General features: G+C 56.4%; 54 protein-coding genes, 3 pseudogenes and 1 riboswitch (1 of these 58 only partly in view). Of the genes and pseudogenes, 24 read left to right on the forward strand and 33 right to left on the reverse strand.

The window, feature by feature from the left end:
• Window positions 1–846, forward strand: partial view of a trifunctional transcriptional regulator/proline dehydrogenase/L-glutamate gamma-semialdehyde dehydrogenase gene (gene putA / locus BJ887_RS21710; RefSeq protein WP_121340429.1) — the final stretch only. 3,117 nt of this gene lie to the left of the window's left edge; 846 of the gene's 3,963 nt are visible here — the last part of the coding sequence; its start codon lies off the left edge, out of view; it ends in the stop codon at window positions 844–846.
• Window positions 847–947: 101 nt separating this feature from the next.
• Window positions 948–1,343: a lysozyme inhibitor LprI family protein gene (locus BJ887_RS21715; protein ID WP_121340430.1), complete on the forward strand. Its 396-nt coding sequence runs from the start codon at window positions 948–950 to the stop codon at window positions 1,341–1,343.
• On the opposite strand, the gene rutR is transcribed toward BJ887_RS21715, so the two are convergent.
• Complete coding sequence (rutR, locus tag BJ887_RS21720) at window positions 1,340–1,978, reverse strand: HTH-type transcriptional regulator RutR (protein WP_020884715.1); 639 nt, start codon at window positions 1,976–1,978, stop codon at window positions 1,340–1,342. The two genes, BJ887_RS21715 and rutR, sit on opposite strands and share 4 nt — an antisense overlap.
• A 243-nt stretch (window positions 1,979–2,221) precedes the next feature.
• Here rutR and rutA point away from each other — a divergent pair, with 243 nt between their 5' ends.
• Genes rutA through rutG form a run of 7 tightly spaced genes read left to right on the forward strand, consistent with a single transcriptional unit; the run spans window position 2,222 to window position 7,662 of the window.
• Window positions 2,222–3,313, forward strand: coding sequence for a pyrimidine utilization protein A (rutA, locus tag BJ887_RS21725; protein WP_025204484.1), 1,092 nt, complete (start codon window positions 2,222–2,224; stop codon window positions 3,311–3,313).
• Entirely contained in the window at window positions 3,313–4,002 is a 690-nt protein-coding gene (gene rutB, locus BJ887_RS21730) for a pyrimidine utilization protein B (RefSeq protein WP_020884717.1), read from the forward strand. Before rutA ends, rutB begins: the two co-directional genes overlap by 1 nt.
• A gap of 11 nt (window positions 4,003–4,013) precedes the next feature.
• Window positions 4,014–4,400, forward strand: coding sequence for a pyrimidine utilization protein C (gene rutC, locus BJ887_RS21735; RefSeq protein WP_020884718.1), 387 nt, complete (start codon window positions 4,014–4,016; stop codon window positions 4,398–4,400).
• A 7-nt stretch (window positions 4,401–4,407) separates the two neighbouring features.
• Window positions 4,408–5,208 carry a pyrimidine utilization protein D gene (gene rutD / locus BJ887_RS21740; RefSeq protein ID WP_020884719.1) on the forward strand — a complete coding sequence of 267 codons (801 nt, stop codon included), beginning with the start codon at window positions 4,408–4,410 and terminating at the stop codon, window positions 5,206–5,208.
• A gap of 9 nt (window positions 5,209–5,217) precedes the next feature.
• Window positions 5,218–5,808, forward strand: coding sequence for a malonic semialdehyde reductase (locus BJ887_RS21745; RefSeq protein WP_025204485.1), 591 nt, complete (start codon window positions 5,218–5,220; stop codon window positions 5,806–5,808).
• A 9-nt stretch (window positions 5,809–5,817) separates the two neighbouring features.
• Window positions 5,818–6,312: an NADH-dependent FMN reductase RutF gene (gene rutF, locus BJ887_RS21750; RefSeq protein WP_121340431.1), complete on the forward strand. Its 495-nt coding sequence runs from the start codon at window positions 5,818–5,820 to the stop codon at window positions 6,310–6,312.
• A gap of 21 nt (window positions 6,313–6,333) precedes the next feature.
• Entirely contained in the window at window positions 6,334–7,662 is a 1,329-nt protein-coding gene (gene rutG / locus BJ887_RS21755) for a pyrimidine utilization transport protein G (RefSeq protein WP_020884721.1), read from the forward strand.
• Here rutG and BJ887_RS21760 read toward each other — a convergent pair.
• Window positions 7,650–8,573 (reverse strand): DMT family transporter, encoded by a 924-nt coding sequence (locus BJ887_RS21760; protein ID WP_041162529.1) that lies wholly within the window; start codon window positions 8,571–8,573, stop codon window positions 7,650–7,652. The genes rutG and BJ887_RS21760 overlap by 13 nt on opposite strands.
• A gap of 117 nt (window positions 8,574–8,690) precedes the next feature.
• Window positions 8,691–8,861, reverse strand: coding sequence for a general stress protein (locus BJ887_RS21765; RefSeq protein ID WP_001273664.1), 171 nt, complete (start codon window positions 8,859–8,861; stop codon window positions 8,691–8,693).
• A gap of 391 nt (window positions 8,862–9,252) precedes the next feature.
• On the opposite strand from BJ887_RS21765, the gene wrbA reads away from it, so the two are divergent.
• Both wrbA and BJ887_RS21775 read left to right on the forward strand, forming a co-directional pair.
• Window positions 9,253–9,849 carry an NAD(P)H:quinone oxidoreductase gene (gene wrbA / locus BJ887_RS21770; protein WP_014169491.1) on the forward strand — a complete coding sequence of 199 codons (597 nt, stop codon included), beginning with the start codon at window positions 9,253–9,255 and terminating at the stop codon, window positions 9,847–9,849.
• Between the two features lie 18 nt (window positions 9,850–9,867).
• A complete protein-coding gene (locus tag BJ887_RS21775; RefSeq protein ID WP_014169490.1) occupies window positions 9,868–10,095 on the forward strand; it encodes a YccJ family protein in 228 nt (75 codons plus the stop codon).
• Between the two features lie 32 nt (window positions 10,096–10,127).
• Here the strand turns inward: BJ887_RS21775 and agp are convergent, their stop codons facing one another.
• Together agp and BJ887_RS21785 are read right to left on the reverse strand one after the other, a co-directional pair.
• Entirely contained in the window at window positions 10,128–11,369 is a 1,242-nt protein-coding gene (gene agp / locus BJ887_RS21780) for a bifunctional glucose-1-phosphatase/inositol phosphatase (protein WP_121340432.1), read from the reverse strand.
• Between the two features lie 86 nt (window positions 11,370–11,455).
• On the reverse strand, window positions 11,456–11,815 hold the full coding sequence (locus tag BJ887_RS21785; RefSeq protein WP_020884724.1) for a helix-turn-helix domain-containing protein: 360 nt from the start codon (window positions 11,813–11,815) through the stop codon (window positions 11,456–11,458).
• Between the two features lie 100 nt (window positions 11,816–11,915).
• Here BJ887_RS21785 and BJ887_RS21790 point away from each other — a divergent pair, with 100 nt between their 5' ends.
• Window positions 11,916–12,665: an SDR family oxidoreductase gene (locus BJ887_RS21790; RefSeq protein WP_032677849.1), complete on the forward strand. Its 750-nt coding sequence runs from the start codon at window positions 11,916–11,918 to the stop codon at window positions 12,663–12,665.
• Window position 12,666: 1 nt separating this feature from the next.
• Here the strand turns inward: BJ887_RS21790 and BJ887_RS21795 are convergent, their stop codons facing one another.
• Window positions 12,667–13,170 carry a DedA family protein gene (locus BJ887_RS21795; RefSeq protein WP_121340449.1) on the reverse strand — a complete coding sequence of 168 codons (504 nt, stop codon included), beginning with the start codon at window positions 13,168–13,170 and terminating at the stop codon, window positions 12,667–12,669.
• Between the two features lie 290 nt (window positions 13,171–13,460).
• Window positions 13,461–13,630, forward strand: a riboswitch (M-box (ykoK) riboswitch).
• A gap of 60 nt (window positions 13,631–13,690) precedes the next feature.
• Between BJ887_RS21795 and BJ887_RS21800 the strand changes: the two genes are divergently transcribed.
• Window positions 13,691–14,692, forward strand: coding sequence for a magnesium transporter (locus BJ887_RS21800; RefSeq protein WP_020884727.1), 1,002 nt, complete (start codon window positions 13,691–13,693; stop codon window positions 14,690–14,692).
• A gap of 41 nt (window positions 14,693–14,733) precedes the next feature.
• Here BJ887_RS21800 and BJ887_RS21805 read toward each other — a convergent pair whose 3' ends face one another.
• A complete protein-coding gene (locus BJ887_RS21805; RefSeq protein ID WP_041162527.1) occupies window positions 14,734–15,810 on the reverse strand; it encodes a LacI family DNA-binding transcriptional regulator in 1,077 nt (358 codons plus the stop codon).
• Between the two features lie 269 nt (window positions 15,811–16,079).
• Here BJ887_RS21805 and BJ887_RS21810 point away from each other — a divergent pair, with 269 nt between their 5' ends.
• Complete coding sequence (locus BJ887_RS21810) at window positions 16,080–17,345, forward strand: maltoporin (RefSeq protein ID WP_025204490.1); 1,266 nt, start codon at window positions 16,080–16,082, stop codon at window positions 17,343–17,345.
• A 104-nt stretch (window positions 17,346–17,449) separates the two neighbouring features.
• Here BJ887_RS21810 and BJ887_RS21815 read toward each other — a convergent pair whose 3' ends face one another.
• The 6 genes from BJ887_RS21815 to BJ887_RS21840 all read right to left on the reverse strand — a co-directional run bounded on the left by BJ887_RS21815 (window position 17,450) and on the right by BJ887_RS21840 (window position 24,524).
• Window positions 17,450–17,692 carry a glucose PTS transporter subunit EIIB gene (locus BJ887_RS21815; RefSeq protein WP_025204491.1) on the reverse strand — a complete coding sequence of 81 codons (243 nt, stop codon included), beginning with the start codon at window positions 17,690–17,692 and terminating at the stop codon, window positions 17,450–17,452.
• A 99-nt stretch (window positions 17,693–17,791) separates the two neighbouring features.
• Entirely contained in the window at window positions 17,792–19,849 is a 2,058-nt protein-coding gene (locus BJ887_RS21820; RefSeq protein ID WP_121340433.1) for a beta-galactosidase, read from the reverse strand.
• A 30-nt stretch (window positions 19,850–19,879) separates the two neighbouring features.
• Window positions 19,880–21,082 (reverse strand): arabinogalactan endo-beta-1,4-galactanase, encoded by a 1,203-nt coding sequence (locus tag BJ887_RS21825; protein WP_040017106.1) that lies wholly within the window; start codon window positions 21,080–21,082, stop codon window positions 19,880–19,882.
• Between the two features lie 2 nt (window positions 21,083–21,084).
• Window positions 21,085–21,936: a sugar ABC transporter permease gene (locus tag BJ887_RS21830; protein ID WP_014169479.1), complete on the reverse strand. Its 852-nt coding sequence runs from the start codon at window positions 21,934–21,936 to the stop codon at window positions 21,085–21,087.
• A gap of 11 nt (window positions 21,937–21,947) precedes the next feature.
• Window positions 21,948–23,252, reverse strand: coding sequence for a carbohydrate ABC transporter permease (locus BJ887_RS21835; RefSeq protein WP_020884733.1), 1,305 nt, complete (start codon window positions 23,250–23,252; stop codon window positions 21,948–21,950).
• A gap of 57 nt (window positions 23,253–23,309) precedes the next feature.
• Window positions 23,310–24,524, reverse strand: a complete 1,215-nt coding sequence (locus BJ887_RS21840; protein WP_032681287.1) for an extracellular solute-binding protein — start codon at window positions 24,522–24,524, stop codon at window positions 23,310–23,312.
• A gap of 321 nt (window positions 24,525–24,845) precedes the next feature.
• Here BJ887_RS21840 and BJ887_RS21845 point away from each other — a divergent pair, with 321 nt between their 5' ends.
• Window positions 24,846–25,961: an ABC transporter ATP-binding protein gene (locus BJ887_RS21845; RefSeq protein WP_121340434.1), complete on the forward strand. Its 1,116-nt coding sequence runs from the start codon at window positions 24,846–24,848 to the stop codon at window positions 25,959–25,961.
• Here the strand turns inward: BJ887_RS21845 and hpxK are convergent.
• From hpxK to hpxU, 7 genes are all read right to left on the reverse strand, one after another.
• Window positions 25,958–27,199 carry an allantoate amidohydrolase gene (gene hpxK, locus BJ887_RS21850; protein ID WP_121340435.1) on the reverse strand — a complete coding sequence of 414 codons (1,242 nt, stop codon included), beginning with the start codon at window positions 27,197–27,199 and terminating at the stop codon, window positions 25,958–25,960. The two genes, BJ887_RS21845 and hpxK, sit on opposite strands and share 4 nt — an antisense overlap.
• Window positions 27,196–28,437 (reverse strand): alanine--glyoxylate aminotransferase family protein, encoded by a 1,242-nt coding sequence (locus tag BJ887_RS21855; RefSeq protein ID WP_121340436.1) that lies wholly within the window; start codon window positions 28,435–28,437, stop codon window positions 27,196–27,198. The genes hpxK and BJ887_RS21855 overlap by 4 nt, the downstream gene beginning before the upstream one ends.
• 14 nt (window positions 28,438–28,451) lie before the next feature.
• Window positions 28,452–29,189: an amino acid ABC transporter ATP-binding protein gene (locus BJ887_RS21860; RefSeq protein ID WP_032677837.1), complete on the reverse strand. Its 738-nt coding sequence runs from the start codon at window positions 29,187–29,189 to the stop codon at window positions 28,452–28,454.
• On the reverse strand, window positions 29,170–29,826 hold the full coding sequence (locus BJ887_RS21865) for an amino acid ABC transporter permease (protein ID WP_025204495.1): 657 nt from the start codon (window positions 29,824–29,826) through the stop codon (window positions 29,170–29,172). Before BJ887_RS21865 ends, BJ887_RS21860 begins: the two co-directional genes overlap by 20 nt.
• The gene (locus BJ887_RS21870; RefSeq protein ID WP_121340437.1) at window positions 29,826–30,491 is read right to left on the reverse strand and encodes an amino acid ABC transporter permease; all 666 of its coding nucleotides are present in this window, start codon (window positions 30,489–30,491) and stop codon (window positions 29,826–29,828) included. Before BJ887_RS21870 ends, BJ887_RS21865 begins: the two co-directional genes overlap by 1 nt.
• A 4-nt stretch (window positions 30,492–30,495) precedes the next feature.
• Window positions 30,496–31,278, reverse strand: coding sequence for a transporter substrate-binding domain-containing protein (locus BJ887_RS21875; RefSeq protein WP_121340438.1), 783 nt, complete (start codon window positions 31,276–31,278; stop codon window positions 30,496–30,498).
• Window positions 31,279–31,470: 192 nt separating this feature from the next.
• Entirely contained in the window at window positions 31,471–32,310 is an 840-nt protein-coding gene (gene hpxU / locus BJ887_RS21880; protein WP_020884740.1) for a MurR/RpiR family transcriptional regulator HpxU, read from the reverse strand.
• A gap of 153 nt (window positions 32,311–32,463) precedes the next feature.
• Between hpxU and hpxW the strand changes: the two genes are divergently transcribed.
• From hpxW to hpxZ, 4 genes are read left to right on the forward strand one after another with little or no spacing between them, the layout of a single operon-like run.
• Entirely contained in the window at window positions 32,464–34,047 is a 1,584-nt protein-coding gene (gene hpxW / locus BJ887_RS21885; protein WP_121340439.1) for an oxamate amidohydrolase, read from the forward strand.
• Between the two features lie 10 nt (window positions 34,048–34,057).
• Window positions 34,058–34,246, forward strand: a complete 189-nt coding sequence (hpxX, locus tag BJ887_RS21890; protein WP_025204497.1) for an oxalurate catabolism protein HpxX — start codon at window positions 34,058–34,060, stop codon at window positions 34,244–34,246.
• Window positions 34,243–35,640 carry an AtzE family amidohydrolase gene (locus BJ887_RS21895; protein WP_121340440.1) on the forward strand — a complete coding sequence of 466 codons (1,398 nt, stop codon included), beginning with the start codon at window positions 34,243–34,245 and terminating at the stop codon, window positions 35,638–35,640. The genes hpxX and BJ887_RS21895 overlap by 4 nt, the downstream gene beginning before the upstream one ends.
• The gene (hpxZ, locus tag BJ887_RS21900) at window positions 35,637–36,023 is read left to right on the forward strand and encodes an oxalurate catabolism protein HpxZ (RefSeq protein ID WP_032677834.1); all 387 of its coding nucleotides are present in this window, start codon (window positions 35,637–35,639) and stop codon (window positions 36,021–36,023) included. The genes BJ887_RS21895 and hpxZ overlap by 4 nt, the downstream gene beginning before the upstream one ends.
• A 90-nt stretch (window positions 36,024–36,113) precedes the next feature.
• On the opposite strand, the pseudogene puuE reads toward hpxZ, so the two are convergent.
• From puuE to BJ887_RS21915, 3 genes and pseudogenes are all read right to left on the reverse strand, one after another.
• A pseudogene (gene puuE, locus BJ887_RS21905) lies at window positions 36,114–37,031 on the reverse strand (allantoinase PuuE); the annotation flags it as partial.
• Window positions 36,934–37,804: pseudogene (locus BJ887_RS21910) on the reverse strand (aspartate/glutamate racemase family protein); the annotation flags it as partial. The pseudogenes BJ887_RS21910 and puuE, both read right to left, overlap by 98 nt.
• Window positions 37,804–38,520: a GntR family transcriptional regulator gene (locus tag BJ887_RS21915; RefSeq protein ID WP_020884746.1), complete on the reverse strand. Its 717-nt coding sequence runs from the start codon at window positions 38,518–38,520 to the stop codon at window positions 37,804–37,806. The gene BJ887_RS21915 and the pseudogene BJ887_RS21910, both read right to left, overlap by 1 nt.
• Before the next feature lie 144 nt (window positions 38,521–38,664).
• On the opposite strand from BJ887_RS21915, the gene BJ887_RS21920 reads away from it, so the two are divergent.
• Both BJ887_RS21920 and guaD read left to right on the forward strand, forming a co-directional pair.
• Window positions 38,665–40,161 (forward strand): NCS1 family nucleobase:cation symporter-1, encoded by a 1,497-nt coding sequence (locus tag BJ887_RS21920; RefSeq protein ID WP_014169461.1) that lies wholly within the window; start codon window positions 38,665–38,667, stop codon window positions 40,159–40,161.
• 99 nt (window positions 40,162–40,260) lie between these two features.
• On the forward strand, window positions 40,261–41,580 hold the full coding sequence (guaD, locus tag BJ887_RS21925; RefSeq protein WP_032670561.1) for a guanine deaminase: 1,320 nt from the start codon (window positions 40,261–40,263) through the stop codon (window positions 41,578–41,580).
• On the opposite strand, the gene uraH is transcribed toward guaD, so the two are convergent.
• Window positions 41,560–41,883, reverse strand: a complete 324-nt coding sequence (uraH, locus tag BJ887_RS21930) for a hydroxyisourate hydrolase (RefSeq protein WP_121340441.1) — start codon at window positions 41,881–41,883, stop codon at window positions 41,560–41,562. The genes guaD and uraH overlap by 21 nt on opposite strands.
• The gene (uraD, locus tag BJ887_RS21935) at window positions 41,880–42,380 is read right to left on the reverse strand and encodes a 2-oxo-4-hydroxy-4-carboxy-5-ureidoimidazoline decarboxylase (protein WP_121340442.1); all 501 of its coding nucleotides are present in this window, start codon (window positions 42,378–42,380) and stop codon (window positions 41,880–41,882) included. The genes uraH and uraD overlap by 4 nt, the downstream gene beginning before the upstream one ends.
• A 242-nt stretch (window positions 42,381–42,622) precedes the next feature.
• On the opposite strand from uraD, the gene hpxO reads away from it, so the two are divergent.
• Genes hpxO through BJ887_RS21950 form a run of 3 tightly spaced genes read left to right on the forward strand, consistent with a single transcriptional unit; the run spans window position 42,623 to window position 45,792 of the window.
• Entirely contained in the window at window positions 42,623–43,777 is a 1,155-nt protein-coding gene (gene hpxO, locus BJ887_RS21940; RefSeq protein ID WP_121340443.1) for an FAD-dependent urate hydroxylase HpxO, read from the forward strand.
• Between the two features lie 17 nt (window positions 43,778–43,794).
• On the forward strand, window positions 43,795–44,829 hold the full coding sequence (hpxD, locus tag BJ887_RS21945) for a molybdenum cofactor-independent xanthine hydroxylase subunit HpxD (protein WP_032677828.1): 1,035 nt from the start codon (window positions 43,795–43,797) through the stop codon (window positions 44,827–44,829).
• 12 nt (window positions 44,830–44,841) lie between these two features.
• Window positions 44,842–45,792, forward strand: a complete 951-nt coding sequence (locus BJ887_RS21950; RefSeq protein WP_121340444.1) for a PDR/VanB family oxidoreductase — start codon at window positions 44,842–44,844, stop codon at window positions 45,790–45,792.
• A gap of 263 nt (window positions 45,793–46,055) precedes the next feature.
• On the opposite strand, the gene BJ887_RS21955 is transcribed toward BJ887_RS21950, so the two are convergent.
• The 8 genes and pseudogenes from BJ887_RS21955 to BJ887_RS21980 form a co-directional block, all read right to left on the reverse strand.
• A complete protein-coding gene (locus BJ887_RS21955; protein ID WP_121340445.1) occupies window positions 46,056–47,447 on the reverse strand; it encodes a VasL domain-containing protein in 1,392 nt (463 codons plus the stop codon).
• 87 nt (window positions 47,448–47,534) lie between these two features.
• Window positions 47,535–47,879 carry a hypothetical protein gene (locus tag BJ887_RS21960; protein WP_104440251.1) on the reverse strand — a complete coding sequence of 115 codons (345 nt, stop codon included), beginning with the start codon at window positions 47,877–47,879 and terminating at the stop codon, window positions 47,535–47,537.
• Between the two features lie 90 nt (window positions 47,880–47,969).
• The gene (gene tssE, locus BJ887_RS21965; RefSeq protein ID WP_014169450.1) at window positions 47,970–48,419 is read right to left on the reverse strand and encodes a type VI secretion system baseplate subunit TssE; all 450 of its coding nucleotides are present in this window, start codon (window positions 48,417–48,419) and stop codon (window positions 47,970–47,972) included.
• Between the two features lie 225 nt (window positions 48,420–48,644).
• Window positions 48,645–48,845 (reverse strand): annotated as a pseudogene (locus BJ887_RS21970) (VgrG protein); the annotation flags it as partial.
• A gap of 63 nt (window positions 48,846–48,908) precedes the next feature.
• Window positions 48,909–49,331, reverse strand: coding sequence for a hypothetical protein (locus BJ887_RS23250; RefSeq protein WP_229216879.1), 423 nt, complete (start codon window positions 49,329–49,331; stop codon window positions 48,909–48,911).
• A 144-nt stretch (window positions 49,332–49,475) separates the two neighbouring features.
• Window positions 49,476–49,907 (reverse strand): hypothetical protein, encoded by a 432-nt coding sequence (locus tag BJ887_RS23255; RefSeq protein WP_229216880.1) that lies wholly within the window; start codon window positions 49,905–49,907, stop codon window positions 49,476–49,478.
• Complete coding sequence (locus BJ887_RS23260; protein ID WP_229216881.1) at window positions 49,900–50,361, reverse strand: hypothetical protein; 462 nt, start codon at window positions 50,359–50,361, stop codon at window positions 49,900–49,902. Before BJ887_RS23260 ends, BJ887_RS23255 begins: the two co-directional genes overlap by 8 nt.
• Window positions 50,362–50,921: DUF2345 domain-containing protein (locus BJ887_RS21980; RefSeq protein WP_121340450.1), on the reverse strand; the 560-nt coding region annotated here is incomplete at its 5' end. It abuts the gene before it with no gap.

Here is a 50,921-nt window from a genome sequence, read left to right on the forward strand (position 1 = left end):
CAGATTAACGCCTCCGGCTATGGCCTGACCCTCGGCGTGCATACCCGCATCGATGAGACCATCGCTCAGGTGACCGGCAGCGCTAAAGTAGGCAACCTGTACGTGAACCGTAACATGGTCGGCGCGGTGGTGGGCGTACAGCCGTTCGGCGGTGAAGGTCTGTCAGGTACCGGTCCAAAAGCCGGTGGTCCACTCTACCTGTACCGTCTGCTGGCAAACCGTCCGGACAATGCGCTCGGCGTGACGCTGGCACGTCAGGATGCCGAACGTCCGGTGGACGCGCAGCTGAAGGCCGTGCTGACACAGCCGCTGGAGGCGCTCATCACGTGGGCAGAAACACGCCCGGAACTGCGCGCTGTCGCACAGCAGTATGGCGAACTGGCGCAGGCGGGTACCCAGCGCCTGCTGCCGGGGCCAACCGGTGAGCGCAACACCTGGACGCTGATGCCGCGCGAGCGTGTGCTGTGCGTGGCGGACAACGAGCAGGATGCGCTGGTCCAGCTGGCCGCCGCTGCTGCAACCGGTTGTGAAGTGCTGTGGCCGGAAGATGCACTGCATCGTGACCTAGCGAAACAGCTGCCGAAAGCGGTCTCTGCCCGCATTCATTTTGCGAAGCCCGATGCCCTGCTGACTCAGCCGTTTGATGCCGTTATCTATCACGGTGACTCCGACCAGCTGCGCGAACTGTGCGAGCAGGTGGCGGCCCGCAGCGGTGCGATTGTTTCGGTACAGGGCTTTGCCCGCGGCGAAACCAGCCTGCTGCTGGAACGTCTGTACGTTGAACGCTCGCTCAGCGTGAACACCGCGGCGGCGGGCGGTAACGCGAGCCTGATGACAATCAGTTAATCGTGTAAAATATCCCCGGTGGCACTACGCTTACCGGGGTGACAAAATAACCCAGGGCCGGATAAGCACAGCGCATCCGGCTTTTTTGCATGGAGGGTATGATGAAAAGATATCTGATCGCGGGGGCTGCATTGCTGCTGAGCGCGAACGCGCTGGCAGAAGAGTGCGCAAATGCGACCACCCAGCTTGAAATGAACACCTGTACGGCGCAGCAGTACCAGGCAGCCGATAAAAAACTGAATCAGACGTATCAGGCTGCCATCAAACGCGCAGAAGCCCCACAGCGTGAGCTTCTGAAAAAGGCACAGCAGGCGTGGATTGCCCTGCGCGATGCCGACTGCAACTTTATCGGGTCGGGTACTGAGGGAGGCAGCGTCCAGCCGATGATCATCAGCCAGTGCCTGAGCGAAAAAACCGTTGAGCGTGAAGCGTTTCTTGCCTCACTGATGCAGTGTGAAGAGGGCGATTTAAGCTGCCCTCTTCCGCCGGGAAACTAACGCACGCGGATCCCTTCAATGATCATCTGCTGAACGTTTTCCAGCGTGCTGTGGAAAAACGCCTCATCCTGGAGCGTCTTACCGGTTACCGCTTCAACCTGGGCCGCAAAGTCAGCGTAATGCTGAGTGGAGGCCCAAATCATAAAGATCAGATGATGCGGGTCAACTGGAGCCAGCTTCCCGCCCGCCACCCATCCGGCAATAATGGCCGATTTCTCGTCAACCAGCTGTTTTAAATCCCCGGTCAGTTCCGCCTGCAACAGCGGTGCGCCCTGCAGCATCTCCAGGCAGAACAGCCGTGACGCCTGCGGATAATCACGCGACACCTCCAGCTTCAGGCGAATGTACTCCCTGATCGCCACCAGCGGGGCAAGCTCTTCGCGAAACGCCTTGAGCGGCGCCAGCCAGATATCGAGGATCTGCTGCATCACCGCAATATAAAGCGCTTCTTTCGACGGGTAGTAGTAGAGCAGATTCGTTTTCGACACCCCGGCCTGTTCCGCCACCTGCTCAAGACGCGTGCCATGAATACCAAACTGCGAAAAGGTCTCCAGCGCCGCACCGAGGATGGCCTGCTTCTTCGCACTGACCGCCTGCGAACGTTTACCGGGTGTTTTCACTGCACCTTGTGTCATTCCCGCTCTCCATATTTTGCGTTGCCATCAGCATAGCAAAACCCCTCACCGACCACGACACTCTGCACTCCGATCGCGCATGAATGCCTGTTTTCTGTGCAATGTTTTTGACCATTTAGTCCACATTTGCATACCTCAATTAACCAACCATTGATTAACACATTAATAACAAAGCCATTTTCAAAACTGGCATTGCCTTTGCAAAACCCTTTTTACCTGCAACGTCGTAAAGAGAGGTTCGTGATGAAAATTGGCGTATTTGTACCTATCGGCAACAACGGCTGGCTAATCTCGACCACCGCCCCGCAATACATGCCTACTTTTGAGCTGAATAAAGCTATCGTGCAGAAGGCGGAGCACTACCATTTCGATTTTGCGCTTTCGATGATCAAACTGCGGGGTTTCGGCGGCAAAACCGAATTCTGGGATCACAACCTGGAGTCCTTCACCCTGATGGCCGGGCTGGCAGCCGTCACCTCGCGCATTCAGATCTACGCGACGGCCGCCACCCTCACCCTGCCGCCGGCGATCGTTGCCAGAATGGCCTCCACCATCGACTCCATCTCCGGTGGTCGCTTTGGCGTTAACCTGGTTACGGGCTGGCAAAAACCTGAATATGAGCAGATGGGGATCTGGCCGGGCGACGAGTATTTCTCCCGCCGCTACGACTACCTGACCGAGTATGTGCAGGTGCTGCGCGACCTCTGGGGCACCGGCAAAAGCGACTTCAAAGGTGACTACTTCACCATGAACGACTGCCGCGTCAGCCCGCAGCCTTCCGCCCCGATGAAAGTGATCTGCGCCGGGCAGAGCGACGCAGGAATGGAATTCTCCGCTAAATACGCCGACTTCAACTTCTGCTTTGGCAAAGGCGTGAATACCCCAGCCGCCTTCGCCCCGACCGCGGCACGCATGAAAGAGGCCGCGGACAAAACCGGTCGCGATGTGGGTTCCTATGTCCTGTTTATGGTCATTGCCGACGAAACCGACGACGCCGCCCGCGCGAAATGGGAACGGTATAAGGCGGGCGCGGACGATGAAGCGCTGAGCTGGCTCACCGAACAGAGCCAGAAAGATACCCGTTCCGGCTCGGACACCAACGTCCGTCAGATGGCCGACCCGACCTCAGCAGTCAACATCAACATGGGCACGCTGGTCGGTTCCTATGCCAGCGTCGCCAGAATGCTCGATGAAGTGGCCGCCGTGCCCGGAGCGGAAGGCGTGCTGCTGACCTTCGATGAGTTCCTGACCGGTGTGGAAACATTCGGCGAGCGCATTCAGCCGCTGATGCAGTGCCGCGCCCACATTCCTGCCATCACAAAGGAGGTCGCGTAATGACCACGCTTGCAGCACGTCCGGAAGCCATCACCTTTGCGCCGCACCAAAGCGCCCTGATTGTGGTGGATATGCAAAACGCCTATGCCAGCCAGGGCGGCTATCTGGATCTGGCGGGATTTGACGTCTCCGCCACCCGACCGGTGATTGAGAACATTAAAACCGCAGTCAACGCAGCCCGCGCGGCAGGCATGCTGATCGTCTGGTTCCAGAACGGCTGGGACGATCAATATGTGGAGGCCGGTGGCCCGGGCTCTCCCAATTTCCATAAATCGAACGCCCTGAAAACCATGCGCAAACGGCCCGAACTGCAGGGCACACTGCTGGCGAAAGGCAGCTGGGATTACCAGCTGGTGGATGAGCTGGTGCCAGAGGCAGGCGATATCGTGCTGCCCAAACCGCGCTACAGCGGCTTTTTCAACACCCCGCTCGACAGCCTGCTGCGCAGCCGGGGGATCCGTCATCTGGTCTTTACCGGCATCGCTACCAACGTCTGCGTGGAATCCACCCTGCGCGACGGCTTCTTCCTGGAATATTTTGGCGTGGTGCTGGAAGACGCCACCCATCAGGCCGGGCCGGCGTTTGCGCAGCAAGCGGCCCTGTTCAACATCGAAACCTTTTTTGGCTGGGTCAGTAACGTCGCGGATTTTTGCGACGCTCTGAATCCACCGTTAGCCCGTATTGCCTGAGGAACAAGACCATGCCGAAATCCGTGATTATTCCGCCAGGAACCAGTACCCCGATTGCCCCGTTCGTGCCCGGCACGCTGGCCGATGGTGTGGTGTATGTATCCGGCACGCTGCCGTTTGATCAGCACAATAACGTGGTCTACCCCAACGACCCAAAGGCGCAAACCCGCCACGTGCTGGAGACGATCAAAAAAGTGATCGAAACAGCGGGTGGCACAATGGAGGATGTGACGTTCAACAGTATCTTTATCACCGACTGGAAAAACTACGCCGCGATTAACGACATTTACGCCGAGTTCTTTCCAGGTGATAAACCGGCCCGGTTCTGCATTCAGTGTGGGCTGGTGAAGCCAGATGCGCTGGTTGAAATCGCAACCGTTGCACACATCGCAAAGTGAGGCGGCCATGAAGCTCTCTGTCTCACCTCCCCCTTACGACGGCGCGCCCACGGTTGTCCTGATTGCCGGGCTTGGCGGGGGCGGCAGCTACTGGCTACCGCAGCTTGCCGTCCTGGAGCAAGAGTACCAGGTGGTGTGCTACGACCAGCGCGGGACGGGCAATAATCCCGACGTGCTGCCGGAAGCCTACAGCCTGGCGATGATGGCCGACGAGCTGGCCCGGGCGCTGAATGCCGCCGGGATCGTTCGTTACTGCGTCGTGGGTCATGCGCTGGGGGCGCTGATCGGCCTGCAGCTGGCGCTCGACCACCCCGATGCCCTCAGCGCGCTGGTGTGCGTGAACGGCTGGCTCACTCTGAATGCACATACCCGACGCTGTTTCCAGATCCGCGAACGCCTGCTTCATGCAGGCGGCGCACAGGCATGGGTAGAGGCGCAGCCGCTGTTTCTTTACCCGGCCGACTGGATGGCCGCCCGCGCGCCGCGCCTGGAGGCCGAAGAGGCCCTGGCACTGGCCCACTTCCAGGGCAAAAACAACCTGCTGCACAGGCTGAATGCCCTGAAGAAAGCGGACTTCAGTCGCCATGCGTCACGCATTCACTGCCCGGTACACCTCATCTGCTCCGCCGACGATCTGCTCATCCCTGCGGTCTGTTCCACTGAGCTGCAGGCGGCCATCCCCGGCAGCCACAAGGTGGTGATGCGCCAGGGCGGGCACGCCTGCAACGTCACCGAGCCAGAAACCTTTAATACGCTGCTGCTGAACGGGCTTGCCAGCCTGCTGCACAGCCCTGAACCCGCTTTATAAGGAGCCCTGATGAGCGAAGCGATTACCCCTGGCGCGCTGGCATCACTGTTTACCGGCGCACGCACCCATAACGGCTGGCAGGCGATCCCCGTCAGCGACGAGACGCTGCGCGAGATCTACGACCTGATGAAATGGGGTCCCACGTCCGCCAACTGCTCGCCAGCGCGGATTGTGTTTGTACGAAGTGCAGAGGGAAAAGAAAAACTGCGCCCGGCGCTTTCCAGCGGCAACCTGGAGAAAACCCTTACCGCCCCGGTCACGGCGATTGTCGCCTGGGATAGTGAATTTTATGAACGCCTGCCCGCCCTGTTCCCCCACGGGGATGCGCGGAGCTGGTTTACCTCAAGCCCGGCGCTTGCCGAAGAGACCGCCTTTCGCAACAGCGCGATGCAGGCGGCTTACCTGATTTTCGCCTGTCGGGCGCTGGGGCTCGATACGGGCCCGATGTCAGGCTTTGATCGCCAAAAAGTCGACGACGCGTTTTTCACCGGCACGTCGCTAAAAAGTAATCTGCTTATCAATATTGGCTATGGCGATACCAGCAAACTCTACGGCCGTTTGCCGCGTCTGGCCTTTGAAGACGCATGCGCACTGGCATAAGGAGCCATCATGATGACACCCGATAAACAAACCTTCCGTGATGCCATGGCCTGCGTCGGTGCGGCGGTCAATATCATCACCACCGACGGTCCTGCCGGGATGGCGGGCTTCACCGCCAGCGCGGTGTGCAGCGTAACGGATTCACCGCCCACGCTGCTGGTATGCCTGAACCGTGGCGCATCCGTCTGGCCGACCTTCAGTGAAAACCGCACCCTGTGCGTCAATACCCTGAGCGCTGGACAAGAGCCGCTATCAAACCTGTTTGGGGGGAAAACCCCGATGGACGAGCGCTTCGCCGCCGCGCGCTGGGAGATCGGCGAAACGGGTTGCCCGCGTCTGGAGGAGGCGCTGGCCTCGTTTGACTGCCGTATCAGCCAGGTGGTGAGCGTGGGCACGCACGACATCCTGTTCTGCGACATCGTTTCGATTATTCGCCACCCCGCGCCGCAAGGGCTGGTGTGGTTTGACCGCGGCTATCACGCGCTTATGCGACCCGCCTGTTAACCCTCCTTAAGGAGTCAGCTCATGGCAATGTTCGGTTTTCCCCACTGGCAGTTGAAATCGACCTCTACGGAACCTGGCGTGGTCGCGCCGGATGAAAGGCTCCCGCTCGGGCCAACTTTAGTGATGGGGGTTCAGCACGCGGTCGCGATGTTCGGCGCAACGGTGCTGATGCCCATGCTGATGGGGCTTGATCCCAATCTGTCCATTCTGATGTCGGGTATCGGTACCCTGCTGTTCTTTTTCATCACCGGCGGGCGCGTGCCCAGCTATCTTGGTTCCAGCGCTGCGTTTGTCGGCGTGGTCATCGCCACCACCGGCTTTAACGGTCAGGGCATCAACCCGAATCTGAGCGTCGCGCTCGGCGGCATTATCGCCTGCGGGCTGGTCTACACGCTGATTGGCCTGGTGGTCATGAAGGTCGGGACACGCTGGATAGAGCGGATGATGCCTCCCGTCGTCACCGGGGCAGTGGTAATGGCAATTGGTCTGAACCTTGCGCCAATAGCCGTCAGAAGTGTTTCCGGTTCGCCCTTTGAAAGCTGGATGGCGGTGATCACGGTACTCTGCATTGGCCTGGTGGCGGTGTTTACGCGGGGTATGATCCAGCGACTGTTGATCCTGGTGGGGTTAATCGTTGCCTGTCTGGTGTACGCCCTGCTGGCAAACGTCTTCGGTCTGGGCAAGCCGGTTGATTTTACGCTGCTGCATAACGCCGCCTGGTTCGGCCTGCCGCAGGTGACGTCTCCGGTCTTTAACACGCAGGCGATGATGTTAATCGCGCCGGTTGCGGTGATCCTGGTGGCAGAAAACTTAGGCCATCTGAAAGCCGTTGCGGGTATGACCGGACGCAGCATGGACCCCTACATGGGCCGCGCCTTTGTCGGCGACGGTCTGGCTACCATGCTCTCCGGCTCGGTCGGCGGCAGCGGTGTAACGACCTACGCTGAAAATATTGGCGTGATGGCAGTGACCAAAGTTTACTCCACCCTGGTCTTCGTGGCGGCAGCGGTGATGGCGATGCTCCTCGGGTTCTCACCGAAATTCGGCGCGCTGATCCACACCATTCCCGCGCCGGTGATTGGTGGGGCATCGATTGTGGTATTTGGTCTGATTGCCGTTGCCGGGGCACGCATCTGGGTGCAGCATCGTGTCGATCTGAGCCAGAACAGCAACCTGATTATGGTGGCGGTCACGCTGGTGCTGGGGGCGGGAGATTTTGCCCTGACGCTGGGCGGCTTCACTATTGGTGGGATTGGCACCGCAACCTTTGGCGCAATCCTGCTTAACGCCCTGCTGAGCCGCCGGGAAGCGGCCGCACCGCAGGGCGACGTGGTACATCAGGACTCTTGATTTATCGCAGCGCTGTCACGCTCAGGCAGCGCTTTTTTCTTCCGTTTCAGCTTCAGCTCACTCACCAGCACGCCGGCGACAATAAACGCCGCCCCCACCAGCGCCAGCAGCGGTAAACGCTCTCCGGCGATACGCCCGAAAATGCCCGCCCATACCGGTTCACCGGTATAGATAACCGTCGCACGCGTCGGGGAAACGCTGCGCTGCGCCCAGTTCATGGTGACCTGGATAATGGCGCTAAAGATACCCAGCCCCAGCGCCACCACAACCAGCCCGGTGGACATCGGCGGAACAGACTCCCCTGCCGGCACCATGGTGGCAAAAGCCACCAGCGACGCGGTCGCCAGCTGAACCACGGTGACGCGCTTGACGTCCACTTTGCCAGCCCAGGCGCTGATCAGAATAATTTCCGCGGCAATCGCGATAGCGCCCACCAGCGTAATGATTTCGCCCGGCCCCAGCGCCAGCAGGTTGTTTTCCGGCCCGGCAAGCAAGATAAGGCCAATAAACGCCAGCACGATCCCCGTGCAGGACATCAGACCCGGTATTCTCCCCAGACAGAGCCATTGCAGTAACGGCACCAGCGGCACATACATGGCGGTGATAAACGCCGATTTGCTGCTGGTGATGGTCTGTAATCCCCACGTCTGCAGACTGTAGCCCATGGCAATCGCAACCCCTATGGCCACCCCGGCCTTCAGTTCTTTAAGCGTCAGCCCGCGCAAGGTTTTAAGCGAGAGTAATCCCACGGCAATCGCCGCCGTCGCAAAGCGCAGGCCGACAAAAAAGAACGGACCGCTCAGCGTAACCGCATACTGGACGGCAAGAAAGGTTCCGCCCCAGAACATGGTGATCAGAATGAGAAGGGCTTCCTGAGGTTTGACGGAGAATGTGAAACGGGAGAGAGACATGCGGCACCAGCAAATAAGCATCAATCCTCTAGTGTGCGATGCCTTTGGTTACAGTTCAATGTTGCAGAAATAAAAAACCGCCGGGAGATCCCGGCGGCAGGGTATCAGCCCGGCGTATTACTTATTGCTGCCATGACTGTTTTTGCCCCCTTTTTTGCCAGCTTCTGATGCGCGCTGAGGGTCATTTTTGAAATTCCCCCCGCTAGACTGGCCACCTTTACGACCTGCTTCTGATGCTCTTTCACGGTCTTCAGCGAAATTACCTGAACCACCACGATGGTTTGCCATCTCTAACCTCCAGAGTGTGAAACATTAGACATCATATTGCATTCAGTAAAAGAGGATTCTTTCACCGCGCGGCTGAAGGACAGTGCCTTTATCTGTGCCGCGTGAAATTAAGCTTAGTGGAATGCGGCTATCCGGCAAGTCAGAGGTAATATTCTGCAACATGATCTCAGCCATTCGGGTGAGATTACGCGACGGCCATTTATAAGCCTTTCTTATCATTTTAAAAATCCGCAGCGGGAAAGTTGTTTCATTTTGCTACAAAGCGCTTTTGTATCCATATTGTTATAAATCAAAGAAATGCCGTTCATTTTTGCAGTCTGGCTGTGATGACATATCTTTAAATGAACGCAGCGATCCGCTGTCAGAAAACACAAACGAGGAGTGATGCAAAATGGCAAAAGTTCTGGTGCTCTATTATTCCATGTATGGACACATTGAAACCATGGCTCACGCGGTAGCAGAAGGTGCAAACAGAGTGGACGGCGTAGAAGTTGTGGTGAAACGCGTACCGGAAACGATGCAGGCTGAGGCGTTCGCCAAAGCCGGGGGGAAAACACAAAATGCCCCGGTTGCCACCCCGCAGGAACTGGCTGATTACGATGCCATTATTTTCGGCACCCCTACCCGATTTGGCAATATGTCAGGCCAGATGCGGACCTTCCTCGATCAAACCGGAGGACTTTGGGCATCCGGAGCGTTATACGGCAAACTCGCCAGCGTCTTCAGCTCCACCGGGACCGGCGGCGGTCAGGAGCAGACGATTACGTCAACCTGGACTACCCTTGCTCATCATGGGATGGTGATTGTGCCGATTGGCTACGGCGCGCAGGAACTGTTTGATATTTCCCAGGTTCGTGGCGGGACACCGTACGGCGCCACCACCATTGCCGGTGGCGATGGCTCCCGACAGCCGAGCAACGAAGAGCTCACTATCGCCCGCTATCAGGGTGAGTATGTCGCAGGCCTCGCCAAAAAACTGAACGGCTAACTCAACAGGAGGACAAGTATGCCAACTCAAGAATCCAAAGCCCACCGCGTGGGTGAATGGGCAAGTTTACGCAACACCTCTCCGGAGATCGCCGAAGCCATTTTTGAAGTCGCGAACTATGACGAGAAGCTGGCAGAGCAGATTTGGGAAGAAGGCAGCGATGAAGTGCTGGAACGTGCCTTCGGGAAAACGGACAAAGACGCGCTCTTCTGGGGTGAGCAAACCATCGAACGTAAAAACGTCTGAACGTTTCCCCCCGCCTGAGCGGGGGGTTTTACCTATTTCGCCGCGTTATTCATCACCGCATTGAATTTATCGATTGGGCAAAAACCGTTCGCATCAACCGGACACCCCTTCAGCTCCAGCGTCACACGCTGCGCCGGCGCATCCAGTGACAGTACGCTGGCGTTACGCAGTTGGTCGGCGCTCTGATAGACATACTCAATCTTCATGAGCTCCTGGTTGGCGCTTTTATCATGCCAGCGCTGGAAAACAATTTTCCCGCCAATTGGCGTCCGCTCGTGCTGGTCATGCAGCTGGTACGGTTTGAAATCCAGCGCCGTAAGCAGCGACGCGATATTGGAATCATGCCCCACCAGCAGGGTGATTTTCGGCGCTTTCGCCTGCCCGGTGACGAGGGCCTGGTCGATATACTTCACCAGCGGTTTGGCCACGTTTTGCGCCACCTCGGTGGAGGTAAACAACGAGTCCTGATAGCCATTTTTCAGCTGCGACAACACGCGCCACTGTTGATCGGTTTTAATTTCACCCCAGGCAACCTGGTCTGCCGGGAAGCCTTCGTAATACTGCAGCGTGAAGGCATCCACCAGCGAGTTACCGACTTTTAACGGCCCCGATACGCCAGGTTCTTTTTCATAGTCAGCGCTGAAGGTATCTTTCGCCTCCGCCAGCGAGCACACGTTCTTCTCTTTACAGGACGGTGAATCGGCGTAATTCGTCATCTGCTCCAGCAGCTTGTAGCTCTCGCCAAGCTGCATTTTCTGCCGCTCAGTCTCCATCGCCTTCAGCGCTTTTTCACGGAATTCAGGTGAGTTATCCGTAATCACCGGGTTAAAGGTCGGATCCATGGTGCCCATTTTTTCCTGATGATGCACAGGCACATCGCACCCCGGGAAGGCGCCGGTGATAAAGAACTGCGCGGTGGCGACAGTGCGCTGCAGGCTGTTGGCATAGGCATATACGCTATCCGCGGCCGGGCACTCGCCGGTTTTCACCATCCCCTGCTGTGCCAGCCACTCGCGCATATAGTGGCCCATATAGGCTTCAAGCACGCCACCTTTGGTGGTGAGCTGACCGCCTGGCACCTCCCATTCTGGCCACTGCTTCGGTGTGGATTGCTCGAGCACGCTGCCATTATTGGCGAGCGGCGCGCGCAAATTATGGCGACTCATGATTAAAACTTGTTCCAGCTGATACCCTTCCGGCGTCTCTTGCGCCTGCACGCCAGATGTCACTGCAATGGAACCGGCGATTGCCAGCGCGAGTAGTGCTTTTCTCATCCCTAATTCCTCACTCGTTTTAAAATGTCGCAGTGAGTGTGACAGATTCGTGACAATTTTCCGGGAAGCGTTTCGCAAACTGAGGATTACTTTTCAAGGCGATCGCCGTATTCGCTCATCCAGTCGGCCAGCGGGGAGAGCGCGCTCTGGAGGGTTAATCCCAGCGCAGTTATCTGGTACTCCACCCGCGGTGGGATCTCCGGGTAGATAGTGCGCGACACCAGCCCGCGCTGCTCAAACAGGCGCAACTGCTTCGTGAGCTCTTTTTGCGTGATGGGGGCGGCGGCGCGCAGCAGATCGCCAAACCGGACCGGTGCATTGAGCATAATCAGGCGATAGAGCACCGGGATGGCCCACTTACCGGAAATCAGGTTTACAAACTGCGTCATCGGGCAAAGATAAACCTCAGATTTTTTTTCACAGGGTATAGTGAGTGATTCCGCCATAGCACACCTCTTGCCTCATTAGTATCCAAATGGTACCTGGTTTCCTTTCGATACTAACGTTTCTATAGTGCTTTCTCCAGAGTCATTTCAGGAGAAGCACATGGGTCGTTTAGCAGGTAAATATACGCTGATTACCGGCGGTACTTCCGGTATTGGTCTCGCTACCGCGCAGGAATTTATTGCCGAAGGGGCGCACGTTGCTGTCACCGGACGTAACCCGGATACCCTTGCCGAAGCACAACGCATTCTGGGCGATAATGCCTGGGTTATTCCGACTGATGCGGGTGACATCGCCGCGCAAAAAGTGCTGGCGGACACGCTCACCTCTCGCTGGCCACGTCTTGATGCCGTGTTTATTAACGCCGGCGATGTGACGCACGGGCTGCTTGAAGAGTGGCAGGAAGACGCCTGGGATCGCCTGATGGGCATCAACCTTAAAGGACCGTTCTTTTTGATTCAGGCACTGCTGCCGCTGCTCAATAATCCCTCCTCTGTGATCCTGTGCGGATCCGTGAGCGCCCGCATCGGGCTGCCTGCCAGCAGCGTTTATGCCGCCAGCAAGGCGGGATTACTGTCGCTGGCACGCACGCTGTCAGGGGAGCTGTTGCCGCGCGGTATTCGCGTCAACGGCCTGAGCCCGGGTCCGGTGGAAACACCGGCATTTAATAAAACGGGGTTAAGCGAGGAAGCGCTCAAGGCGATACTGGGGGATATCACCAAACTTGTGCCGCTGGGCAGAATGGGCACGCCGACGGAGCTGGCGAAAGCCGCACTCTATCTTGCCTCTGACGAATCGCGCTATATGGTGGGAACGGAACTGCTGGTCGACGGCGGAATGGGAAACCTGTAGGTCAAAAGGCGCTGATGCCGGTGACGATGCCGACATACAGCGCCGCCCATACGACGGCTGAAATCAGGCTTACCGCGTACACCTTCGCCGCGTTCAGTCTGAGCATGCCCGCTGCCAGCGGGACGATATAGCGCAGCACCGCCAGGAAACGCGCGGTAAAGAGCACCAGCACGCCTTTTTTCTGCAGCTGATGTTGTACCCGCAAAAATTTCTCGGCGTGCCGGGAGGTAAAGCGCGTGACCAGCCGCGTGTGGCCCATCAACTGGCCGATATGATAATTCAATACCGACCCTGTTGCGGCACCCGCCGCTACAGCCAGCCACGTCAGTCCCGGATGCAGGCTGGTCTGGCTGACGGTGATCCCTGCCAGCAGCATCACCGAGGCCGGCGGAAGCACGGAGGAAACCAGTACCGTAGACTTGCTCAGCGCGATGACGAAAAGCAGCGCGAACAGATGCGTCGGATAGAGAGCAAAATGATTCAGCAGATTGTCAAACCACGTCATATTCCACCCCGCAGCGTTCGTGATGCTGACCATTAGAAACGAACAACCTTAAATGGGGTATCAACCGCTCAGACCTCCAGCAGGAAGGCATTAACGACACGCGAAAATGTCAGCGCCATTTAGAAACACAGAGGTGTGGAATTATACTCTCTTGAGCAATAACCTCCGTCATTGATGAATAATCGATGTCATTAATACGCGGGATTAAATTATTGTTCTAAACGTTTCTTAAACGTCTTTTAAATTCCACAGCGCGATTTTTAAAGTGGCGTATTATCCCTCTCGTTTTACAACGATCTCGTTATGGCGAGGCTCCTGTACAAATACACGTTATCGCTCTGGTGGGTTCGAGAGAACCGGCACAGGGTAAAACAGGCACTGTCGAATCAAGGCTTTGTCAGTATAACTTCCCTTACGGGATACGGTGTACAGTGCTGAACCCAGGACGTGGGGATCTCCTCTTCGACATGCCCTGTCTTGCTCGCCCCTGAGAGATTTTATTATTCAAAGGGAATTCACTATGTCTTACGCTATTCACAATCAAAACCTGGCATTCAATGACAGCGCAATCGCGCAATATATGAATACCGATTTTATCGTCCTCGATATTTCATTATGCGTGGCGCTGGCACGCGAGCAATTTTTCGAAAAATTAAAAGACGATGATATTCCATCGCATATTTTCCTCGAAGATAACGGTCGGCTGGCGGGCATGGTTGCGGTGCGCAAACTGCTGCAGACCGCCGATACGGTACAGCCGGTGAAAACGCTGATGATTTCTCAATTTCTGCAGGTCAAACCGGAAGACGAGCGTGCCGATGTCGCCGGGCTGCTGGCCCACGGCGAGGCGGATGTCGTGCCGGTGGTCACGCACGGTAAAGTGGTAGGCTGCCTGACCGAACGCGAAATCGCCCATCTGCTGGAAGATGATGTCACCGAAGATGCCCAGCTCCAGGGAGCAACGCTGCCGCTGGAAAAGCCGTATCTGGAAACCAGCCCCTTCAGCCTGTGGAAAAAACGCTCCGTCTGGCTGCTGCTGCTGTTTGTCGCTGAAGCCTATACCAGCTCGGTTATTCAGCACTTCGAAGAGGCGCTGGAATCCGCCATTGCCCTGGCCTTTTTTATTCCGCTGCTGATAGGGACCGGTGGGAACAGCGGGACGCAGATCACCTCCACGCTGGTGCGTGCAATGGCGCTGGGTGAAGTGCGCCTGCGCGACGTTGGCCGCGTGTTACGAAAGGAGATGACCACCTCGCTGATGATTGCCGCCACGCTTGGTCTTGCCGGGTGTGTTCGCGCCTGGATGATGGGTATCGGGCTGGAAATTACCCTTATCGTCAGCCTGACGCTGGTCTGTATTACGCTGTGGAGTGCAATTGTCTCGTCAGTTATTCCGATGGTACTGAAGCGCTGCGGCATTGACCCGGCCGTCGTTTCCGCGCCCTTTATCGCGACGCTTATCGACGGAACCGGTCTGATTATCTACTTCAAGATTGCGCAGTACACGCTGGGGCTGGAATAAGAGAGCAGCACCTCACCCACCGGGTTGAGGTGCTCACCGTTTTACATATCGCCAAGCTGATGTGCGATATCACGAAGCTGTTGCGCCAGCGCCTGCAGGTTTTTGCCCTTCTCACCTTTCGGCCCGGTCGACTGCCGCACCACCAGTCGGGCAGGCAAAATGGATGACATGCGCACGGCATTGTCTTCGCCACTGTCAAGAATGCGGCGCACCGCCTCCTTCCCCTGCAGATCCAGGTCCAGCGATACCGTGGTCAATGCCGGATAGAAGAATGAGCTTTCGTAGGTGTCATCGTAGCCAATCACCGATTTTTCACCCGGAATGGAAATCTGATGCTGATGGAAAGCACTTAATACCCCCAGCGCCATCTGGTCGTTGGCCACCAGCACGGCAGAAAATTGCGGCGTCTCGCGCAGCATCTGCAGCGCACCCGCGTAACCGCTCTGCGCATCCCAGTTCCCGCGGATCACCGAGGCCGGCTCCAGACCGTAACCGTTCAGGGTTTCAATCCAGCTTTTCAGCCTGAGCTGCGCCGAGACAGAAGAGGCTGGCCCCGCCAGCAACGCGATTTCCCGGTGCCCCAGTTCGTAGAGATATTTGACGCTGGCACGGGTGCCATCTGCCGGGTTAAACGAAACGTTAAACACGGAACTGTAAGGGTCAACGTCGAGGAACAGACAGACGATATCGTCGTTGTCCGTCGCGATTTTCTGCGCCTGCTCTGCTTCCAGCGGGACGTTGATGATCACCTTACTGACGAGCTGAGATTTCAGTTCATTGATCGAATCCTGGATGCTGTGGTTGACGTTCTCATCAATCATGGAGATCAACACCTGATACCCTTCCACATTTGCATAGCGTTTTACCGCCGCGGCGACCTGTGACGGCGCATGCAAAGCCAGCGAAATCGTCACCAGTCCGACGGTCTGGGTCTGCTTTCCGACCAGCTGCTGCGCCAGGCGGTTCGGGACATACCGCAATAACTCTATGGATTTCTCCACCTTGTGACGCGTGGCTTCGGATACATTGGCAGATTTATTCAGTACCCTGGACACGGTCTGATAGGAGACGCCCGCATGGCGTGCGACGTCCTCTAACGTTGCGCTTTTCGACTTCATGGTCCGGTTCCTTATGTTGTTATGCGCTGATTGTATCAGGGGCGATATAAAAAAACGCCCACTGGGCACTTTCGGCTGCCATAACACCATCAAAAAGTATTACGTTCACAATACTACATTTCTGGTCACACCTCATCAATCGTAACAAAATTGGCTATTTTATTTGCACTTAATCACAGATTAACGATCACGCAATTGCCAGAAAAAAGGTTTAGGCATTTTATGACAGCGGATTTGTGAACGTATTACAAAACAATAAGAGGGTAACAATGAACACGACGATCCGCTCTGTATCTGTTGCGTTGGCTGCCGCGTTAGCGTCTCCTTCGCTGTTTGCAGCGTCTTCAGTACCAATTGATTTTCATGGGTATCTTCGCTCCGGTGTGGGCGTCTCACGGGATGGTGGGATGGAGGAGTGGCAAAAAAATAAAATTGGCCGTCTGGGTAACGAGGCGGATACCTACGGCGAGCTGGAACTGGGCTCAGAGGTGTACAAAAAGAACGATGTCAGCTTCTACCTCGACAGCATGGTGAGCATGGTCTCTGACGGCTCTAACGACAATGAAACCACCTTCGGAGACGATGCGCAGTTCGGGTTGCGTCAGCTGAATCTGCAGATCAAGGGGCTGATCCCCGGCGATCCGAACGCGGTGATCTGGGGCGGTAAGCGCTACTACCAGCGCCATGACCTGCACATCATTGACACCAAATACTGGAACATCTCAGGCGCGGGTGCCGGTATCGAAAACTACACGCTCGGACCGGGTGCAGTGTCCGTGGCCTGGATCCGTGGCGATGCCAACGACGTGGACTACCGCGTGGACGGCGATAGCGACGTTAATATCAACTACATCGACCTTCGCTATGCGGGCTGGAAGCCGTGGGCGGGTGCATGGACTGAAGTGGGCATTGATTACGCCATGCCAAACCCCACCAATAAGCAGAAAGAGTACGGTGGGCTGTATGAGGCCGACAACGGCGTCATGGTCACCGGTGAGATCAGCCAGGACATGTTAGGCGGCTACAACAAGCTGGTGCTGCAGTATGCGAACAAAGGCCTGGCGCAGAACATGGTGTCCCAGGGCGGCGGCTGGTATGACATGTGGAACTACGTGAACGACGCCAGCGGCTACCGTGTGATTAACACCGGCTTAATTCCGATTACGGACAAGCTCTCCTTCAACCACGTGCTGACCTGGGGCTCGGCGGATGACACCACGCAATTCACCGATAAATCGCGCCTTGTCTCTCTGGTGGGTCGCGCACAGTACCAGTTCACCGAATATGTGCGTCTGATTGGTGAAGTGGGCGGTTTCTACCAGAAAGATACCTACACCGATGGCTCCAGCTACAAGCAGAGCGGAGAGAAGTACACCCTCGCACTCGGACTGGCGGATGGGCCTGATTTTATGTCGCGTCCTGAACTGCGCGTCTTCGCCTCTTACCTGAATGACTCCGAGAAAGGACAATCCTTCGAAGACGGCACCGCAAATAATACCTGGAACGTTGGCGTGCAGGTGGAAGCCTGGTGGTAATGTTTATTTCCTGATATGCGTTAATCGTTATTGTATCTCCAACAACTGGCAGTCTATTCTCCTCGTTTGGGATAGCCATTATTTTGGCTATCCCTTTTTTATTATTAGTGATTAAAATGCGCATCTAATAATTGCCGCAAGGTATCAGACTGGCGGCCAAATATCGCATGCACCTGCTGGCCGATAATAATCACGCCCAGCGCCCCCTCCTGTTGTAACGCCTGCGTATCCACCTTATTTAAATCTTTTACCGTGACGCGCAGACGGGTAATACAGGCTTCAACATGTTCGATATTATCGTCGCCGCCGAATGCAGGAATTAAACGCTGAGTTATTTCACTGTCCATAATACGCCTCTCTGTTATGCAGATAAAAAAATGCCTGCTCATAGAGCAGGCGCCTTCAGATTGATTAGCCAGGGTTGTACGACGCGACGCCCTCAGCGACTACGCTTTACGCCTGAGTACCCGACAATCCCACGGCAGCAGAGCGGTATCACCCGCGGCGGCGGCATCGGTCATGCAGTCGGTATACCCCTGCGGCAGCGTAATGAGCTGCTGCTGGGCGGTGTAGTTCTGCACAAACACCCACGTGGTTTCGCCGTCCGTGCGGGCCGTTGCCACCACACCCGGTGGGAAATCGCATTCCATGGCCCGCGGCAGCCCCAGTTCGTCAATAATCCCGGCGAAGAAATCACGCTGGAACGGCAGATCGTTGCGCGACGCCACATGCCACGCTTTCCCCTTACCGAAACGGTTCACCGTCACGGCAGGCCGACCGGCGTAGAAATCATCCCGGTAGGTCGCCAGCGGCTGAGCGTTTTCGACATGGATCAGTTCGCACAGATGACGAACCTGATACGGCCCCTGCAGGCCAGCCGCATTACCCGCCAGCCCCTGTACCAGATTACGTTCTCCCTCACCGAGACAGTCGATCTCTTCTGCCCAGATGCCGAGCAGTTTACGCAGCGGCCCCGGGAACCCGCCAAGATGACAAAGATCGCTTTCATCCACGATGCCGCTCCAGTAGGTGGTCACCAGATGGCCGCCCCCGGCGACAAACGCTTCTGCGCGTTCGGCGAAGCCTTCCCGCACCATATAAAGCATCGGCGCAATCACCAGCGCGTACTGGCTGAGATCGCCATCGGCATCAATCACGTCCACCGCGATGCCTTTTTCCCAGAATGGACGGTAGTGTTCGTTAACGGTTTTTTCGTACTCCATCCCCATGTTGCGCGGCCCTTCGGCATCGTCCAGCGCCCAGCGATTTTGCTGGTCGAAGATAATCGCCACCCGTGCCTGCGTGCGACACCCGACCACCCCCGGCAGGCGCTCAAGCATTTCGCCCAGACGCGTCACTTCGCGCCCGACACGCGTATCAAGATGCCCCACGTGGTCGATAACCGCTCCGTGGAATTTCTCCACCGAACCGCGGCTTTTACGCCACTGGAAGTACTGCACCGCATCGGCCCCGTGTGCCACCGCCTGCATTGAGGAGAGAATATGCATCCCCGGCTTTTTCAGCTTGCTGGTCGGCTGCCAGTTGGTGGTGCTCGGCGTGGACTCCATCAGCACAAAAGGTTTGCCGCCTTTCAGGCTGCGCATCATGTCGTGGTACATGGCGGTATAGCAGGCGAGCTGGGTTTCGTCTTTCTCCTTGTGCCACATCGGGTAGCTGTCCCAGGAGATAAAGTCGATCGCTTTCGCAAGCTGCCAGTAGTCGTAATCGTAGAAGTACTCCATGAAGTTGGTCGTCACCGGCAACGCTGCGTTGACGGCTTTTAGCGGCGCAACCTCATGGCGGCAGAAATCTGTTACCTGCGCCGTATTAAAGCGGCGCCAGTCGAGGTTCAGACCGTGAATGGACACCTCTCCCTGCGGCGCAGGGGACTCAATCTGCGACCAGTCGCTATAGGTGTGGCTCCAGAAGGTGCTCCACCATGCGTGGTTCAGCGCATCCAGGGTTTTGTAGCGCGCTTTCAGCCAGTCACGAAAGCGCTCCTGGCACAGATCGCAGTGGCACTCACCGCCGTACTCATTGGAGATATGCCAGCCCAGCACCGCCGGGTGCTGTGAATAACGCTCAGCCAGTAAGCTATTCATTTTGAATGTCTTCTCACGGTACACCGGGGAAGACATACAGTGGTTATGACGTCCACCGTGCAGCGCAGGCACGCGGTTACGCCCTACGCGCAGCACCTGCGGGTATTTTTGCGACATCCATGCCGGGCGCGCACCGCTCGGCGTGGCGAGGAAAATATGGATCCCCGCTGAATATAATTTATCAATGACGTTATCCAGCCAGACAAAATCATATTCCCCTTCACGCGGTTCGAGCTTCGCCCAGCTAAATATGCCCACCGACATGACATTACATTTCGCCTGCTGCATCATGGCAATATCTTTTTCAATAATACCGGGGTAATTCTCCCATTGCTCCGGGTTATAGTCGGCGCCATGCAATAACGCAGCGACCTTCGAACTTAAAGGCGCAAATTTATTCATATTAAAAACGTCCTGAAGTGAAACAGAATACTATTTAAATACCGTTATCGACGGCAGCACTTTGCCATGACAATCAAACAACGCCTGGTTTTCGCGGGCATTTCCCTCTTTCCAGTCATCATGGATATATTTCATGCCGGTTTTGGTGGCCCATGTGGTGCCCGGTACGGCAATCCAGGTCGGCTCCCAGTAAAACAGGCCCTTACCGCGACGATCGGGAACGTCAATCACGGCCTGCATTAAATCGTGGATATAATCGTACTGACCCTGCACGGTGCCGGGGTAGCCACCGTCCTTCTCTTCTTTGGCCTGGAAACTGTTTTCTGCGTTATCGCAGTTCTCCAGTGTATAGCCATAGGCCGCTTCCACCACAATGACGTCTTTGTTATAGCGTTTGCTGATGTCATCCATATTGGCTTTGAGCGCGCCGATCGGGCCATTCCAGTAGGTGTACATCGACAGGCCGATAATATCGAACGGCACATCGCGCTTCGTGATCTCATCAAACCACCAGCGGAAGGTGTCATTTTTAGTGCCTTCGGCCAGGTGCAGCATAATTTTCACCTGCTCGCCGTCGGTCAGGTTCTCTTTCATCCCGCTGATTGCGGCGTTGAGTAACCCGGCTACGCGGTCAAACTCGCCGCCACCCTGCCCCCAGCTTTTGCCTTCCGGCCAGAGCAGCCCGCCATTGATTTCATTACCAATCTGGACCATGTCCGGCAGCACGCCCTCTTTTTTAAAGCGGGCAATGGTGTCGCGCGTATAGTCATGGATTGCCGTTTTAAGCTGCGGGTAATCCATCTTCTCCCAGGCTTTAGGTTTGAACTGTTTGCCCGGGTCGGTCCAGAAATCGCTGTAGTGGAAATCGAGCAGGAGTTTTATGCCCTGGGCCTTCACGCGCTTCGCCAGCGCCAGCGTGTTTTCCAGATTGTTACTGCCGCCCCCGTAGGTATTTCCGTTGGCATCCTGCGGATCCACCCACAAACGCAGGCGCACATAGTTCACGCCGTTGGCTTTCAGAATGGCAATCGCGTCCTGCTGCTGGCCGTTCTGGTTATAAAATGTTGCGCCATGCTGTTCAGCCTCGAGCAGCGTCGAGATGTCCGCCCCCTTAATAAAGTCTGCCGGCATGGCGTTAAAAGGACGCGTTTTTACCCCGTCCGCGGCGAACGCACTCGCGGCAAGACCGCAAGAAAGACAAACAGCAAGCAAAGCGGGTTTGAGTCTTTTCATGGTTATCCCTTAGTACTCCCGGAGGTCAGACCGGAGACGAAGTATTTTTGTAAGGCCAGATAGAGGATCGCGACCGGCACCGCAATCAGCACCGCGCCTGCCGCGTAGGTGGTGTAACTGGCACCCATTTTTTGCGCCACCAGGTTATAAAGCCCGATGGGTAAGGTGTATTTGTCCGGGGTGCGCAAAATGGTGCTGGAGAGAATGAAATCCCCCAGCGGCCCGGTGAAGGAGAACAGCGCCACCACCGCCACAATGGGTTTGGAAAGCGGCATGATGATCTCGATGAAGATGCGGAAGTTACTGGCTCCGTCCATGCGCGCGGACTCATCCAGATCCTTAGGAATGGCGTCCAGGTAGCCCTTCATCAGATAGGTATTCATTGGGATCATGCCGCCAACGTAAATCAGCACCAGCGCCAGATGGCTGTTGATTAAGCCCAACAGCTGCGAGAGCACGAAGATGGCAATCAGCGCCGAGAACTGCGGGATCATCTGCAGCAGCAGGAAGAGCATCAGTCCGTTCTGCCGCCCCTTAAAGCGAAAACGTGAGAAGGCATAGGCGGTAAAGCTAACGCTGATTAAGGTCAACACCATGGTCAGGAAGCTGATTTTCATCGAGTTCCAGTACCACGTCATGTAGTTCACCTGACCATTAAACAGGTCGGCATAATGCTGGAACGACAGGTTCTGTGGAATAACAGAGGAGCTTAACAGGCTGTTGCCCGCGTTGAGTGAGGCGCCCACCGTCCACACCAGCGGGTAAATGATGATGACCGACACCAGCACAATAACCAGCCAGGAGAGTGAAAGGCGGACCCATTTCTCACGTTTAATACTTTGTGATTTAGCCATTGTTACGTCCCTTACGCCATGTCGTCATTTTTGAAAGATTTGGTGGCGCGGAACTGCCATAGCGCCAGGCCGACGACAAAAACAGACAGCAGGATGGTGATGGTCGCCGCAATGGCATATTGCGAAGATGACATCGTCAGTTTGTAGATCCACGACACCAGAATGTCGGTGCCGCCCGCATTCGACCCCACCACCGCCGGTCCGCCGTTATTGAACAGATAGATGATGTTGAAATTATTGAAGTTGAAGGTGTATTGCGTAATCAGGATCGGCGCTATGGCGTAGAGCACCAGCGGCAGCGTAATGGTCCGCAACCGGGTCCAGCTGCTGGCGCCGTCCATGGTAGCCGCTTCATACAGGTCATCAGGAATGGCCTGCAGCACGCCGGTGGTCATGGCGAAAACAAACGGGAAACCAAGCCAGGTTTGCATCATGATCAGCGCCGTTTTGGTCCAGAACGGATCGGTCATCCAGGCTTTAGGCGCAATCCCAAAGAAGGCCAGAATGGCGTTGTTAATCACCCCGAACGAGTCATTAAACATCCCGGCGAAAACCAGGATGGTGACAAAGCCCGGCACCGCCCACGGCAGAATAAAGATGGTGCGGATCAGCGGCTTAAAGCGTAAATCTTTCTGGTTCACCAGAATCGCCAGCAGTACGCCCACCGTACACTGCAGCGTAGTGGCGAGCAGCGTCCAGACCACCGTCCACTGCAGCACGTCGAAGAAGGTGGAGCGCCAGATAGAGAGCGTAAAGATATTGATGAAGTTCTTAAACCCGACCCAGTCAACCAGCTTAGCCGGCGGCGTGTGGTAGAGGTTGTAGTTGGTAAAGGCGATGGCAAACCCGAACAAAATGGGAAACACCACCACAAACACCAGCAGGATAAAGCCCGGGGTGATCATCAGATACGGGAAGCCGTCGCTCAATAGCATCTGATACTGTTTACGCACGCTGTTAAGCTGCAACCCTTCGTCACGTTTCAGGCCATTGACCCACGCGTCACGCATCGACAGGTAATACACCATCACGCCGAACGCCGCGATTAACACGCTGATGATCCCCTCCGCCAGCAGGAAGATGGAGTTGTCGCGCGGCACCTCCTCACCCAGCGTCACCAGTCCCCACAGCCCTTCGCGCAGAAAATCAGCAAATACGCCGATAAAACTGGCAAGCAGCACCAGGAAGATGACCCCTTTCAGCCACTGACGGTGGTAAAACTGACCGAAGCCGGGAATGACCGCCAGCAGCAGGCTGGTCCAGGCGTGACGCCCGGCCACGCGCGGTTTGGCAAAATGTTCCGGGATGATACTCACAAACAACTCCTTTCAAAAAACGGGAGAGACACCCTCCCGTTCTGCGACGTCAGAAAACTACTGGTTGCTGGCCTGCATGGCTTCGATTTGCATCTGAACCTGTTTTTCTGCGCTGTCGAGCGCGGCTTTCGGATCCTGTTTACCGGTCAGGCTCAGCTCGAGGGCCGCGTTCGCCGGAGCCCAGACTTCACCCATTTCCGGAATGCCCGGCATCGCTGTCGCCCGTGCGGCCTGCACGGCAACCGCGCTGGCTTTCTCGTCGTTCTTAATGAGCGGATCGTCAATCATCGCGGTCAGCGGCGGAATTTCTCGCGTCGCGATATAGCGCGTTTTGACGTACTGCGGCTGGTTGATAAATTCGATAAATTTCTGCGCCATGGCTTTGTCTTTGCTCCAGGTAGAGACGACATAGCCCTTCACGCCCAGGAATGAACTCATTGGCTTACCGTCCGGCAGCGTCGGCAGCGGCGCAACGCCGTAGTTAATGCCCGCCGCTTCATACGGCTGGAACGCCCACGGACCGTTGATGACGGCTGCCGCTTTTTTCTCGGTAAACAGAGAATCGATCGCGTTCAGACCGTTATCGCCGATGATCCCCGCCGGGAACACGTCATCGGTATAGAATTTTTTCAGGTAGGTGACCGCGTCTACCGCGCCCGGCTTGTTCAGGCCCACGTCGCTGGCGTTATAACCGCCTTTATCATTTTTACCGAAGATGTACCCGCCCATCGGGGAGATAGCCCCCCAGCTGTAGTAAATCTGGTCGAACTTGGCGAGCAGGCCGTACTGGTTTTTGGCGCGCTGCTGTTTAGAAAAGTCATACCAGTCCTGAAGTGAGTTGAGCGGCTTCGCGATCAGGTCTTTGTTGTAAATCAGCACCAGCGTCTCAACCGCTTTCGGCACACCGTAAAGGGTGTTATCCATTTTGAAGGCATTTATTGACGCCGGCGTGTACTGTTCGGTCTGCTTCGCCTCCAGATTCAGGGGGGTCAGCAGCCCTTGCACAACCGCCCCGCCCAGTTGATCATTGGGAATGACCAGCACGTCCGGGCCAATTCCTGCCGGGCCGTCGAGGCGCAGTTTTTCCAGCTGCTGCGCGTAAGGCATCTCCTGCAGGTTAACCTTAACGTCGTACTGCTTTTCGAAATCGGCGACCGCGTCTTTAATGCCGGACGACTTTTTGATGTCTTCCCAGACGTTAAGCTGCGTGGTGGCGTGAGCCTGCACCGCGAGCGTAGAGAGGATCAGAGCAGCGAGTATGTTCTTTTTCATTATCAACCTCATGTGAAGGTATAACAATTTTATGGTTGTTATTGCATTCCATCGCCATACACCTTCGCCAGAAAACCGACTAACACTGGCGTACAACGTATAACATCAAATGCCTTTGGTTTGGTATACGCTACCCTTCACATCATGATAACTCTACAAAAAACTGTAAGTTGTGTGATCGTCATAACATTAATGGAATATCGGTATAGGGTGCGTGAATACTGGAAGTTATAGTCAGAGCAGACAAATTGCACCGTCCAGCCATGTAGCAAATAATTGTTATACGTAATACATACGCGGCGGTTTACTCGGGGAATACAGATGTCGAACATACAATTGAGGAATGTCACCAAACGCTTTGGCGACACCGTAACCTTGCACAACGTGAATCTTGAGATTGAAGACGGTGAGTTTGCCGTCTTTGTCGGTCCTTCCGGCTGCGGTAAATCGACAATGCTGCGCATGATTGCCGGACTGGAGGACATTAGCGAAGGGGAAGTGTTGATTGGTGACGAGGTGATGAACGACGTTGCCCCGTCCCACCGCGGCGTGGCGATGGTGTTTCAGTCCTATGCGCTCTACCCACATATGACGGTGGCCGAAAACATGGGCTACGGCCTGAAGGTCAATAAGGTGCCGAAAGATCAGATCCGCCATCAGGTCGAGATGGTGGCCAAAACGCTGCAGCTTTCCCACCTTCTGGATCGCAAACCTAAGCAGCTTTCCGGCGGCCAGCGCCAGCGTGTGGCCATTGGCCGCGCCATCGTACGTAATCCGCGGGTCTTTATGTTCGACGAACCGCTCTCCAACCTGGATGCCGAGCTGCGCGTGGAGATGCGTTTGCATCTTGCCCGTCTGCACCAGGAGCTGAAAACCACCATGGTGTATGTCACCCACGACCAGATAGAAGCGATGACCCTGGCTGATAAAATTGTGGTGATGAACTACGGAAAGGTTGAGCAGATGGGCGCGCCGATGGAACTCTACTACAAACCGGCGAACAAGTTCGTGGCCGGGTTTATCGGCTCGCCGAAGATGAATTTCCTGCCGGCAACGGTAGAGTCCTGGCAACCGGGTGAGCTGACGGTGAGATTATCCCAGCAGAAGACACTCACACTGGCCCTGACCACCACACCGTTGAACGCAGGCAGCCCGGTGACGCTGGGCATCCGTCCGGAACATTTAACCACCGATCTCCGCCACGGCACGCGGCTGACGTTTAACTGTGAAGTGGTTGAGCGTCTGGGCAACAACACCTACCTCTTCGGTCAGTGCTACGGCCACGACAATGTGAAGATTTTGCTGCCGGGCGATGTGAAATTCGCACCGTGGCAGCAAATTGATGTGGCTTTTGACGATCGCCACTGCATGGTGTTTGACGACCAGGATGTGCGGGTGAGTGCCGACATCGATGAAGCGGTACGCTCGGTCGCTTAACCCGCCAGACGCGTTACCGCACGCGTAAAGGCATCAATCGCCAGCGCGACATCCTCAGCCATCACCGATTCCGCCGGATGGTGGCTGACGCCTCCCTTACACCGCACAAACAACATCCCTACCGGCCAGCGCTCCGCCAGGGCGATGGTGTCATGACCGGCACCGCTCGGCAGCGATAATGTCTTCCCCTGCACCGATTCTACAGCCTCCGCCAGCAGCGCCTGCAGACGTGTATCGCATGGCGTGGCGGCGATTCGGTAAAATTCGTCGGCTGCAAAATGTATTCCGCGACGGGCCGCTATCGCCTGCGCCTGCGTCAGCAGTGCAGTAAGCAGAAGGTCAAGCGGCGCATCCTGCGGGCCGCGAATATCTAACGAGAGCGCGACCTCGCCGGGGATGACGTTTACCGCACCAGGCAGACAGCGCAACTCACCCACCGTGGCCACCAGGTTGCCGCCGTGCTGACGGGTGGTGTTTTCAATCAGCACCATCCATTCGGCGGCGGCGGCCAGCGCGTCCTTACGATGCGCCATCGGCACGGTCCCGGCGTGGCCGGCCTCACCGGTGAAGCGGCAGTTCAGACGACGCGCGCCGTTAATGGCTTCAACCACGCCCAGCGCCAGACCGGCCTGTTCCAGACACGGTCCTTGTTCAATATGCAGTTCCAGACAGGCGCTGAAATCATCCGGGCGTCGCGCGGCCATCGCGACACGACTGGGATCTAGCCCTGCCTGTACCATCGCCTGCGCCACGCTGATACCTCTGGCATCGCACGTGTCGAGCCAGCCCGCAGGCCAGGTGCCCGTCAGCGCGCGGCTGCCCAACAGCGTGATACCAAAGCGGGTACCCTCTTCATCGCAAAAGCCGACAATCTCAACGGCCTGCGCCAGCCGTTTTCCCTGCTGGTGCAGGCTGTCAACGACTTCAATGGCCGTCAGCACCCCCAGCATCCCGTCGTAGCGCCCGGCATTGCGCACGGTATCCAGATGCGAGCCAAGCAACACCGCCGGTGCGCCCTCCTGCTCGCCTTCATAACGTCCGCAGATATTCCCCACGCTGTCCTGCCAGACGGTCATGCCCGCCTGGTTCATCCACTGCCCGACCAGCTGGTTAGCCTGCAGATGCTGGGCAGAGAGATACACGCGGGTAAGGGAATCCTGGGTTTCGCTGATGGCGGCCAGCGCATCGGCGCGGGCCATCACACGTTCTGCCGCCTGCTGGCGTGTCGCGTGATTCATAGCGCCGTCTCAGTGCGGTAATGATCCCACGCGGCCTGCATCGCGGCACCCTGCGTAGTGGAAAACTTCAGGTAGTTCAGTACCGACTCCAGCGCACTCAGGGTGGTCATCACGCAGTCTTTACGCGCGTTATAGCCCATGGTGCCAATACGCCACACTTTGCCGTGCAGCGGACCAAACGAAGTACCGATTTCAATGCCGAAATCCTCCAGCATCAGTTTACGCACCTGGTCACCGTTTACGCCCTGAGGGATAAGCACGCCCAGCACGTTGTTCATCTTGTGCCTAAGGTCGCCGAAGGTCTCGAGTCCCATCGCCTGAATACCTTTCAGCAGCGCATCCCCGTGCAGCTTGTGGCGGGCGATACCGTTATCCAGCCCTTCCTGCAGAATGAGGCGGGCACATTCGCGGGCGCCAAACAGCGCGGTGGTCGCTTCGGTGTGGTGGTTCAGACGCTCGGGTCCCCAGTAATCCATCACCATGCCGAGGTCGAAATAGTTGGAGTAAATCATCTCCTCGTCGCCGTCGCGATGGGCATCGGTACGGATCCCCTCTTCGATGCATTTGCGGCGACGGATTGCCTCTTCCATCCGTGGGCTCAGGGTAACAGGCGAGGTGCCGGACGGACCGCCAAGACATTTCTGCATCCCCGCCGAGACCGCATCCAGCCCCCAGGCATCGGTCTCCAGGGCGTTGCCGCCGAGCGACGCGGTAGCATCGGTATAAAACAGGACATCGTAACGACGGCAGATTGCCCCGAGTTCTGCAAGCGGCTGCAGCATGGTGGTGGACGTATCCCCCTGCACGGTTAACAGCAGGCGCGGACGCACGCGTTTAATGGCATCTTCCACCCGATCCGGTGTGAACACCTCGCCCCACGGTACCTCGATGGTGTGGACCTCTGCGCGGCAACGGCGGGCAATTTCGCACAGCAGATGGCCGAAGCGACCAAAAACGGGCACCAGCACCTTGTCTCCCGGACGAATGGCCGATACCAGAATCGCTTCAATCCCCGCGCGGGAGGTGCCGTCCACCAGCATCGTCCAGCGGTTTTCCGTGCGGAACACGCCGCGGTAGAGTGCCATGACGTCGTTCATGTAGTGGGTCATCGCCGGATCGTACTGGCCGATAAGCTGGCTCGACATGGCACGCAGCACGCGCGGATCGGCGTTGATCGGCCCCGGCCCCATCAGCAGACGTTGTGGCGGATTGATTTGCGAAAATTGAGCGATATCCATTTTTAAGTCCTTAGTTAATTGAGGCCGCGCACGGAGGAGATAAACTGTTTAAGCTCAGTGGTCTGTGGGTTAGCGAACAGCGTTTTACTGTCGCCCTGCTCCCAGACGCGCCCCTGATGCATAAACACCACGCGGTCGCCCACTTCGCGGGCAAAATTCATTTCATGGGTCACCAGGATCAGCGTCATCCCCTCAGCGGCCAGTTGTTCCAGCACCTTGAGCACTTCGCCTACCAGTTCCGGATCGAGCGCGGAAGTTATCTCGTCACAGAGTAAAACTTTAGGCGACATCGCCAGAGCACGGGCAATCGCCACGCGCTGCTGCTGGCCGCCGGAGAGGCTTGACGGGTAGTAATCCAGACGGTCACCCAGCCCGACTTTCTCCAGCATGCGCTGCGCCAGTGCCTGACATTCTGCTGCGCTTTTCTTCAGCACCCGACGTGGCGCGAGCATCACGTTTTCCATCGCCGTCATGTGCGGGAAAAGGTTGAAGTTCTGAAATACCATGCCGACCGAGCGACTGATTTCACGCGCCTGGGAATCCCGGTCGGTAATGGTCATGCCGCCGAGCTTGATGCTGCCGTCCTGATACCCTTCGAGGCCGTTAATGCAGCGCAACAGCGTGCTTTTACCCGAACCGCTGCGCCCGATAATTGAAATAACCTGGCCCATGTCGATGTCCAGATCCACGCCCTTGAGCACGTGGTTATCGCCGTAGTACTTCTGCACCTGATTAATGGTGATGAGAGGCATTGAATTTAGTCTCCAGATAACGGCTGTAGCGCGACAGCGGATAACACAGAATGAAGTAGCCGAGCGCCACCAGCGCAAAGACTTTAAACGGCTGATAGGTCACGTTGGTCAGCATCGTCCCGGCCTTGGTCAGCTCGATAAAACCGATAATGGATGCCAGCGCGGTCCCCTTAATCACCTGCACGGCGAACCCCACCGTTGGGGCGATGGCGATGCGTAACGCCTGGGGAGCCACCACGCGAAACAGCGTCTGGCCGAAGGTCAGCCCCAGACAGCGCGACGCCTCCCACTGCCCTTTCGGCAGCGCACGAATACTGCCAAACCAGATATCAAGCAAAAAGGCGCTGGTGTAGAACGTCAGGGCCAGCGACGCGGCGGTCCACGGCGAAACATCGATACCCAACAGCGCCACGCCGAAGAAGGCCAGGAACAATTGCATCAGCAGCGGCGTGCCCTGAAACAGTTCGATATAGCCGCGGATAAGCCGTTTTACCGTACGCCCACCCGTGAGGCGCAACAGCAACAGCGGCAGCGTTACCGCCGCCCCGCCGACAAACGCCACCAGTGACAGCAGCACCGTCCAGCGTCCGGCGAGCAGCAGATTGCGAATAATGTCCCAGTCGGTAAAGGTGGTCATCATGCCTGTACCCCCAGCCACTTCCGTCCTGCCGCCATCATTAGCTGGCGTAGGGTAATTGACAGCACCAGGTAAATTCCGGTGGTCACCAGATAGACCTCAAAGCTCAGGAACGTTCTTGACTGAATCAGGTTGGCGGCAAAAGTCAGCTCTTCATAGGAGACCTGCGACACCACCGACGAACCGAGCATAACGATAATGCACTGGCTGACCAGCGCCGGATAAATACGCTGCAGGGCCGGTGGCAGCACCACACGTATAAACGTTTGCAGGCGGGTAAGCCCCAGCACGCGGCCGGCCTCCCACTGTCCTTTGGGCGTAACCTGAATACCGGCACGGACAATCTCCGTGCTGTACGCGCCCAGGTTGACAACCATTGCCAGCAGCGCCGCTTCGCCCGCCGTCATCTTCAGCCCCAGATTCGGCAGACCGAACACAATGAAAAACAGCTGCACGACAAAGGGCGTGTTGCGGATAATCTCCACGTAGCCGCCCCAGATCCGGCTAAACCACGTCGTCCGGCCGCTGCGAATCACCGCCCCGAAAATACCGATCGCCAGCCCGCCGAGGGTTGCCATCACCGTCAGTTGAATGGTGACCCACAGCCCTGCCAGCAGCGCCGGCCAGTACGGCCAGAGCGCAGAGAAATGGAGTTGCTCTGTCATCGCCTTACACGCCCAGGCTTGCCGGCAACGGCGCTTTCAGCCACTGCTCAGAGAGGCTATTCAGGGTGCCGTCTTTAATTCCCTGCTCGATCACCGCATCAACTTTCGCTTTCAATGCCGGTTCGTTTTTCTTCAGCCCGATAAAGCACGGCGAGTCCTTCAGCATAAAGCTCGGAACCGGGGCTTTGGCGGGGTTCTGGCGGGAAATCGCCGCCACGACCAGATTGCCTGTCGCCACGTACTGGACCTGACCGGACAGGTAAGCCGACAGCGTGGTGTTATTGTCTTCGTAGCGTTTGACGTCTGCATCTTTCGGCGCAAGGCTGGTCAGCACCATGTCCTCCACCGCACCGCGCGTCACGCCAATGGTTTTTCCACTCAGCTGAGCAGCATCTTTCAGTTCAGCGCCTTTCGGGCCGAACACGCCGAGGAAGAACGGGGCATAGGCACGGCTAAAATCGATCACCTTTTCACGCTCGGCGTTTTTACCGAGGCTTGAGATCACCAGATCCACCTTATCGGTTTGCAGATACGGCACGCGGTTGGCACTGGTCACCGGCACCAGCTGCAGCTTGAGCTTCATCTGTTTTGCCAGATAGCGCGCCATGTCGATGTCGTAGCCCTGCGGCTGGAGATCGGTCCCGACTGAACCAAACGGAGGAAAATCCTGCGGGACGGCGATACGAAGAGTGCCGCGTTTCTCAATATCCTGAAGCTGGTCAGCTTTTGCTGGCAGGTTTGCAAACAGACAGACGGCCCCGGTCAGTGCAATCAATAACTTTTTCATGGTGCTTCCCCGTAACGTTAACATGAAACAAAAGATTCTTTGAATTGGATTTTGCAACTAATGTGCCAGATGAAGCGAAACGGGAAATTTTCTCTGAAGGCCTGATAAAACGAGAGCGGGGCGGAAAAGACCTCCCTTTTCCGCCCCGCTCTGTTGCACTATTTTAATGCAAAGCACCAGCCTGATGCCCCATTATCGCTGTTCCAGTTCGTCCAGCTGCTGATAAAGGGAGGCGATATCGTGGATCCGGGGGCGGCCTTTATCGAGGATTTCATGCAGGAAGGCATTAGCCAGCAGGTTGATCAGACTGTTGACCGACGAGTAGCTGTCGTACGCCGAGACGCTGTCCAGCGGGGCGCAGAGCTGCCAGCTGGTCAGCGGAAACAGGCTGTGTGCCTGCGGCTCACACATCAGCAGAACCGGAATACCGCTGTGCTGAAGCTGCTGCAACAGCGGCCGAACGATCCGCGGGCGACGGCGAAACGCCATCATAATCACCAGATCGTCGGGCGTGAGATCGACCAGTTCCTCGCTCAGGCTCTGCCCCGGCTGCGGCAGCAGCAGCACCTGTCCGCGCGCCTGCAACAGCTGCTGGCGCAGGTGCAGCGCCGCCGGATAGGCGTTGCGCATCCCGATAATCACAATCCGCCGTGCCTTCACCATTGAGGCCATGGCCTCGGCAAACTGCTGAGCATCCAGAGCGTTGACCCACTGGGTGAGGTTTGCCATCTCCTGCTTATAATGCCGCGCCAGCAGAGTGTTGCCCTGCACCGCATCGCGGTTATCGGTCAGCGGCATGCCGCTCTGGCGCAGCGTGCGCAGTTCGTCGCGCATCTCTTTATACTTCTCATAGCCCAGACGCTTAAACAGACGGCTCACCGTGGCTTTCGACACCCCGCTCAGCTGCGCCAGCTCGGCGCTGTTATAACTAATGAGGTCGTCGAAATGATCAAAAATAAAATCAGCCACCCGTTGCTCCTGCGGTGACAACGACGCGTATTGCGCTTTCAGACGTTCATCAAGCTGTTCCATAAAGCCTCTGTAACTTTTGTTTCACCTCACTATACCTTTCATTAAGTATGCCAGCTTCTTAAAACGTTATGTTACGACTGACGTGAAACTTTTCATTCATAACTGGAACAGCTTTTGCAGCACCTTGTGACTTTTGGGTTATGAGGACTCTCCATGCAAAGTAATGTCTCCGTACACGGAATGGCCGTGGCTCCCCACCATCTTGCCAGCCAGAGCGCCCTGGCCATTCTGCGCGAAGGCGGTAGCGCGATTGAGGCAATGGTCGCCGCCGCCGCAACCATTGCCGTGGTTTACCCGCACATGAACGGTCTCGGTGGGGACGGTTTCTGGCTTATCGTGCCGCCTGACGGCGAACCGGTTGCCATTGACGCCAGCGGCGCAGCAGGCTCACTGGCGACGCTTGCCGCCTATGACGATGTCTCTCAGATCCCCCATCGCGGGCCTCGCGCGGCGCTGACCGTGGCGGGAACGGTGAGCGGCTGGGACGAAGCGCTGAAGGTTTCGCGCACGCTGACGGGCACCGCTCTTCCCCTGAATCGCCTGCTGGCAGACGCCATTGACTATGCCCGAAACGGCACACCGGTGACCGCGTCTCAGGCCGCCGCCACGGCCAGTAAGCTGGATGAACTGAAGGACCTGCCCGGCTTCGCGGAGACCTGGCTGACGGACGGCAAACCGCCGCAGGTCGGCAGCCGGTTTTATCAACCGGCGCTGGCCTCCACGCTCTCGCACCTCGCAGAAGACGGTCTGGACAGTTTTTATCGCGGCCCGCTGGCGGAGCGTCTGGCCCGGGGCATGGCAACGCTGGGGCTGCCCATCACCCTGGCTGACCTAAACGCGCATGTCGCCCGGCGCACCGCGCCGCTGAAATTACAGCATCAGCAGGGCGAAGTGTGGAACCTTGCGCCGCCAACGCAGGGGCTGGTGTCGCTGGCGATCCTCGGGATAACCGACCGCCTGTCCATGGCCGATGCTGACGAAGCGACCACCGTTCACCGCATTGTAGAGGCCACCAAACTGGCGTTTGGTCTGCGCGATGCCCATATCACCGACCCGCGCGAGCTGAAAACCGATATCCAGGGTCTGCTGGATCCTGCCGCACTGGCCGCCCTCGCCGACCAGGTCGATGATAACCAGGCCGCACCGTGGGGCTGCGGCAAAGGCCCTGGTGATACGGTCTGGATGGGGGTGATGGATAACAGCGGTCTTGCCGTGTCGTTTATCCAGAGCATTTATCACGAGTTCGGCAGCGGCGTGGTCCTGCCTGATACCGGCATCGTCTGGCAAAACCGGGGAGCCTCATTCAGCCTCAATCCCCGTCACCTGCTGGCGCTTGCGCCAGGAAAACAACCGTTCCACACCCTGAACCCGGCAGCCGCGCGTCTGCATGACGGACGCGTCATGGTCTACGGCTCGATGGGCGGTGACGGCCAGCCGCAAACCCAGGCCACCCTGTTTACCCGCTATGTGGTGCAGGGGGTCCCGCTGCAGGAGAGCATCGCCCGCCCGCGTTGGTTACTGGGGCGCACCTGGGGACAGACATCCGACACTCTGAAGGTGGAAGGCCGCTTTACGCCGCAGACCGTCGCGCGCCTGCAGGCGCTGGGCCACGACGTGGAGTGCTTCCCGGCATTCAGCGAAGCCATGGGCCACGCGGGTGCGATTGTTCGCCATCCCAACGGGCTGTTTGAAGGGGCATTTGACCCGCGCAGCAACGGCGCCGCCGCCGGATTTTAAGGAGAGACTGATGAATACCACACAACCTGACTGGCATGCCTATCTGGCGCAAATGGAGTCCGTGCTGGGCGTTGAGCTGGATGACGCCCGCCGGGCAGAACTCCATGTACAGTTCTGCCGTATCGCGGCGATGGCCGCCCCGCTGATGGCGCTGCCGCTTGATGACCGTCTGGAAATCGCAGGAGTATACAAAGCATGACGCTACACGAGATGAGTATCAGTGAGATCCAGCAGGCGCTGAGTGCAGGCGACCTGAGCGCCCATGACATCGCCCGCCAGACGCTGGAAGCCATTACGCGCATCAATCCCCATATCAACGCCTGGACCACCGTCACGGAAGAACGCATGCTGGCCGAAGCCGAGAATATCGACACCCTGCGTCGGGAGAAACGCCCTCTGCCGCCGCTGGCAGGTATTCCCTACGCGGTGAAAAACCTGTTCGACGTCGCCGGGCATACGACCCTTGCCGGTGCAGAGCTGTTCAGCCAGCGCCCCCCCGCCACCGCTGACAGCTTTGCGGTACGCCAGTTGCGCAGCGCCGGTGGCTTATTGTCGGGAATGGTCAACATGGATGCCTACGCCTACGGCTTTACGACGGAAAACAGTTACTACGGCGCAACGCGTAACCCGCACGATGTGACGCGCATTGCCGGAGGATCGTCCGGCGGTTCTGCCGCCGCGGTCGCTGCCGGACTGGTTCATTTTTCGCTCGGTACCGACACCAACGGGTCGATTCGCGTACCGGCCTCCCTGTGCGGAATATACGGTCTTAAGCCCACTTTTGGTCGTCTGTCACGCGCCGGCAGCCATCCGTTTGTCGCCAGTCTGGATCACATCGGGCCGTTTGCCCGTCGCGTAAGCGATCTGGCGTCGGTGTACGATGCACTGCAGGGTCGGGATACCAGCGACGGATTTCAGGCGGAGAGCTCCCGGGAGCAGACCCGGCCCCTGCTCGACCGCGGTCTGGATGGTTTGCGCTGCGCGGTGCTCGGCGGCTATTTCAGTACCTGGTGTGACAGCGACATGCGGGACGCCGTGGCGCGGGTGGCAAAAGCCCTCGACGTTCAGGAAACGCTGCAATTCCCCGATGCCGAACTGGCCCGCTCCGCGGCGTTTATCATCAGCGCTTCGGAAGGCGGAAATCAGTACCTGCCCGCGCTTCGCCGCGAGCCCGGGCGTTTTGAACCCCATTCGCGCGAACGGCTTCTGGCCGGCGCGATGATCCCTTCTGCCTGGTATATTCAGGCCCAGCGTTTTCGCACGCAGGCCCGACAGGCGTTTAAAGCGTTGTTTGCGCAGGCCGACGTGCTGATCGCCCCGGCCACGCCGCGCAGTGCAACGCGGATTGGCGAAGAGATTATGGAGATCAACGGCCAGCCGTTACCGGTTCGCGCCAGCATGGGCATGCTGACGCAGCCGATTTCGTTTTTAGGTTTACCCGTTACCACCGTCCCGCTGCGCACCGCTCAGGGCAGACCTGTTGGCCTGCAGTTGATCGCCGCGCCGTTTAACGAGCAAGCCTGCCTGCGCGTGGCGCGGGTGCTGGAAGCAAGCGGAATAACTGATGCCCGGCCGGCGGAGATGACACCATGATAAATCACGATGACATTAACCTTCCGTGGGTCGTTGCAGAAGTGACCGCAGCCTTTTACCGCTATGAAGACGCGCTGGTAAGCAACAACATTCCGGTGCTGGATGAGCTGTTCTGGCACGACAAAAACACGGTGCGTCTCGGTGCGGGCGAAAACCTGTACGGCATTGAGGAAATCCGCGCCTTTCGGGCGGCGCGCCCGTCCGCGGGCCTGCAAAGGACGTTGCGCCATACGGTAATCACCACCTTCGGAGAGGATTACGCCGTGTGTAGCACCGAATTCACCCGCGAAGGAACGGAGCGGATTGGCCGCCAGCAGCAGACATGGGTACGCTTCCCGTACGGCTGGCGAATTGTGGCGGCGCAGGTGAGCGTGATGGCGTAATGTTAATAACCCTGCCCGATGGCGCTTTTCCCATCAGATAAGCAGCAGGCCGGGACAGGCGTCACCGCCGCCCGGCACACTGCTGGACCGTTATTGTTGGAACGGGTGCACTTCACGCCAGTGATCGGCTATCTGCTGGCGGGTACAGACCCATACCCGATCGTGCTGCGCAAGGTAATCGAGGAACCGCTGCAAAGCACGAAAACGCCCCGGACGCCCCAGCAGGCGGCAATGCATGCCGATGGACATCATCTTCGGCGCACGTTCCCCTTCTTCGTACAACACGTCAAAGCTGTCTTTCAGGTAGGTATAAAACTGCTCGGCGGTGTTGAACCCCTGCGCGGTCGCGAAGCGCATGTCGTTGGCATCCAGCGTATACGGCACAATCAGGTGGGGTTTGCGCGTGCCGTCGCTGCACGCCACTTGCGTCCAGAACGGTAAATCGTCGCCATAGTAGTCGCTGTCATAGTCAAAGCCCCCATGCTCCACTACCAGCTGGCGGGTGTTTGGGCTGTCACGCCCGGTGTACCAGCCGGCAGGCGGTTTGCCAAACAGGTCAGTCAGGACATGCACCGCCTTGTGCAGGTGCTCGCGCTCCTGGTTGATATCCATACTTTGATAGTGGATCCAGCGCCAGCCGTGGCTAACCACGTCATAATCAGCCGCTTTGATGGCGTCAACGATATCGGGATGTCGCGCCAGCGCCATTGCCACGCCAAAGACCGTCAGCGGCAGGCCACGCTTGCAGAATTCGTTATGGATCCGCCAGAACCCAGCGCGGCTGCCGTATTCATAGAGGGAGTCCATCGACATGTGTCTGTCCGGATAACTGGCCGCACCGATGATGTCCGAGAGGAATTGTTCTGAGCCGGCATCACCGTGCAGAACGTGGTTTTCCGCCCCTTCTTCGTAATTGAGTACAAACTGCACGGCGATGCGCGCCTGGTTCGGCCACTGCGCGTGCGGCGGCTTGCCTGCATAGCCGCGTAAGTCCCGCGGATAATCTTCGTTAAAAAGCGCCATTATCACCCCCTCAATTAAAATGGATTCAGTGCCTGAAAGTGTCCGCTCAACGCTTTTTTCTCCGGGAAAGCCAGGTCCCCGTGCTTGCTGGTTGACAGCCCCAGCGCCACCAGCGACTCGACCATTTTCACCGCCGCACTGACGCCGTCGATCACCGGCACGTGCAGCTCGCGCGTCAGCTCCTGCGCCAGCGTCGCCATTCCACCGCAGCCGAGCACAATCGCGCCGCAGCCATCTTCTTTCAGCGCCTGGATGCAGCGCGCGCGCACCTTCTCCTGAGCCAGGCCGCTACCGTCTTCCAGTGCCAGCACCGGCAGATCGATGGCATGCAGGGCTGCACAGTGGTCCTGGAAACCATACTGGTGCAAAAGATGGCGGGCGATAATCCGCGTGCGAGGCAGCGTAGTCACAACGGAAAAGCGTGTTGCCACCAGCGTGGCCATATGCATCGCAGCTTCTGCGATACCGATGACCGGCCCCTGCGCCAGCTCGCGCGCCGCCAGCAGGCCGGGGTCACCAAAGCAGGCAATCACGTGTCCATCCACGCCCTGTTGCCGTCCGCGTTTTATCTGTTCGAGAACGCCCACGGCGGCGATGGCCTCATCAAAATGACCTTCTATCGAGGGCACACCTGCGCTCGGGCAGACGGCGAGGATCTCCGTTCCCGGTGCTGCTACCGCGCGGGCTGCGGCGCCGATGGTTTCCGTCATCGCGAGGCTGGTGTTGGGGTTAATCACTTGTATACAAACAGACGACATTACGACTCCTTGTGGCTGGCGAACAGCCGGGCAAAATCAGGCAGGCACTCACCGGCCCGTTCGAAACAGAGGCTGGCGACAATATGTTCAAAATGGTGCATTAAGGCCTCACTCAGGGGCTGGAGCGCCTTCTGGCGCAAGAGTTCCACCAGTTGCTCGTGGTCATTGCAGCGGCAGCCCTGACGCCACGGCGCGCCCCAGGCTGCGATCACCAGCGACGACCGCTGGCTCAGTCCGGTCACCATCTCTGTCAGCACCTGATTGCCTGAAATGGCCTGAAGCTGAATATGGAAATTGGCGGAGTGGCGGATTGCGGCGGGACCGTCATACGCCTCATGCGCCTGCTGCTCCTGGCGAATAATCCCTTCCAGTGCAGCCAGATGCGGCGGCTGACAGTGGGCCAGCACGTCCGGCAGGTTAGCCACCTCAAGCAGCGCGCGCGTGCGGAAGATCTGCTGCGCCTCTTCTACCGTCGGGCTGGCCACGTGTGCACCACGTTTGGGCGTTAAGGTGACCATTTGCACAGCGGCGAGTCGTTGCAGCACCTTGCGAATACCGGTGCGGCTCACGCCGAAGACCTCAGCCAGCGCCTCTTCAGGCAATTTACTTCCCGGGAGCAACTGATGTTCGACTATCGCAGTCATCAGCGCCTGAAAGATGGATTCATCTTTGTCATGCAGGTCTGGCGCGGTCTGCAGGCTGTTTATGTTGTTCATTAACCACTCCGATTTTTACTTTTCGCTATCGAATCGTATACATAAAAATAAAATATTGCATACAAGATTTATTATTTTGGCCTGGATCCTGCAACACCGTCTGCACTCCCACTTAACGGGTTTTCATTCACAGGAGCAGGTTTCATGCCAAACAGACAAAACGCGCAGCACGGTACGGCCGCTGATTCCGGTGCGGTTTACAGCCCACGGCTTTGCAATGAGGATCTGGCACCGACGCGTGACCAGAACTGGAGCTGGTACAACATCTTTTCTTTCTGGATGTCGGACGTCCACAGCATGGGGGGTTATGTTGTTGCCGCGAGCTTCTTTACGCTCGGGCTGGCAAGCTGGCAGGTCTTGCTCTGCCTGCTGATAGGGATTTGCATTGTGCAGTTGTGCGCCAACCTGGTGGCGAAACCGAGTCAGATGGCAGGCGTACCCTACGCGGTGATTTGCCGTCAGGCATTTGGCGTTTTCGGGGCCAATATTCCGGCGGTGATCCGCGGGCTGATTGCTTTCGCATGGTACGGCATTCAGACCTACCTGGCCGCCAACGCGCTGATGCTGGTGGCGCTTAAGTTCTGGCCTTCACTCGCGACGCTCACCACCGGTTCGTTCCTGGGCCTGTCGCATCTTGGCTGGATCTGTTTTGCTATCATGTGGGTGCTGCAGGCGATGGTCTTCTGGCACGGCATGAGCGCCATTAAGCGCTTTATTGATATCGCCGGTCCGGCGGTCTACGTGGTGATGCTGGCGCTGGCGGGATGGATTGTATACAAGACCGGTTTTGACGGCATCTCCTTTACCCTCGCCAGCAAATCCCTGAGCGCCGGTGAGCAGACCTGGCAGATGATCACCGCCACGGCACTGGTGGTCTCTTACTTCTCCGGCCCGCTGCTCAATTTTGGTGACTTCTCCCGCTACGGTAAAAGCATGGGAGAGATCCGCCGCGGTAACCGCTGGGGTCTGCCATTTAACTTCCTGCTGTTCTCCATCGTTACCGTGGTGATTGTGTCGGGTACGCAATCGCTGTTTGGCCGCATGATCACTGACCCGATTGAAACCGTCAGCCGTGTGGGCAACGATCTGGCCGTGGCCATTGGCTTGCTGACCATGATCACCGCCACCATCGGGATCAACATCGTGGCGAACTTCGTCTCCCCGGCGTTTGATTTCTCTAACTGTTCACCGCAAAAAATCAGCTTCCGCACCGGGGGGATGATCGCCGCCGTCGGCTCTATCCTGTTAACCCCGTGGAACCTGTTTAACTCGCCGGAGCTTATTCACTACACTCTGGACGTGCTCGGGGCGTTTATTGGCCCGCTGTTCGGGATTCTGATTGCCGATTTTTACCTGATTAAGCGCGGCAAAGTCTCCGTAGACGATCTGTTTGATGACACGCCAAAAGGCAAATACTGGTATCGCAACGGTTTCAACCCGAAAGCCATCGGCGCGCTGGTGCCATCCGTTGCCGTTGGACTGGTGATAAGCTTTATTCCCTCCCTGCATGAAGTGGCAAACTTTAGCTGGTTTATCGGTGTCTTCCTGGGCGGGGTCACCTACCGCTGGCTGGCGCGGGAAGAGCGTGAAGCGGCAGACGCCTCGTCGTTCAGCCCCCGCGTGGCGACGCAAAAAGAGTAACCCTTCCTTCGGGCCGCAGTTCCTCTGCGGCCTTTTTCATTCTGGCACCGTTTTTGCTCAGTCTCATCACCCCGCTACGCAAACACTAAGGCAGGAATCATGATGGACTACCAGACTGCGATCCGCGGTGCATTTTTTGATATTGCCCAGGTCTGCGACAGTGCAGACGTTATCGCCCAACAGGCGCGCTACCTTGAAGACGGGCTGTTGTTCATCCATAACGGCAAAATTCTGGCGCAGATGGCCTGGCAGGAGGGCGAGCAGTATCTTGATCCCTACAAAGGGTACACCGACCTGCGCGGCAAACTGCTGCTCCCGGGTTTTGTCGATACCCACGTCCATTACCCGCAGACGGAGATGATTGGCGCTTTTGGTGAGCAGCTGCTGGAGTGGCTGACCACCTACACGTTCCCGGTAGAAAGCCAGTTTGCCGATGAGGCCTATGCGAAAGAGATTGCGGCGTTTTTCATCAACCAACTGGTCAGCCACGGCACCACCACCGCGCTGGTGTTTTGTACGCTGCATCCTGAATCGGTCGAGGCGCTGTTCACCGAGGCCCTGCGCCTTAACATGCGCCTTATCGCCGGCAAGGTGATGATGGACCGCCACACGCCTGACTACCTGAGTGAAACCGCGAAAGAGAGCTACCGGCAGACGCGCGAGTTGATCCAGCGCTGGCACCACCGTGGACGGTTGGGCTACGCCATTACGCCACGCTTTGCCCCGACCTCCTCACCGGAACTGCTGGCCGCGGTCAGCCTGCTCAGAGAGGAGTTTCCCGACACCTGGATGCAGACCCATCTGAGCGAAAACCCAAATGAAGTGGCCTGGGTAAGCGATCTGTGGCCGGAACATGAACGTTATCTGGATGTGTATCATCATTACGGGCTGACCGGCGAACGCAGCGTGTTTGCCCATGGGATCCACCTCCATGAGAGCGAGTGGCGCTGTCTGCACGATACCGGCTCGGCGGTGGCGTTTTGCCCCACCTCGAACCTGTTTCTTGGCAGCGGACTGTTCCGCTTACCCGCCTGCTGGCAACACCAGGTGCGTATGGGCATTGGCACCGATGTGGGTGCCGGAACCACCTTCAGCATGCTGCGCACCCTCGGGGAGGCGTACAAGGTGGGTCAGCTGCAGAGCTACCGCCTGCGCGCCAGCGAAGCGTTTTATCACGCCACGCTGGGCGGCGCTCACGCCCTGAGGCTGGACGATAAGATTGGCAATTTCGCCCCCGGCAAAGAGGCCGATTTTATCGTCATCGACCCGGCCGTTACGCCGCTACAGCGCCTGCGTAACCGGCGCTGTCAGGACATTTATGAGCAGCTGTTTGTGCTGATGACCCTGGGCGACGAGCGCAATATTAGCGAGACCTGGGTCAACGGTGTGCAGGTGTGGTCAACTGCCGCGGTAGGTTGACCACCCGCCCGGCGCAATCACAAACGGCAGGTGGAAGTGCTCGTCTGCCGTTTCTCCCGTCACAAAATCGATCTGTGCGCAGGGGTAAAGCGTGTCGCGGCCGGTTTCGGTGAACCAAGCCCCTATCTCGGCCACCAGCCGGTAACGTCCTGCAGGCAGGAAAGGAATAAACGCGGTGATGCGCCCCTGGGCGTTAGTGAAAGCAGTGGCCAATACGGCGCCGTCCTGCTCAAGATAAACCCTTACGCCCTGCGCAGGCTTTCCCGTTGAAATATCAAGAATATGCGTGCTTAACGTACTCATTCGTCAATGACTCCTTCCAGCCGAAGCAGCGTAATTTCCCGCAGCTGTTCCAGTGCGGCCTGTACCTCCTGCGCATCGCTGTTTTCCAGCCGGGCGTTGAGGGCGCGTAAAATCGCCTCACCGCTACGGCCTTTCGCGCGGATCAAAAACACGCGTCCAAAACGGGCCTCATAGCGAGCGTTCCCTTCCTGCAGTGCCTGTGCCAGCTGCCTGTCGCGGTTGTCGACGGCGCCCTGCTCCTGGCGCGAAAGCACCGCCTCCGCCCGGGCGCCCGTCGGTTTCTCACCAATTCGCGGGTGCGCATTCAGGGCCTGCGTAAGCGCCGTTTCATCCCAGGTTTGTGCCAGCGCCCGGGCGGCGTCGAACAGTGCTTTGCGGTGTAAATAGGGCCGCCCCCGCACCAGCGCATCGGCCCAGTCGGGCAACGCCACGCAGGGCTGCAAATGCGCGAGCGCCTCTTCGTGGCTCAGTTGATTAAAAGTTTGCAATGCAATCATACTCACTCCCGTCATATCGTCGTTTTATCGCTTTGCACAAACTACGCCACTCTTGCCATCCCCCATGAAACAGTCGATTCCGGATCGCACAACAGGAAATTATTGATTCATAAAAAGGCATTCTCACCGCGTTTGCGCACCTTAGCAGTGCAAAACCGCTTCAAACAACGCGCTTTTCGCCACTCTGCAGCCTGGTACGCAAATTGCTCTTTCCTTTTTACACCCTGCAAAAGGAGAGAAGCATGAGAGCAATCGTTATTGGCGCGGGCATTGGCGGCCTGAGCGCCGCTGTAGCGCTGAAGAAGGCGGGAATCGACTGTACCGTGTTTGAGGCCGTGAAAGAGATGAAGCCCGTCGGTGCGGCCATCTCCATCTGGCCCAATGGGGTGAAATGCATGCAGCACCTCGGAATGGGCGACATCATCGAGACCTACGGCGGCCCTATGCGCTTTATGGCCTATAAGGATCACCGGCGCGGCGATACCCTCACCCGCTTTAGCCTTGCCCCGCTGGTCGAGCGCACGGGCGGTCGCCCTTGCCCCGTGTCGCGTACGGAACTGCAGCGCGAAATGCTGAACTTCTGGGGGCACGAGAACGTTCAGTTCGGCAAACGCGTTGAAAGCGTCCGTGAGGACGCGGCTGGCATCACCGTCACCTTCATCGACGGTACTACCGCGACGGGGGATTTCCTGATTGCCGCCGATGGCAGTCACTCCGCGGTTCGCCCGTACGTGCTGGGCTATACGCCCGAGCGCCGCTACGCCGGTTACGTCAACTGGAACGGGCTGGTGAAGATTGATGAAGAGATTGCCCCTGCGCACCAGTGGACCACCTTCGTCGGCGAGGGCAAGCGCGTTTCGCTGATGCCCGTCGCCGGCGGACGCTTCTATTTCTTTTTTGATGTTCCGCTCCCCCTCGGGCTGGCGGAAGATCGCACTACCCTTCGCGCCGATCTCACGGGCTATTTCCGCGGCTGGGCGCCACCGGTACAGAAGCTCATCGCCGCGCTGGATCCCGAGACCACAAACCGTATCGAAATCCACGACATTGAACCGTTCGACACCCTGGTGCGCGGCAACGTGGCGCTTCTTGGCGATGCCGCGCACAGCACCACGCCGGATATCGGCCAGGGCGGATGCGCGGCGATGGAGGACGCCGTGGTGCTGGGTGACTGCCTGCGCGAGAACCACAACATCGCACTGGCGTTGCGGCAGTACGAAGCGCTGCGCTGTGACCGGGTCCGCGACCTGGTGCTTAAGGCCCGTAAACGCTGTGATATCACGCATGGCAAAGACATGGCATTGACCCGGGCCTGGTACCAGGAGCTCAAAGAAGAGACCGGAGAGCGCATCATTAACGGTCTGTGCGACACCATTCAGGCCGGGCCTTTAGGCTGAACGCGAGAGGGACAACCATGAAAATACAACCGACTCCACCCGCCCATTGTACGTTTGAGCCAGAGGACTGGCTGCGTCTGGCAAAATGCTGGCATCCGGTTGCTCGCGCCTGCGACATCGGCGCGGCACCGGTCAAAGCCACCCTGCTCGACGAACAACTGGTTATCTACCGCGTCAAAGACCAGGTTGTGGTCGCCCGGGACGTTTGCCCGCACCGCGGCGTACCTTTGACGCTGGGCTTTCACGATGAACACGGGATTATCTGCCCTTATCATGGCTTACGCTTTGGTGAAGATGGACGCTGCAACCGCATTCCGTCCAGCCCTGACCAGCCGGTTCCCGCGAAGCTTAACCTGATCAACTATGCCGTGGAGGAGCGCTTTGGGTTGATCTGGACCTGCCTGGCGTTTGATCCGGATAACCCAATGCCGCTGCCCACCATGCCGCACTGGGATAACGACGGATTTCAGCAGATCAACTGCCCGGCGTTTGAAGTGAATGGCTTCGCCGGCCGTCAGGTGGAAGGGTTTCTGGACGTGGCGCATTTTGCCTGGATCCACACTGACACCTTTGCTGACCCCAATAATCCGCTGGTACCCCATTATCAGCCCCAGGAGACGCCGTTTGGCTTTGTTGCCGATTACTGGAGCTCGGTGAGCAACTACCCCGCCAGCTCCGATGTCCAGGCGCCGGAAGGCTTCCAGTGGCTGCGTCATTTTGAAATGCATCTGCCGTTTACCGCCACGCTGACGATCCATTTTCCGGGGGAAGCCAGGCTGGTGATCATGAACGCCGCCTCGCCCGTCTCTTCACGGGTAACCCGCATGTTCGCCCCTATCGCGCGCAACTTTGACCTGCATATTCCGGTAGAGGAAGTGCACGCCTTCAATTTGCGTATTTTTGAAGAAGACCGCCTGATGGTTGAGACGCAGCGCCCGGAAAGCCTGCCGCTGGATCTGACTCTGGAAGCCCACATCCCTGCAGATAAAAGCTCTATTGCCTACCGCCGGGGGCTGAAAAAGATGGGCTTCGGCGAGTTTTTCCTGGTGTGACGGAGGAACGTGATGAGCGAAATGTTAAGCGTTATTGTCGACGGTCTCTGGCGTGAGGGGGATAAGAGTCTCGCCGTCAGGCTGGTGTCAGAATGCGGTGAAGCCCTGCCGGGCTGGCAGCCCGGGGCGCACATTGACGTGCATCTGCCCTGCGGGCTGGTTCGCCAGTATTCGCTGACCGGGGCAAGCGACAGCGAGAGCTATCTTATTTGCGTAGGACGTGAAACCGCCTCGCGCGGCGGGTCACGCTATGTTCACGAGACGCTACGTCCGGGGCAGAAACTGCTTATCTCCTCACCGCGCAATCTGTTTGCGCTGCACGAGGCTGAACGCTTCTTGCTGCTGGCGGCAGGGATAGGCATAACGCCCTTGTATGCGATGGCCCGGCAGCTGGAGGCTTCCGGCACCCCGTTTACGCTGCACTATTACGTTAAAGAGCATGGCAACGCGGCGTTTGCGCGTGAACTCAGGCAATTTAAACGCGGCGAGTGTGTCATCCATACCATCAGCCCGCGCACTGCGCTGGCAGAGCACATGCCCACGCCAGCGCCCGGTTTCCACGCCTGGGTCTGCGGGCCGGCAGGTTTTATGGAGAAAGTGTATCAGGTCGCCCTCACGAGAGGCTGGGCTGAGAGCAATCTTCACAGCGAAGCATTCCAGCCCGTTATGCCCGCCGACTGTAATGAAACGGGCGAGATTTTTACAGTCAAGCTGGCATCAACCGGCGAGCGCTGGCCGGTGCCGGCGGACAAAACTATCGCGCAGGTGCTGCTGGAAAACGGCGTGGCGGTACCGCTCTCCTGTGAAATGGGGATTTGCGGCGCCTGTCTGACGCCGGTTATCGACGGCGTAGTGGATCACCGGGATAGCGTGCAGTCGGAGGCGGAGAAAAGCGCGGCAGACCAGCAGGTGGCGCTGTGCTGCTCGCGAAGCCATTCAGGGGAACTGGTTATTGGGTTGTAGAACGAAAACACCCTGCGATATTGCTATCGCAGGGTGTTTAAATTTGGCGGGATCCACGGATAGTCAAAACAAATGGCATACAGGGTTTCGGAGAAAAAAGCATGTCCATAATTACCGATATCACCTCAAAAACAGCGGAACGGACGATAAAACGATCCCTCATGGCAGCATAACTGGCCTGACACGTCATCATCTTAAAAGGGGGAAATATCCGTGAAACTTCCCGTCATAATGACGAGTTTTAAAGTATCTTAACGATGGATTTACTCTGATGCATTCCGTTTTATTTCAGCATATCGGGCTGCCAGTTGTTTCAGATGCATCTCCAACTGAGATCTCGCAGCTGCAGGTAAAGGTACACCAGGAGGATTTTCTGACAAGATACGCAGTTGCTCTTCAGCCGGTATGGACTGGTTAAAAGACTGCCGGACGGAAAATACAACCGACTTCAGTTCACTGACCGTCATGTATTTGCCTTTCTGCTCATCAAGCCCGTTCAGCCGGTCACTCAATTTTTGTAGCGTTGACATCCCCTTATACCAGCCATTGAGCTGTTCTACCGGTAATGCGGCAGCATTAAGGTGTTGCTGCCACTGTTGTGTCAGGGGTTTTGCTTGCTCCGGCCACAGCACCTGAGCCTGTTCTGTAAGTTTTCGGCTGTAAGTAATACTCCAGTCAGGAGGCAATTTATCCAGTCGGGCAAGCTGCTGCTGTGTTTGTTCTATCATTGTTTGTGATGACGGAGATTGCTGACGCAACATATCCAGTTTTTGAGGCGCGAGAGGTGCAGGTAACGGAGCCAGTGAGGCAGCAAGCTGAGTCTGTAGCGGGTCTGGCCGGTGAAGAAATTGCCAGCTCCACACTGCGCCCGTACTTATTATCAGCATGGTACACATTCCGGCAGCGAAGGATTTCCACTTTTTTACCTGAGTGGGCATTGCCGTCAGTACTTCCACATTAGCGTGGTGTTCTGGCTGTGCAACGAATACCCACTTCACTGGGCTGTCTGGCGCAGGGGTCTCTTCAGAGAGACTACCGGTATGAGAGCCTGTTGATATTACTGCACCATTCTTTACGGTGGCAGGCAGGACAATACCAGACTGAATATTCGACCCGGTACTGGTTGTATCGTTGCTGTTTTCCAGCCGGACAGCGCTGTTGTGCATCAGGGAACGCAACGTATCGAGCTGGCTCAGATGCTTAAGCTCCAGACGTTGAAGCACCTCCCCCAGACTGCCAAGCAGTTGCTCAGCCCGATACAGTTGTCTGAGGTCGCTGTAATTGAGCGGGAGCGAGCGCATCCGTTGCTGAAGACGCTGGTTCAGACTGCTGAGGATTTCCATGCGGGCATGTACCGGCTGCGGCCACAGTGTCCCCCACTGATGGCTTATCAGCGCATCCAGTATCGCCAGGCCTTCATTGAGGCCGAATAAGCCGGCCAGTTGCGTCCGTGCCAGCGTGTACCAGGCCGCCGTCTGTAACTCCACACCGTTTTGCTCAAACAGTGAAAGGCAGAGTTTTTCGACATAATGCCAGTTCACATCCGGACGGGCCGGATGTGTCAGTTTACTCAGTTCATCACGCAGGGTGGCATAATCCGCTAGCGTGCGCGGATCGCCACCGGTTTTGATTTTTCGTGGATTGATGTCATTCATGGCTGAATATCCAAATGAAGGTTGCGGTGCTGTACTTCCTGTTTATGCAGCTTCACCACAAGTCTGCTGGTACTGCCAGGTTAACAGCTATGAAAGAAGCGCTAAAATCAGACAAAAAGAAGTACTTTGATCAAAAGGTTGTACTGTGCGCAGCAACATCCCCGGGGGATTAAAGGTCCAGTCACTGAAATGACCTGCCCGTATGAACAGGCGCCCCAGAGAGATCACGCAGCCTTCTGCATGAAGGGTCACTTCCACGCATCCGGTCACGCCCTGGCCGTACAAAAATACTGGTGTAAATTTCACAGACTGGTCATCTACACACAGAAAGATATCGGTAATCTCAAGAGCCCCGTACTCCACCAGCAGATCCGTAACGGATGTATTCAGCGTCCCCTCGTTCAATCCGGTACCCTCCAGCCACGCGTCCATTTGCTCCTGAAGCTGCGCATTCGATGGCAAAAATCTGCAATATCGGCCTGACTCTTACTGTGTGTTGGAACTGATGAAAGCTGTCTGGCCTTACACACGAATTGCGGTATCGAGATACTGCTGTTGCTTCAGGTGCCTCAGCATCACGCGTCCTTCGGGCATAAACTCGGTGCCGTAACGTACGAGGCCAATGCCCTTAAGCTCAGCATCAATGGCATAACGCAACTCTCCTGGCACGTGCTGTTCGAGTAAAGTTACATTGAGGGACTGCAAACGGGGTTCATACTTGAGCAGGACACCGGCCAGCGTATCGATCAGCTCGTGGGCTGTACCCGGCATGCCTTGCAGAATTTTGGTCATGTCCGGCAAACCATAATCTGGTAAATGGGATATGGTCCCGGCTCGGGCGTTCAAAATACGCTGGATGTTATCCAGTACAGATAAAATAACCTGGTCTTCTTCGTTTACAACTTCAAGGGGAAGATCCCCTGTAAAGTTGCCGGTAAGAATTTCATATAAAGAGGGCGTTTTTTGATTCATAATATAGCATATTATTTTAAATGATAGAGGTTTAGGTTCTAAGGGATGTGAATTACCTTATGTTTCTTTTAAGGATTTTTTTGCAAAAATAATTATTAAGCAACCGGATAATGAGGAACAAAACATCAATATTACTCGAAGTGGATTTGTTCCATACCAAGAATAAAGCATAAAGATAATAACCAGGCTAAAGATTACTGAAGAGTGCTTTGGTTTTATAGATGTTGCTAGAAATGTAATGGATTCGGTCTCCGGCTCCGGGCCGGTGTCATCACCTGCGTCACGATAAGGCGCTGCGTAGCGGTAATGCTCCCCGGTGGTGACCGCATCGTTACGCACGCTGACCGTCGCATCCATCGGTGTGGAGGCTGTCCGGTAGTTATAATCCCGCGTGGCGACCGTGCCGGTGGCAAGGGTGTGCCAGGTCAGATTCTAACCAATTTTTTAACTCAAGTTTTCAAAACGAGCCGACAACCCGGTAAATACATATTAACTATGAAGTATCAAAAATTCTCTCAATTCACCAGATATGTTATTACGCTCTAAGTACTTCGCTTTATCTTCTTCAGATAAAGATATCCAAAAAGGAGACCAGTAAACGTTCCACCACAGACCTATCTGTCCTTGTAAACTGCCCACTGATTCAAAATCAGAATATGGAAAAACAGTATCAGGAGCTGGCGGTTCAAAGTGCTCATTGCAGAGTTTTCTAATCAAATCATTATCATTATCATTATCATTATCATTATCATTAGTGATTATATCAAGCACTATTTGACTAAGTTCATTAAACTTATAGTAGTGTACTATTTTCTCATTATTGATTAAACATACCTTTTCATTTTCAATTTTTTTCCGAAAAAAAGACTCTATTATTTTTTCTACTTTATCTACATCGCCAGGTTTAACCATAAATCTTGATGAATATGCATATACATTGTTACTTTTCAGACACAAAAAAAATGGGTATGTATTTATCGATTTTGCCAAGACTTCAAAGCCTGAGGCTGAGTAAATATCTTGGAGATCATTTTTTTTCTGAAAAAATCAATAAATTTAATTTTCATCTATGTAATCCGCAATCCAGTCCGCACCATAATACCCAGCACAGCCGAATATTATACCACCAATAAGTCCTGTAATAACTGCACCTGGACCTGTCTCCACTCCCACTGCCGCACCAGCAACGGTTCCTATTTTAGCTCCCGCGACGAATCCGCCCCAACCCCCTGCTTGTCGTATAACTTCAGCGCTGATAGGTTTTACACTTCCGGTCTTTATAGATTTTTCAGTGGCTTGTTCATGATCATACGCTGTAAGAACTATCCCTACGACCTGAACTACCCTACCTGCTTTCGCCATCCCTTTTACTAAGCTAAGAGATTCTGGTGTGAAAATGGCTTTCTCAGGTATTTCCTCACCCATTATCAAAATTTCCTTATCAACATCTCTTACAAATGCTGCAATCTTATAAACACGTTTAACCAAATGTGGGTTTTTTTACTTTGTATTCATCAAGTGCTTTCAAAATTTCATCAGTCGTAACTAACTCTGCTCCAGATTTTAATGCTTTCTCGACGTCAATATATATTGACTTACCATCAAATCTGGGAGAACCGCCGGGAAAAACAGAGCTTGTAGAGATATAGGGTGATTTGTTTTTACCCATCACATGCTCAGCAACACTAACTGTTGTATCAAAACTTTTGGGAAGTAAGCCATACCGCTCTGGATCTGTCTCTGAAAGTAATCTTAGTGGCGATAAATCCATTTGGGACAAATAAGGGTTAGATTTTGAAGCATATATTTTTCTTACCAAAAAACCATCTTTCCCAGGCTCGTCGACAATAATAAAGAAAAACGCACGAGCTGGCATTAACAAACCAGTTACGTCGTGCGTTGAATGTGGAGTTTCATTAGTTAAAGTTGAATGCTCAGTCATCTACCATCTCTCCAGAGCTTGGACACCTAGCCAAACGGTAAGTTTGGATGATTCCTTTGAAAAAACGCGTTTGCATAGACCTTGATTATCGGTGACCCCTTTAAATGTTTCACCACTTTCGCTAGAGATAAAATACGGCACATTGGCCATAGGCTTACCACTATCATTCAAGATCCGGAATTGTTCATCGAAGAATCCATTCCTGATTAAATCTTCAACTAATGCCATTGATATTGATGACATTGCTGTTGAATGTGCACCAGCAAACATAGTCCGCTTCACCTTACGCAGATACGACGCTGTCGTACCGTATTCTATTTTTCCCGCCTCCAGCCTCAGATAGCTTCCGCCGCCGATCAGCGTGATACGTTTTTTTCCGGCCAGGGAGATGTCATTCGCTGAACTCAGCGTCAGCTTCTTCTCTGCAAGCAACCGCAGGCTGGCGTTTTGCGCATGGATATCTATTGGCCCTTCTCCGGATTTGACGCTCAGTTGTCCGGTCCGGGCAAAGAGCCCCAGTTTTTCTCCGGCCAGTGCGGTCAGATTGCCCATTGTTCCGA

It is taken from the genome of Enterobacter sp. WPR_3_1 (assembly GCF_003635055.1).
Classification (GTDB): Bacteria; Pseudomonadota; Gammaproteobacteria; order Enterobacterales; family Enterobacteriaceae; genus Enterobacter; species Enterobacter ludwigii.

What these genes read in the sequence shown, in the direction of transcription:
- BJ887_RS21715 (WP_121340430.1), top strand. Translation starts at nt 948, where the DNA reads ATGAAAAGATATCTGATCGCGGGGGCTGCATTGCTGCTGAGCGCGAAC.
- rutR (WP_020884715.1), bottom strand. Translation starts at nt 1,978, where the DNA reads ATGACACAAGGTGCAGTGAAAACACCCGGTAAACGTTCGCAGGCGGTC.
- rutA (WP_025204484.1), top strand. Translation starts at nt 2,222, where the DNA reads ATGAAAATTGGCGTATTTGTACCTATCGGCAACAACGGCTGGCTAATC.
- rutB (WP_020884717.1), top strand. Translation starts at nt 3,313, where the DNA reads ATGACCACGCTTGCAGCACGTCCGGAAGCCATCACCTTTGCGCCGCAC.
- rutC (WP_020884718.1), top strand. Translation starts at nt 4,014, where the DNA reads ATGCCGAAATCCGTGATTATTCCGCCAGGAACCAGTACCCCGATTGCC.
- rutD (WP_020884719.1), top strand. Translation starts at nt 4,408, where the DNA reads ATGAAGCTCTCTGTCTCACCTCCCCCTTACGACGGCGCGCCCACGGTT.
- BJ887_RS21745 (WP_025204485.1), top strand. Translation starts at nt 5,218, where the DNA reads ATGAGCGAAGCGATTACCCCTGGCGCGCTGGCATCACTGTTTACCGGC.
- rutF (WP_121340431.1), top strand. Translation starts at nt 5,818, where the DNA reads ATGATGACACCCGATAAACAAACCTTCCGTGATGCCATGGCCTGCGTC.
- rutG (WP_020884721.1), top strand. Translation starts at nt 6,334, where the DNA reads ATGGCAATGTTCGGTTTTCCCCACTGGCAGTTGAAATCGACCTCTACG.
- BJ887_RS21760 (WP_041162529.1), bottom strand. Translation starts at nt 8,573, where the DNA reads ATGTCTCTCTCCCGTTTCACATTCTCCGTCAAACCTCAGGAAGCCCTT.
- BJ887_RS21765 (WP_001273664.1), bottom strand. Translation starts at nt 8,861, where the DNA reads ATGGCAAACCATCGTGGTGGTTCAGGTAATTTCGCTGAAGACCGTGAA.
- wrbA (WP_014169491.1), top strand. Translation starts at nt 9,253, where the DNA reads ATGGCAAAAGTTCTGGTGCTCTATTATTCCATGTATGGACACATTGAA.
- BJ887_RS21775 (WP_014169490.1), top strand. Translation starts at nt 9,868, where the DNA reads ATGCCAACTCAAGAATCCAAAGCCCACCGCGTGGGTGAATGGGCAAGT.
- agp (WP_121340432.1), bottom strand. Translation starts at nt 11,369, where the DNA reads ATGAGAAAAGCACTACTCGCGCTGGCAATCGCCGGTTCCATTGCAGTG.
- BJ887_RS21785 (WP_020884724.1), bottom strand. Translation starts at nt 11,815, where the DNA reads ATGGCGGAATCACTCACTATACCCTGTGAAAAAAAATCTGAGGTTTAT.
- BJ887_RS21790 (WP_032677849.1), top strand. Translation starts at nt 11,916, where the DNA reads ATGGGTCGTTTAGCAGGTAAATATACGCTGATTACCGGCGGTACTTCC.
- BJ887_RS21795 (WP_121340449.1), bottom strand. Translation starts at nt 13,170, where the DNA reads ATGACGTGGTTTGACAATCTGCTGAATCATTTTGCTCTCTATCCGACG.
- BJ887_RS21800 (WP_020884727.1), top strand. Translation starts at nt 13,691, where the DNA reads ATGTCTTACGCTATTCACAATCAAAACCTGGCATTCAATGACAGCGCA.
- BJ887_RS21805 (WP_041162527.1), bottom strand. Translation starts at nt 15,810, where the DNA reads ATGAAGTCGAAAAGCGCAACGTTAGAGGACGTCGCACGCCATGCGGGC.
- BJ887_RS21810 (WP_025204490.1), top strand. Translation starts at nt 16,080, where the DNA reads ATGAACACGACGATCCGCTCTGTATCTGTTGCGTTGGCTGCCGCGTTA.
- BJ887_RS21815 (WP_025204491.1), bottom strand. Translation starts at nt 17,692, where the DNA reads ATGGACAGTGAAATAACTCAGCGTTTAATTCCTGCATTCGGCGGCGAC.
- BJ887_RS21820 (WP_121340433.1), bottom strand. Translation starts at nt 19,849, where the DNA reads ATGAATAAATTTGCGCCTTTAAGTTCGAAGGTCGCTGCGTTATTGCAT.
- BJ887_RS21825 (WP_040017106.1), bottom strand. Translation starts at nt 21,082, where the DNA reads ATGAAAAGACTCAAACCCGCTTTGCTTGCTGTTTGTCTTTCTTGCGGT.
- BJ887_RS21830 (WP_014169479.1), bottom strand. Translation starts at nt 21,936, where the DNA reads ATGGCTAAATCACAAAGTATTAAACGTGAGAAATGGGTCCGCCTTTCA.
- BJ887_RS21840 (WP_032681287.1), bottom strand. Translation starts at nt 24,524, where the DNA reads ATGAAAAAGAACATACTCGCTGCTCTGATCCTCTCTACGCTCGCGGTG.
- BJ887_RS21845 (WP_121340434.1), top strand. Translation starts at nt 24,846, where the DNA reads ATGTCGAACATACAATTGAGGAATGTCACCAAACGCTTTGGCGACACC.
- hpxK (WP_121340435.1), bottom strand. Translation starts at nt 27,199, where the DNA reads ATGAATCACGCGACACGCCAGCAGGCGGCAGAACGTGTGATGGCCCGC.
- BJ887_RS21855 (WP_121340436.1), bottom strand. Translation starts at nt 28,437, where the DNA reads ATGGATATCGCTCAATTTTCGCAAATCAATCCGCCACAACGTCTGCTG.
- BJ887_RS21860 (WP_032677837.1), bottom strand. Translation starts at nt 29,189, where the DNA reads ATGCCTCTCATCACCATTAATCAGGTGCAGAAGTACTACGGCGATAAC.
- BJ887_RS21865 (WP_025204495.1), bottom strand. Translation starts at nt 29,826, where the DNA reads ATGACCACCTTTACCGACTGGGACATTATTCGCAATCTGCTGCTCGCC.
- BJ887_RS21870 (WP_121340437.1), bottom strand. Translation starts at nt 30,491, where the DNA reads ATGACAGAGCAACTCCATTTCTCTGCGCTCTGGCCGTACTGGCCGGCG.
- BJ887_RS21875 (WP_121340438.1), bottom strand. Translation starts at nt 31,278, where the DNA reads ATGAAAAAGTTATTGATTGCACTGACCGGGGCCGTCTGTCTGTTTGCA.
- hpxU (WP_020884740.1), bottom strand. Translation starts at nt 32,310, where the DNA reads ATGGAACAGCTTGATGAACGTCTGAAAGCGCAATACGCGTCGTTGTCA.
- hpxW (WP_121340439.1), top strand. Translation starts at nt 32,464, where the DNA reads ATGCAAAGTAATGTCTCCGTACACGGAATGGCCGTGGCTCCCCACCAT.
- hpxX (WP_025204497.1), top strand. Translation starts at nt 34,058, where the DNA reads ATGAATACCACACAACCTGACTGGCATGCCTATCTGGCGCAAATGGAG.
- BJ887_RS21895 (WP_121340440.1), top strand. Translation starts at nt 34,243, where the DNA reads ATGACGCTACACGAGATGAGTATCAGTGAGATCCAGCAGGCGCTGAGT.
- hpxZ (WP_032677834.1), top strand. Translation starts at nt 35,637, where the DNA reads ATGATAAATCACGATGACATTAACCTTCCGTGGGTCGTTGCAGAAGTG.
- BJ887_RS21915 (WP_020884746.1), bottom strand. Translation starts at nt 38,520, where the DNA reads ATGAACAACATAAACAGCCTGCAGACCGCGCCAGACCTGCATGACAAA.
- BJ887_RS21920 (WP_014169461.1), top strand. Translation starts at nt 38,665, where the DNA reads ATGCCAAACAGACAAAACGCGCAGCACGGTACGGCCGCTGATTCCGGT.
- guaD (WP_032670561.1), top strand. Translation starts at nt 40,261, where the DNA reads ATGATGGACTACCAGACTGCGATCCGCGGTGCATTTTTTGATATTGCC.
- uraH (WP_121340441.1), bottom strand. Translation starts at nt 41,883, where the DNA reads ATGAGTACGTTAAGCACGCATATTCTTGATATTTCAACGGGAAAGCCT.
- uraD (WP_121340442.1), bottom strand. Translation starts at nt 42,380, where the DNA reads ATGATTGCATTGCAAACTTTTAATCAACTGAGCCACGAAGAGGCGCTC.
- hpxO (WP_121340443.1), top strand. Translation starts at nt 42,623, where the DNA reads ATGAGAGCAATCGTTATTGGCGCGGGCATTGGCGGCCTGAGCGCCGCT.
- hpxD (WP_032677828.1), top strand. Translation starts at nt 43,795, where the DNA reads ATGAAAATACAACCGACTCCACCCGCCCATTGTACGTTTGAGCCAGAG.
- BJ887_RS21950 (WP_121340444.1), top strand. Translation starts at nt 44,842, where the DNA reads ATGAGCGAAATGTTAAGCGTTATTGTCGACGGTCTCTGGCGTGAGGGG.
- BJ887_RS21955 (WP_121340445.1), bottom strand. Translation starts at nt 47,447, where the DNA reads ATGAATGACATCAATCCACGAAAAATCAAAACCGGTGGCGATCCGCGC.
- BJ887_RS21960 (WP_104440251.1), bottom strand. Translation starts at nt 47,879, where the DNA reads ATGGACGCGTGGCTGGAGGGTACCGGATTGAACGAGGGGACGCTGAAT.
- tssE (WP_014169450.1), bottom strand. Translation starts at nt 48,419, where the DNA reads ATGAATCAAAAAACGCCCTCTTTATATGAAATTCTTACCGGCAACTTT.
- BJ887_RS23250 (WP_229216879.1), bottom strand. Translation starts at nt 49,331, where the DNA reads ATGGTTAAACCTGGCGATGTAGATAAAGTAGAAAAAATAATAGAGTCT.
- BJ887_RS23260 (WP_229216881.1), bottom strand. Translation starts at nt 50,361, where the DNA reads ATGACTGAGCATTCAACTTTAACTAATGAAACTCCACATTCAACGCAC.